The 57,671-nt window shown below is 48.6% G+C and carries 36 protein-coding genes (2 of these 36 cut by a window edge); 21 read left to right on the top strand and 15 right to left on the bottom strand.

Annotated features, from left to right (window positions below; genetic code table 11):
• A protein-coding gene (locus tag FEM33_RS23755) for a PAS domain S-box protein (RefSeq protein WP_139014466.1) crosses the window boundary here: on the bottom strand, window positions 1-279 show its 5' end (the start). 4,455 nt of this gene lie to the left of the window's left edge; the window shows 279 of its 4,734 coding nt (coding positions 1-279); the start codon lies at window positions 277-279; its stop codon lies beyond the left edge, outside the window.
• Window positions 280-929: 650 nt separating this feature from the next.
• Here FEM33_RS23755 and FEM33_RS23750 point away from each other — a divergent pair.
• Window positions 930-4,796: an ELWxxDGT repeat protein gene (locus FEM33_RS23750; protein ID WP_139014465.1), complete on the top strand. Its 3,867-nt coding sequence runs from the start codon at window positions 930-932 to the stop codon at window positions 4,794-4,796.
• Window positions 4,797-5,052: 256 nt separating this feature from the next.
• Here the strand turns inward: FEM33_RS23750 and FEM33_RS23745 are convergent, their stop codons facing one another.
• From FEM33_RS23745 to FEM33_RS23730, 4 genes are all read right to left on the bottom strand, one after another.
• The gene (locus FEM33_RS23745; protein ID WP_139014464.1) at window positions 5,053-8,169 is read right to left on the bottom strand and encodes an efflux RND transporter permease subunit; all 3,117 of its coding nucleotides are present in this window, start codon (window positions 8,167-8,169) and stop codon (window positions 5,053-5,055) included.
• Window positions 8,170-8,181: 12 nt separating this feature from the next.
• Entirely contained in the window at window positions 8,182-9,237 is a 1,056-nt protein-coding gene (locus FEM33_RS23740; RefSeq protein ID WP_139014463.1) for an efflux RND transporter periplasmic adaptor subunit, read from the bottom strand.
• A gap of 17 nt (window positions 9,238-9,254) precedes the next feature.
• A complete protein-coding gene (locus FEM33_RS23735) occupies window positions 9,255-10,583 on the bottom strand; it encodes a TolC family protein (RefSeq protein ID WP_139014462.1) in 1,329 nt (442 codons plus the stop codon).
• Window positions 10,584-10,656: 73 nt separating this feature from the next.
• Window positions 10,657-11,127, bottom strand: a complete 471-nt coding sequence (locus FEM33_RS23730) for a MarR family winged helix-turn-helix transcriptional regulator (RefSeq protein ID WP_229214384.1) — start codon at window positions 11,125-11,127, stop codon at window positions 10,657-10,659.
• 237 nt (window positions 11,128-11,364) lie between these two features.
• On the opposite strand from FEM33_RS23730, the gene FEM33_RS23725 reads away from it, so the two are divergent.
• The 5 genes from FEM33_RS23725 (at window position 11,365) to FEM33_RS23705 (ending at window position 20,396) form a co-directional block, all read left to right on the top strand.
• Entirely contained in the window at window positions 11,365-12,204 is an 840-nt protein-coding gene (locus tag FEM33_RS23725) for an alpha/beta fold hydrolase (RefSeq protein ID WP_139014461.1), read from the top strand.
• Between the two features lie 403 nt (window positions 12,205-12,607).
• Window positions 12,608-14,908, top strand: a complete 2,301-nt coding sequence (locus FEM33_RS23720; protein WP_139014460.1) for a glycoside hydrolase family 20 zincin-like fold domain-containing protein — start codon at window positions 12,608-12,610, stop codon at window positions 14,906-14,908.
• A 256-nt stretch (window positions 14,909-15,164) separates the two neighbouring features.
• Entirely contained in the window at window positions 15,165-18,380 is a 3,216-nt protein-coding gene (locus tag FEM33_RS23715) for a SusC/RagA family TonB-linked outer membrane protein (RefSeq protein WP_139014459.1), read from the top strand.
• Window positions 18,381-18,418: 38 nt separating this feature from the next.
• On the top strand, window positions 18,419-19,894 hold the full coding sequence (locus FEM33_RS23710; RefSeq protein WP_139014458.1) for a RagB/SusD family nutrient uptake outer membrane protein: 1,476 nt from the start codon (window positions 18,419-18,421) through the stop codon (window positions 19,892-19,894).
• A gap of 193 nt (window positions 19,895-20,087) precedes the next feature.
• The gene (locus FEM33_RS23705) at window positions 20,088-20,396 is read left to right on the top strand and encodes a TIGR03643 family protein (RefSeq protein ID WP_229214383.1); all 309 of its coding nucleotides are present in this window, start codon (window positions 20,088-20,090) and stop codon (window positions 20,394-20,396) included.
• Window positions 20,397-20,422: 26 nt separating this feature from the next.
• On the opposite strand, the gene FEM33_RS23700 is transcribed toward FEM33_RS23705, so the two are convergent.
• The 4 genes from FEM33_RS23700 to FEM33_RS23685 all read right to left on the bottom strand — a co-directional run bounded on the left by FEM33_RS23700 (window position 20,423) and on the right by FEM33_RS23685 (window position 26,001).
• Entirely contained in the window at window positions 20,423-20,869 is a 447-nt protein-coding gene (locus FEM33_RS23700; protein ID WP_139014457.1) for a hypothetical protein, read from the bottom strand.
• Between the two features lie 356 nt (window positions 20,870-21,225).
• On the bottom strand, window positions 21,226-22,074 hold the full coding sequence (locus FEM33_RS23695) for a hypothetical protein (protein WP_139014456.1): 849 nt from the start codon (window positions 22,072-22,074) through the stop codon (window positions 21,226-21,228).
• Window positions 22,075-22,301: 227 nt separating this feature from the next.
• Window positions 22,302-24,752, bottom strand: coding sequence for an ABC transporter permease (locus FEM33_RS23690; RefSeq protein ID WP_139014455.1), 2,451 nt, complete (start codon window positions 24,750-24,752; stop codon window positions 22,302-22,304).
• A gap of 343 nt (window positions 24,753-25,095) precedes the next feature.
• The gene (locus FEM33_RS23685) at window positions 25,096-26,001 is read right to left on the bottom strand and encodes an alpha/beta fold hydrolase (RefSeq protein ID WP_139014454.1); all 906 of its coding nucleotides are present in this window, start codon (window positions 25,999-26,001) and stop codon (window positions 25,096-25,098) included.
• A gap of 489 nt (window positions 26,002-26,490) precedes the next feature.
• Here FEM33_RS23685 and FEM33_RS26930 point away from each other — a divergent pair, with 489 nt between their 5' ends.
• The 9 genes from FEM33_RS26930 (at window position 26,491) to FEM33_RS23645 (ending at window position 35,789) form a co-directional block, all read left to right on the top strand.
• A complete protein-coding gene (locus FEM33_RS26930; RefSeq protein ID WP_310588836.1) occupies window positions 26,491-26,679 on the top strand; it encodes an SDR family NAD(P)-dependent oxidoreductase in 189 nt (62 codons plus the stop codon).
• 64 nt (window positions 26,680-26,743) lie between these two features.
• Window positions 26,744-26,875 (top strand): hypothetical protein, encoded by a 132-nt coding sequence (locus FEM33_RS26890; RefSeq protein ID WP_262712006.1) that lies wholly within the window; start codon window positions 26,744-26,746, stop codon window positions 26,873-26,875.
• A 39-nt stretch (window positions 26,876-26,914) separates the two neighbouring features.
• Window positions 26,915-27,067 carry a hypothetical protein gene (locus FEM33_RS26805; RefSeq protein ID WP_229214382.1) on the top strand — a complete coding sequence of 51 codons (153 nt, stop codon included), beginning with the start codon at window positions 26,915-26,917 and terminating at the stop codon, window positions 27,065-27,067.
• A gap of 119 nt (window positions 27,068-27,186) precedes the next feature.
• The gene (locus tag FEM33_RS23670; RefSeq protein WP_139014453.1) at window positions 27,187-28,101 is read left to right on the top strand and encodes a helix-turn-helix domain-containing protein; all 915 of its coding nucleotides are present in this window, start codon (window positions 27,187-27,189) and stop codon (window positions 28,099-28,101) included.
• 179 nt (window positions 28,102-28,280) lie between these two features.
• Entirely contained in the window at window positions 28,281-29,447 is a 1,167-nt protein-coding gene (locus tag FEM33_RS23665) for a lycopene cyclase family protein (protein ID WP_139014452.1), read from the top strand.
• Window positions 29,448-29,789: 342 nt separating this feature from the next.
• On the top strand, window positions 29,790-31,229 hold the full coding sequence (locus tag FEM33_RS23660; protein WP_139014451.1) for an ABC transporter permease: 1,440 nt from the start codon (window positions 29,790-29,792) through the stop codon (window positions 31,227-31,229).
• Window positions 31,226-32,617 carry an ABC transporter permease gene (locus FEM33_RS23655; protein ID WP_139014450.1) on the top strand — a complete coding sequence of 464 codons (1,392 nt, stop codon included), beginning with the start codon at window positions 31,226-31,228 and terminating at the stop codon, window positions 32,615-32,617. The genes FEM33_RS23660 and FEM33_RS23655 overlap by 4 nt, the downstream gene beginning before the upstream one ends.
• Window positions 32,610-33,305: an ABC transporter ATP-binding protein gene (locus FEM33_RS23650; protein WP_139014449.1), complete on the top strand. Its 696-nt coding sequence runs from the start codon at window positions 32,610-32,612 to the stop codon at window positions 33,303-33,305. Before FEM33_RS23655 ends, FEM33_RS23650 begins: the two co-directional genes overlap by 8 nt.
• 33 nt (window positions 33,306-33,338) lie before the next feature.
• Window positions 33,339-35,789 (top strand): TonB-dependent receptor, encoded by a 2,451-nt coding sequence (locus FEM33_RS23645; protein WP_139014448.1) that lies wholly within the window; start codon window positions 33,339-33,341, stop codon window positions 35,787-35,789.
• 93 nt (window positions 35,790-35,882) lie between these two features.
• Here the strand turns inward: FEM33_RS23645 and FEM33_RS23640 are convergent, their stop codons facing one another.
• Entirely contained in the window at window positions 35,883-37,046 is a 1,164-nt protein-coding gene (locus tag FEM33_RS23640; protein ID WP_139014447.1) for an FAD-dependent oxidoreductase, read from the bottom strand.
• Between the two features lie 93 nt (window positions 37,047-37,139).
• On the opposite strand from FEM33_RS23640, the gene FEM33_RS23635 reads away from it, so the two are divergent.
• Together FEM33_RS23635 and FEM33_RS23630 are read left to right on the top strand one after the other, a co-directional pair.
• On the top strand, window positions 37,140-38,099 hold the full coding sequence (locus FEM33_RS23635; RefSeq protein WP_139014446.1) for a helix-turn-helix transcriptional regulator: 960 nt from the start codon (window positions 37,140-37,142) through the stop codon (window positions 38,097-38,099).
• Between the two features lie 77 nt (window positions 38,100-38,176).
• The gene (locus FEM33_RS23630; protein ID WP_139014445.1) at window positions 38,177-38,365 is read left to right on the top strand and encodes a hypothetical protein; all 189 of its coding nucleotides are present in this window, start codon (window positions 38,177-38,179) and stop codon (window positions 38,363-38,365) included.
• A gap of 140 nt (window positions 38,366-38,505) precedes the next feature.
• Here FEM33_RS23630 and FEM33_RS23625 read toward each other — a convergent pair whose 3' ends face one another.
• From FEM33_RS23625 to FEM33_RS23605, 5 genes are all read right to left on the bottom strand, one after another.
• Window positions 38,506-39,537: an endo-1,4-beta-xylanase gene (locus FEM33_RS23625; RefSeq protein ID WP_229214390.1), complete on the bottom strand. Its 1,032-nt coding sequence runs from the start codon at window positions 39,535-39,537 to the stop codon at window positions 38,506-38,508.
• A gap of 91 nt (window positions 39,538-39,628) precedes the next feature.
• Entirely contained in the window at window positions 39,629-41,554 is a 1,926-nt protein-coding gene (locus FEM33_RS23620) for an alpha/beta hydrolase-fold protein (protein WP_139014443.1), read from the bottom strand.
• Between the two features lie 42 nt (window positions 41,555-41,596).
• Window positions 41,597-44,050 (bottom strand): glycoside hydrolase family 95 protein, encoded by a 2,454-nt coding sequence (locus tag FEM33_RS23615; protein WP_139014442.1) that lies wholly within the window; start codon window positions 44,048-44,050, stop codon window positions 41,597-41,599.
• An 18-nt stretch (window positions 44,051-44,068) separates the two neighbouring features.
• Window positions 44,069-45,157: a Gfo/Idh/MocA family protein gene (locus tag FEM33_RS23610; protein ID WP_139014441.1), complete on the bottom strand. Its 1,089-nt coding sequence runs from the start codon at window positions 45,155-45,157 to the stop codon at window positions 44,069-44,071.
• Window positions 45,158-45,264: 107 nt separating this feature from the next.
• Window positions 45,265-46,281, bottom strand: coding sequence for a glycoside hydrolase family 43 protein (locus FEM33_RS23605; RefSeq protein ID WP_139014547.1), 1,017 nt, complete (start codon window positions 46,279-46,281; stop codon window positions 45,265-45,267).
• A gap of 190 nt (window positions 46,282-46,471) precedes the next feature.
• On the opposite strand from FEM33_RS23605, the gene FEM33_RS23600 reads away from it, so the two are divergent.
• The 4 genes from FEM33_RS23600 to FEM33_RS23585 form a co-directional block, all read left to right on the top strand.
• Window positions 46,472-50,638, top strand: a complete 4,167-nt coding sequence (locus tag FEM33_RS23600) for a hybrid sensor histidine kinase/response regulator transcription factor (protein ID WP_139014440.1) — start codon at window positions 46,472-46,474, stop codon at window positions 50,636-50,638.
• 212 nt (window positions 50,639-50,850) lie between these two features.
• Window positions 50,851-53,991, top strand: a complete 3,141-nt coding sequence (locus FEM33_RS23595) for a SusC/RagA family TonB-linked outer membrane protein (RefSeq protein WP_139014439.1) — start codon at window positions 50,851-50,853, stop codon at window positions 53,989-53,991.
• A gap of 21 nt (window positions 53,992-54,012) precedes the next feature.
• The gene (locus tag FEM33_RS23590; protein WP_139014438.1) at window positions 54,013-55,554 is read left to right on the top strand and encodes a RagB/SusD family nutrient uptake outer membrane protein; all 1,542 of its coding nucleotides are present in this window, start codon (window positions 54,013-54,015) and stop codon (window positions 55,552-55,554) included.
• Window positions 55,514-57,671, top strand: the 5' portion of a protein-coding gene (locus tag FEM33_RS23585; RefSeq protein ID WP_139014437.1) for a VCBS repeat-containing protein. Its footprint extends 1,313 nt past the window's final position; 2,158 of the gene's 3,471 nt are visible here — the first part of the coding sequence; the start codon lies at window positions 55,514-55,516; its stop codon lies beyond the right edge, outside the window. The genes FEM33_RS23590 and FEM33_RS23585 overlap by 41 nt, the downstream gene beginning before the upstream one ends.

Below are 57,671 nucleotides of genomic sequence, written 5' to 3'. Positions count from 1 at the left end.
GCATAACTCGGCATCGAATGGCTGCTGCCGGGCAATTGATTTTTGCCACTGATGTTCTGTATAGCTGCGCTCACCGGGATGGACGGCCCCTGTCCAACCAAGGCTTAACCATTCATTCAGACTTTGGCCAACATAAGCCCGCCAGCCCGGAGAATCGGAAATAATTTGACCAAGAGAATCGGTTTCCCAGATTGCCTGTGCAAATGATTCCAGAAAGGTTTGATAATCCTGCGGCGTAGTAATTTCGGGTACGCTGTCGGGACGGGAAGAGAAGGCCATATGCTTGGTTGAAAAGTCTGTTGTAAGATAGTAAGCCAGGAACTTACTTAAACCCAGGGCTGCCGGGTTACGAGGCAAGGCGAGCGCATTGTTAAAATTAAGATGCTTTTTGTTAATAAAACAAACGTTCAAACAAAACTCCCGGAAAATGAAAATAAAGCAACGACTAACCAACCAACTTCTGAGGATGATTTTTACTGGTTTTGTTCATAGCCGAGCTTTTAAGTTCTGCTACAAACACTTTGGAATAGAACCAGAGAAAACCCGGTCTAAATGGAAGGAAGCTTCACCCTCTTTTTCTTGCCGGTAAAACTTGCCTGCATTATCATATTTTCCCGTTCACTTTTTCAGCATAACGGGAAATCTTCCTAGCTACCAAAGAAGTTATAAGCTGCTATTCTAACTATTCTGATTTATTTAAAAAACTTTGTAGTATTTACAAGATTCTGAACGGATTATATCAGTAACTTAAAGTAAATAATTATAACTTAATGGTTTTACCATAATTGTACGATCCGTTAGGCGGCGCTGTCTGAATAACGGCTTGCAAAAAATATAAGCCTGGCCATCAACAATTAGAAAGTTTAATTGATCAATTCCTTATTGTACATGAAACCTGAAAAACGAACGCAACATCTAACCAGAAAACCATGAAAAGAATTGTACTGTATTTAGCCATGCTCCTGTCAGGTATGCAGCCTCTGCTTGCACAGGAAAAAGGTCTTGTAAAAGACATTAACGTGACAGGCCCTGCCAGCAATGGGCTGCGCATTTATGAATCGATTGGAGTTGGTAACATGGTCTACATGATTGCTGACAACGGTTTACAAAAGAAAGGAATCTGGAAAAGTGATGGAACTGCCGCCGGAACTGTCCTGATAAAAGAAATCACCGAAGCTTCTCCCTACGGCAATTCTGTAAGACGCCTCACCTATTCAGGCGAAAAAATCTACTTTGTAGTGGAATTGGAAAGTGGCCTGATTTATTTGTACAAACTGGATGCTGGCCAGACAGGTACAGCTTCCCTGCTGCAACTGTTTGAAATACCTTATGGCACCGAAGTATTTGTGAATGTAAACGGCATATTGTATTTCGGAGGCAGGGATGGATTGATGAAAACGGATGGAACTGTAGCTGGAACTGTTTTGGTGAAATCGTTTTATCATGACTTTGGTTTGGCTGTTAAACATGCAGTCAGCCTGAACGGCATGCTGTACTTTTTAATAGAGGATTATCTTGGCAAATTAATTCTTTATAAAAGTGATGGCACTGCGGCAGGTACGGTTGCCATCACCAATACTTCCGGCTCCAACCCTTCTGCTCCACTGGTAGCTGCTGGTGGTAACGTATACTTTAAGCAGGTTTTGCCTTCAGGTACTGCCTTGTTCAAAGCAAATAATACCACTCCGGTTACGCTTGTCAAGAAATTTACATCCGGCGCAGATAACCTCGCCAATGTCGGAAATGAACTTTATTTTTCAGCCAATGACGGCGTAAACGGCAATGAGCTCTGGAAAACCGATGGCAGTACTGCCGGTACCGTGCTGGTCAAAAACATCAATCCGGGTGCGGCTTCATCAGACCCTTCTATGCTCCGGGCTGCCGACGGACAGCTTTTCTTTGTGGCAAATGACGGCACACATGGCCGGGAATTATGGAGAAGCGGCGGAACAGCTTCTTCCACTAAACTGGTCAGAGACATTCGTGCCGGTGAACTGAATTCAGATATCAAAGAACTCACAGCTGTTGGCAGCAAGGCTGCTTTTGTTGCCAATGACGGCTCCGGTGAAAAATTATGGCAGAGTAACGGGGATGTATATAGCACTAAAATTCTGGCCGATGTAACGGCTTCCAGGCTGCTGAATGTCAACGGAACCTTGTACTTCAATGGCAATGCAGGCAGTGGCCTGGAGCTTTTCAAAAGCACGATGGTTACAGGCGGCACCAGCGCTGTGACCAACATTGCCAAAGCCGGGTCCATGCCGCTTCATTTTACAGCAGTAAACGGTGTGTCCTACTTTACTGCCGATGACGGTATCCATGGCCGCGAGCTCTGGAAAACCGATGGAAGTACGGCCGGTACCGTGCTGGTCAGGGATGCAATAAGCGGCGCAAACAGCTCCAATCCCGAGCAGATCACCAACGTGAACGGAACCGCATTCTTTGTTGGAGGAAACGGTTCACAGGTACATAGTTTATGGAAATCGGGCGGAACAACTGCAACAACCATCAAGGTCAAGGATTTTACCAAAGCAGACACATTGCAAGGGCTGATCAATGTAAACGGAACCCTGTTTTTTGGAATTATTAACGGCACCAGCAGCATGCAGCTCTGGAAAAGCGACGGCAGCACGGCGGGAACACTGTTGGTTAAAACCTTCCCGCAAACTTCCACTTTTTCACCAGTCACAATGAACGGACAGGTTTACTTTGGTGCTTATGACGGCATTAACAGCATAGACCTCTGGAAAAGCAACGGCACAGCCCAGGGTACTGTGCTGGTCAAGGACGTAACTCCTAACTGGGGCGAGAGCATGTACAGATCTATTGCAGTAAAAGGTAATTTCATTTACTACATCACATCCAAAGCCAATCGATCCAGCGTTGACCGCTTTCTGGTAAAAAGTGACGGTACTGCGGAAGGAACCACCATTATCAAACAATTCAATCCCTACGAAGATTATTTTTCCAAGTTCACGGTCGTCAACGATCTGCTATTTTTTGTTGTCTGGGATGGTGCTGCCTTTGATGATATTTTTGGCGAGGTCGTATGGAGAACCGACGGTACGGAGCAGGGCACCTTTCCCCTGACAAAGTTGCGTTCTGACGATGGAGACCCTTCCATTCATACGCATGATATGCTGGCTCTAAACGGCTTCTTTTACTTTGTACCTGATTTACAAGGAGAGATATGGAAAAGTGACGGAACAGTCGAAGGCACTCAGCAGGTCACAAACATTGGTTCACAGGCAAACGGGGCAAACATCCGGCATGTAACAGTCATAGGAGAAACCCTGTATTTTAGTGCCACAAACGAACAAAGCGGCCGTGAAGTCTGGAAAACAAATGGAACTGCCCAGACAACCAGTCTGGCGTATGATATGAACCCGAATGGCTCCACACTGTTCTATGATATGGGAGCCTTAAACAACCAGCTTCTGATTTCTGCCGACAACGGCATGTACGGCGCCGAGCTGTTCCAATACAAGGATGCAGTGCCTATGGCAAATACCATCCGGATCAATGCTGGCGGGCAGGATTTCACGACTGCTACCAAAAAACTGTTCATTGCAGACAAGTATTATGCAGGTATTGACCGGACCAGCTCGGTTGCAAGCGGAGATATCCTGAATACGACCAATGACGTGCTTTATCAGTCAGCACGCTGCTCGCCTTCGTTCAGCTACAACATTCCGGTTCCCAATGGCACCTTTGATGTATACCTGCACTTTGCTGAAACCTACTTCGGGGCTCCGGGCAAAAAGGGCGGAAAAGGCAGCAGGCAGTTTCACGTCAACATGGAAGGCAGCCGCAAACTGACCAACTATGATATCTTTGCCAAAGCAGGCGGAGCGATGCTTGCCACCGCAGAAACCTTCACTGTCAACGTTACAGACGGCATGCTCAACATCGACTTTCTGACCGGCGCAGCAGACCTGCCCCGCGTTTCAGCCATTGAAGTCATTCCGGCAACCCAATCCTTGAATGCCGTTGCAGATGCCTATGTGCGGGATGGCAGTTACAGTGCCACAAACTACGGCAACCTGCCTGAGCTGGATGTCAAGAGTGCAGCCGGTGATGCTTCCATTAAACGTTCGTCTTATATTCGTTTTCAGCTGCCGCAAACGGTTAACGCAGGCTCGGCCAAACTGCGCATCTATGGTCATAACCATGAAAACAGCAAGGATATTTACGTGCATGCATACGGCGTGGATAATGACAGCTGGACTGAAAACGGCATCAGCAAAAACAACGCACCGGCTGCTTCGACTGCTTCACTGGGCTCGGTGGCTGTGAATGACAAATACAAATATTACGAGATCGATGTGACCAGCTATGTAAAAGCGCAGCAAGCGTCCGGCAGTAATCTTGTGACTTTGCTTCTGGCTGACCCGAACAACCGGAACACCAGACTGGTTTTTAACAGCAAGGAAAACAGCGCCAATCCGCCGCAGTTAGTTATTCAGCCTGCATCTGTCAGCAACAGCTCGGCCCGCTTAAATCAGGAAGGGATCATGGCAGAAAACGCGCAGGCTGAACAGGGGTCAAGCATTTACCCCAACCCGGTTAAGAAACAGTTTACGGTTTCACTTTCCATGCAGCATGCAGGCCCAATTTCCTTTGAGCTGGTCAGCAGCGCAGGAAAAGGGTATGCAGTCCGGACAACTCAGGATGCAAAAGCAGGAGAAAAAGCGGAGGTGAATATTTCTGATCTGACTTTGAGCACAGGCATTTACATGCTGAAAATACAGTCGCAAGCAGCAACCGAAGTCATCAAAATGCTGGTGACCGAGTAAAAAGCTGAAAGGTAATATAAACAGGAAAGCCGCACATGTTTGAAAATGTGCGGCTTTCCTGTTTATGCAGTATGCAAGTTCTGGATTACACCCGTTGAATTGAAAACAACCTGATAAACAGGACAATACTTTCAGGCAATTGGTGTAAAGGAACAGTTACGATTTAAGATTTCAAATAAAAAAATGCTCCGGTTTATTTATTCCGGAGCATTTTCAGTTTCAGCCCTGAACTGGCATTTTATCAATAATGGAGTGTTTAATTCACAACTTCCAGGTTTTCAGCTGCGACGGCTTTTTTTCTGGTAAAACGTGCTTTCAGACGGTCAATGACCAGATAAGTGGAAGGCACTACGAGCAGTGTCAGCAACATGGACGAAGTAAGTCCGCCGATAATTACCCAAGCCATACCGTTTTTGGTTTCCGCACCGGCACCGCTGGCCAAAGCAATCGGCAGCATACCCAGGATCATCGCTAGCGTTGTCATCAGGATCGGGCGCAAACGCTCTTTTCCGGCTTCAATCAATGCATGCACCACATCTTTTCCTTCGGCTTTCAGCTGATTGGTAAAATCCACGATCAGTATCGCATTCTTGGCCACCAAACCCAGCAGCATGATCATACCCACAATCGAGAACACCGTAAGGCTTTCCATGGTCAGCGCCAGCGCCAGGAACGCGCCGATAAGTGCTACCGGAATCGAGAACAGAACCACAAACGGATAAATAATACTTTCGTAAAGCGCCACCATAATGAAATACACCAGCACGATGGCAATCAGCAATGCAAGGCCAAGACTTCCGAAGGCATCCGACTGTTGCTGCAGCTGGCCAAGATACTGGATACTTACGCCGGTTGGAAGCTTCTGCTGCGCCATTTTAGCCTGAATATCGGCACCAACCGTTCCGACCGGACGGCCTACAACCTGTGCATTGACCGTTACCGAAGACAAGCGGTCTACACGTTCCAGAACGCTCTCGCCGATCTGTTCCTGTATACTGGCAAACTGCGATAGCTCAAAAGTCCTGCCCTGATTGTTTACGAATGTCAGACGGCTGATATCGTTCGCGCTTGTGCGGTCAAACTGGTCAAGACTGATCAGGATGTCGTATTCATTTCCGTTTTGCTTGAATTTTGACTGGTCATTTCCGCGGAAGGCATTCTGCAGGGCACCGCCTACTTCTGCCGCGTTGATTCCCAGCTGAGCCATTTTTTCACGATCCAGGTTTACAGAAACCTCCGGCTTCGGATCTTTTACGGAATATTTGACGTCCTGTGTCCCCGGAACCGACTTGACAACATTCATAACGATTTCAGCAGTTTTACGAATGTCTTTCAAATCTGTTCCTTTAACGGCAATCTGTATCGGCGCCTGCGAGTTACCGACCAGCCCGACAGGACTAACCGTCACTTTCACACCCGGGATCTGCCCTACTTCTTTTTTCAGCATCTGGCCGAAATCATCGGTTGAAATCGTCCGCTCTTTCTTGTCAACAATTTTCACGTTGATATCGGCAACGTTGGCATTGGAAGACGTGGCGATACCGCTGCTGGTATAACCGACATTGGAAAACACGTTCATGACTTCCGGATGCTTCATAATGATTTCTTCGGCACGCTGGGCTACTGCATTGGTCTGATAAATAGAGGCAGTCGGAGCCAGCTCTATGTTGATCGCCATTTCGCCCTGATCCGCCTGCGGCATGAATGCAGCACCGATAAATCCGGCCGGAACCAGTGCAATAGCGCCAAACAGCATCGCAATCACGGCAATGAAAACCCATCTTTTATGACGTAAAGACGATTCGAGCACACGGCCGTACCAGTTGGTAATACGGGTTATAATATTTTCAAAACCAAGGTTCAGACGGCCCCACAACGAATTGCGGCTCAGGATTTCAACCTTTCCGAAACGGGAAGCCAGAAGCGGTGTCAAGGTGAATGAAACGATCAAGCTCATCAATGTCGAGAATACAACCACCAGCGCAAACTCACGCAGGATGTTCCCGATCAGACCGCCTGTCATTGCCAGCGGCACAAACACCACGACGTCCACAAGGGTAATCGCAAGCGCAGTAAAGCCGATTTCACTCCGGCCTTCCAGTGCAGCCCTCCGCTTGTCTTTCCCCATTTCAAGGTGACGGTTAATGTTTTCCAGAACCACAATGGAGTCATCGACCAGAATACCGACAACCAGTGAAAGCGCCATCAGCGTCATCAGGTTCAACGAAAATCCCATCAGGTACATCAATGCAAAAGTCGGGATCATGGAAGATGGCAACGCCACAAGCACAAACATCGCTGAGCGGAAACTGTGCAAAAACAGCAGCATCACTATCGATACGATCACAATCGCAAGCATCATGTCAAAAACCACGGCATCGGCAGAAGCCAGTGTGTACACCGACTGGTCGTTGGCAATGTTGAATTTCAGGTTGATGTTGCTGTACTGTTTTTCAAGTTCTGCGATCCGGGCGCGCGTAAGCTCACTAACCGAAACCGCATTGGCATCGGATTGTTTCTGGATCTGCATACCGATGGAAGGCTGCGCGTTGATGTGGTTGATAGCCGTTGGTTTTACGGTTGCATCCACTACTTCGGCCACATCTTTCAGCTGTACTTCGCTGCCGTTGGTTTTACGTGCAACAATCAGGTTCCGCAAACGCGCCATGGTTTCCACGGAGGCATCGAAACGGATCGAGAACTGCTGCTCACGCGTTTCCACCGATCCGGCCGGATAGCTGGTGTTGGCTGCTGCAATGGCCTGCGATACCTGCGTAATGGAAATGCCGTAGGCACGCAGCTTGTCCTGGTTTACATTCACCTGAATCTCACGCTCACTTCCGCCGATCACATTCACCTGTCCGACACCGGACACGTTGGAAAGCTGTGGCTTGATGTTGTCATCAATCAGGTCATAAAGTGCAGTCGGTGCAAGGTTCGCGGTTACCCCCATACGGAGTACCGGAATTTCGTCGGTCGAAAATTTATTGATGATCGGACGCTCGGCTTCATCGGGCAGGTCGTTCAGGATCTGCTCCACTTTACGCTGTGCATCCTGTTGTGCAAGGGTTGTATTCACCCCGTTTTTAAGCTGGATAACGATAATGGAAGCACTTTCCTGAGAAGTGGAAGTCATGCGGTCCAGACCTTCCAGTGATGAAAGTGCATCTTCAACGCGTTTCGTTACATTGGTCTCCACCTCATCGGCGGATGCGCCGGGATAAGTGGTGGCCACACTGATTACATTGGCTTCAAACTTGGGCAGCAAGTTGTATGATAATTCTTTGTAACTCAATGCACCAAACAGGATCAGTACAATGAAGACCGTGAGGATCAACAACGGCCGTTTAACGGCTACTTCGGTAACTGACATAGTTTATTTAGTTTATTTTGTGATTTGTACGGTCTTGCCGTTAGTCAGGTTCAGCTGGCCTGTGGTCACCACCTGATCACCGGCCGAAAGGCCTTCTATTACTTCAATCGTATCGCCCATATCGCGGCCTACTTTGATTTTCCGCTGATTGGCTACATTCCCTTCCACAACATATACATAAGGGTTTTTGATACTTTCAACCAGCGCCGAGCGCGGGATCTGCAACGCTTTCTGGTTGGAGGTCCGTGAAAAATCCACATTTACAAACGTTCCGGCTTTCAGCCCGGCATTGTTGGCCAGCGTAATTTCGACCGGGTAATTATGCTCGTCGGTGCCTTGCGGCGAAATGAACGAAATACGTCCGCTGAATTTTTTGCCCGGAAAAACATCCGCCGAAAGGCTGACGTTCTGCCCTACTTTCAGGCTGTAAACGTCGCTTTCATTCACCAGTACATTTACTTTCAAACGGTTCACATCCAGCACCGTTCCGAGAACCGTTCCTGGCGACACGTACTCACCGGGCTCAATATTCTTGGCAACAATCTGACCGCTGATCGGCGCTTTTACATTCGCATCCTGAATCTGCTTCCTGATCTGATCCGCCTGGTTCACTGCATTCTCGTAATTGTATTTCGTTTCGTTCACCTGGATTTCGGTCGTCGCATTGCCGGCCAGAAGGGTGTTATAACGTTTCACATCCTTGTCCAGTTTGTCAATGCTCAGTTTGGTAGCTTCAAGGGAAAGCTCTTTCAGACGGTTGTCGAGCTGCACGAGCACGGCACCTTCTTTTACAAAAGAACCGAGTTCATAATTCACTTTGACAACCTGACCGCCCGTGGTGGCGGTAATACTTGCCTGTTTGAACGGGATCAGATTTCCGGTTTTAACAAGCTGCTGGGTAACGGTACCTTCTTCAACCCTGGCTACGGTTACCGGAATGGCAACGTTGGTATTGGTCGGGACCTGATTTTTTTCATCTATCTTCTTTTTGTTGGAAGACAGTCGGAAGCCGATTAGCGCAGCAATCGCCAAAATAGCTACAACGACGAAGATGGTTGACTTTTTCATGATGTTCGTTCGAATGCTCAGAGTTGATTGTAAAATGATAATAATGTGCCCTGTGACTGTTCCAGATCGAGGCGGGCCTGATAAAAATCGATCAGCGAATTGATATAGTTGGACTGGGCCTGACGGTAAGAATTATCCGCATTGATCAGGTCACTCAGTGCTTTTACACCTTGTTTATACTGCAGTGTGGTAATATTGTAAACTTCCTGTGCCTGCTGCACGGTACGCTGGTCGTTCTGGACCGTAATCTGCGCACGCTGCAGCTGCGACTGGGAATTGTTGAACTGCAGCTGAAAGGCCGAAGCGTTCAGCCGCTGCTGTTCCTCCTGCGTCATGACGGTCAGTTTTTGCTGGTTGATCTGCGCATCCCGCTGCAATCCGTCGAAAATCGGTACTCTTAAGGAAAGCCCTACACTTCCGAACCCGTTGAAGTTTCTGAATGCGGCACCGAAGTCATTGGCGAATGCCAGCGTACCGTAACTAGCCGATGCGCTCAACGTAGGCTGGTAACCGGCACGAATGCGTTCGAGCTGCAGCCGCTGCAATGCAATATTGGTTTCTCCCTGCTGGTAACCAGCCAGATTATTCACATCAAACTGCATGTTTCCGGCTACCGGGACCTGGTCCTGCGGCAGAGAATCTGGCAAAGTAATCTGCTGGTCCTGTGCAAGTCCCATTTGATACTTCAGCCGGTTTAGCGCAAGGTTAAGATCGTTTTCCGCAACCGAAAGCTGTGAACGCGTGTTGTTGTAAGTAACTTCCGTGTTCGTATAATCCACCGGCTGGATCACGCCGTTGTCGCGCTGCAGTTTCAGGACATCGAGTACCTGTTGTGTACGTTCAAGGTTATCGCGCAGCAGCCCGATCTGCTGTTTGGCCACAAAGACCTGATAATAATTGCTGGTGATATTGTAAATGATATCTTCCTTGGTCTGGCGGCTGTTCAGTTCGGCGAGCTGCTGATTGGGCTTGTTGGCTTTAATCCCAAGAAGCAGTGCTTTGTCATAAATGACCTGTGTAGCCGTGGCGCTTACATTGGTCTGGTATTTCTGGCCAAATGCAATCCGGGTTGGTTCCGGACCAAAAATCCCGGCTGGTATCACCGAAGTCTGCAGTTTGATATTGTCCGTAAAATTTCCCGTGCCGCTGACCTGCGGCAAATACAGCCCCAGTGCCTGACGAGCCTGCTGATCGGCTGTTTGCTTCTGATAATCCGCAAGCCGCACTGTCCCGAAATGTTCGAGGCCGTAGTCAATGCACTGTTTCAGCGACAAGCTTGACTGGGCATTTCCCTGCACTGCGCCAAACAGGAACAAGGAAGACAGTAAAACAAAAACTCTTTTCATAATTGTAAGAATCAAAGAAAAAATAATATTGTTGACGGCTCTATGGTAGAGGTATCAACTATATGGATAAATGTTAACTTCTTAGTATAACTGTCACTTTATTCAGCAATCGCGTCAAGGTTTCCACTTCCCCGGGTTCCAGCTGATCCGTTACCAGCTTGTCCATGTTACGGGCCGTTTCAGAAACCTGTTCAATTATTTTTTTTCCTGCCGGTGTCATTTCAATCAGGTTTTTACGGCGATCCGAAGCATCCGAAGTCACCCTCAGATAGCCGTCACGCACCAATGTTTGTATGGAGCGCTGAATGCCTGCCTTGTCTTTCTGTAACGCATTGGCAATATCCTGCTGCGAATAGAGTTCGTCAGCTGCATGCACGATGAACAGTACCGGCAGTTGTTCCATTAACAAGGAAAAGCTGGTTTTTGCCAGCTCACGGTTCCCCTTTTTAGCAAATAAATGTGCAACACGATTGATATTGAACATCACCAAGGCCCCCATTTGCTGCTCAATCTTCTCCTCAAATTGTTTTTCTCTGTCAGTCATTGCAGTAAAATTATATGCAAATATATAATAGGTTGAGTTATCAACCAAATATTTTCATAATAAAATTTTCAGGATTAAAAGGACCGACATAACAACCAATTACACCTAAACGACTTTCACGTTCCATTGACAGCCTTGGCAAATTTGCCGGATATTCAACATTCCTTCAAAAAGCCGCGTATACGATTTTAAACAGTTATACTTCACCGCTTAAAAACGTCGCCCTGACGAACCGAGATGAAATCCATTCTTTGCTTATTACTTTCGGGCTTCCTTTTCACATCCTGCAAAAAGGCAGAAAAGCCAGCGAAATATGGCTCAAACAACGGAAAGTATTTAACCATATACGGCACAAGGATTTACTACGAGGAGTATGGACAAGGCATTCCTCTGCTGCTTCTTCACCCCGGACTGGGCACTATCGAAAACCTTTCCGGCATCATACCCGAACTATCCCGGCATTTCCGGGTAATTACTCCGGATGCCCCCGGTCACGGCCGATCCGAACATGCAGACAGCCTGAGCGGAGAACTGCTGGCCGATTACTGTTCTCAGCTTATTGACCAGCTAAAACTCGACAGTGCCTATGCAATGGGATGGAGCATGGGTGGCAACACGTCGTTGCTGCTGGCAGCAAACAGGCCGGACAAAATTAAAAAAGTGGTCAGTGGCGCTTCCAATTCCAGATCAAGCGGACTGACCCGAGAGGCGCGTGAACTTTTAAAGGAATACACGGTAGAAGCTGTAAAAGAAGATAAGGATTGGCTGGAAAATTATCAGCGAATAAATCCAGAACCCGAAAAATGGATCAGATTCTGGCAGGAAAACCAGAAAATGTGGGAAAGGGAAATTAAAATACCGGATGAAAAATTGGCTCTAATTCATATTCCCGTACTCATCATACGCGGAGACAGAGACATGATCAAACTGGAACACAGCATGGCACTCTATAAAGCACTTCGGTTTGGACAATTGTGTGTGTATCCCAATACCGGCCATGAAATGCCCGATGAAAAAGGAAAAATACTCTCCGGAATCGCTATTGATTTCTTCAAGGAAAAAGCGCGCCCGAAATGATGCAGGCGAACGTAGCTGAATGCAAATAGACCACAATCTGCAAGATTTTTCCTTTCGATTTATTTTCTTATTCATATAAATTATACCTGTATCTCTATATTTATTTGATTTACTTGTATTTTACCTTCGTTTATTTATTATTTTCTTATTAATTGCAGTTGCGGTTTTATCATCATGAACGATTGATGTATGCTATCGTAAATCAAGCCGGCAGAATCAGGCGTAAAAATCTTTTTTTATTCCTGCCTGCGTTACTGAAGAATATAATACCTGAACCAAATAATTAACCTTTAAAAACGCCACCTTGTACACCATTACCATTTTTCACAAGAAATTTTCAATCAACTCACCTTTTCCGGTTACTATAGAAAGAGTAAGTATTCTGAAAAGGGTGCCGCAAAGGATGAGATCAGCAAATCGGCTTTTGTTTCTGATTTGCTGTTGCCTGCTCATTCAGTTCAGGACCAATGCGCAGGTGAAAAGCGCTCAGCCAACACCCGCTTCGAAAATGGAAGCTGGCTCTGGCCTGCTGCCGCTTCCACAGAAAGTGGAACTGACAAAGAAAATGTTCAAGATCGGCAGTAACTGGACCATTGCGCTGGACCCATCTTCGGTAAAAGGACAGACCGTGACAAGCCTGTCGGAAGGCATGAGGGCGGCCGGCCTTCCACTTAAAATTACACAAGGCAAAGGTCAGGCGGGAAAGCCCGCCATTCGGCTGGTCATCCGCGAAGGAGCGGTAACGATCGGAGCCAGCGTCGATACAAACCGGACTGCACTGGCCCGACAAGCTTACCAACTGAGCCTGAAGACTGACCAGATCACGATTACTGCCAATCACGCACAGGGTTTGTACTACGGAATACAGACATTTTTACAATTGCTCCGGATGCAGGCTTCCAAAATGCAGCTTCCGGAAGGCGAAATTACAGACTGGCCCAACGTGGAAGTCAGGATGATTTACTGGGATGACGCGCATCACCTCGAAAAGATGAGCGCATTGAAGCGGATCATCAAACAGGCTTCAACTTACAAGATCAACGCATTTTCAATAAAACTGGAAGGCCATTTTCAATACAAGTCCGCACCCGCGATTGTAGAACCCTATGCCCTGACCGCCGCGGAATACCAGGAACTGGCCGACTTTGCCAAAGCACATTTTGTCGAACTGGTGCCTTTTCTGGATGCCCCGGCACACGTTTCCTTTATCCTGAAACACCCTGAATACCGCAAGCTGCGGCTGCTTGACGACATCAATTATCAGTTCTCGGTAACCAATCCGGCCACTTTCGAACTGCTGGATGCCATGTTCAGCGAACTCATTCAGGCAAGCAAAGGCAGCAAGTACATTCTGCTTTCTAATGATGAAGCTTACTACACTGGAAAAGCACCATCTGAAAAACAAATGGCCGACAGCCTTGGCGGAAACGGAAGGTTACTGGCGTGGTTTATCAAAAAAATGGCCGACAGGCTGCATGAACAGGGACGCACAGTGCTCTTCTGGGGTGAATTTCCATTAAGAAAAGAAGATATTACTTCACTGCCATCGCATCTTGTCAATGGCGTTTACAACAAGGCTATTGCATCGGATTACAAGAACCACGGAATCAGGCAGTTTGTCTATACCGCTACACAAGGCGCTGAGCCTATTTTTCCCAATTATTATCCGCTGCATACCAAAACGGCAGTTATGGCAGACGGAAGCGATCGCTCTTCGGGACGGGTAGCGGATATGATGAAAGAAATCAATACTGCTTTCTCCGAAAACCTGTCATCTTTCATGGGCGTAATCATTGCAGGCTGGGCCGATGCAGGGCTGCATCCCGAAACATTCTGGCTGGGATACGCTACGGGCACAGCCGCCGGCTGGAACAATATAAACCTGTCGCCTGCGGATGCCTCCGCCCGGTTTATGAATGCCTTTTACGGGCCTTCGCAAAAGGACATGGACAGCGTTTACCGGGTTCTCAGCGTACAGGCCGAGTTTCATACCGAAAGCTGGGACTGGATAGAATCGCCCTGGCGAGCACCAATCAAGGGAAATTCGGACAGCCTCTTCGTTCATCCCGAAAGAGACCAGACATTGCCCATGCTGCCGGTGCCTAAATCAGGTACGCTCGCCATCGACAAAAAGGATTATCCGGTAAATGCACAACGCTACGCAACGGCAAAATCATTGATTCCGCGCAACGAATATGCACTTCAGCTGATCCGGAAAAACAAATCACTTGCTGTAACGCAGCTTTACAACCTCGAAGTACTGGAATCGGTTGCGGCGATCTGCGGCCAGAATCTCAGGATGCTGGTTGCCCTGAATCAGATTACGGATATGCTCGCGAAAGCTTCATCAGCTGCCAGTGCAAATCCGGCGGTGGCTGTGGGCCAACTGGACGCTGCCATGGAATTGGTGAGTAAATTGAAACAGCAGCGCGACAGTACGCTCAATCTGGTTACGAAAATCTGGTATAAAGAATGGCAACCACTTGTTGAACAAGCCAACGGGCGGACGTTTTTACAACAGGTGGACGACATTAAAGATCATCAGCCGGTACGCACAATTGATCTTAGCTACCTGATTTACAGGGAACTGAACTACCCGCTGGATCAATGGTGGAACGACGTAAAGAAAGTCAGGAACGATTACGCACAGCAGCACCGGCTGCCATTAATGAACAAGCAGTTAAACTGGCAGCAGTACAAGTAGCAAGCTGTTTGCCCCTGCCCGTACCTACATTATCCGACTATCAAAGAAACAATGCTTCCGAACCTTGCTTTGGAAGCATTTTCTTTTTCTACTGTTCCAAATCAAGAAAATTTTACAAAAACCTCCGTTATCTTTCTTTTTAGTTCGTTAATATTATTTTTTTCTTATGAAAAGATTTTATATTTAATAAAAACATTATATTTGTTTCGATACCTTTCGATTTGATCATTTCTAGACCACTAACCTTCCATAACTTATGGGAAAAAAATTGTTTACTGAATGTTATAATAGTTTCCGCAGCGCATGCGGAGTGGCTCCGGGATTACGCCTTAAAGTGCTGATCCTGCTTTTCTGTTGTACGACGGGATGGGCTCAGACTTCCGGCAGGGCCAATCTGGTTACTGTAAGTGGCCAGGTCACCGAAAAAGCGACCGGTCAGCCGCTGGTCGGCGTATCCATCCGGGTCAAGCAAAGCACGGAGGGTGTTGTTTCTGATGCCAGCGGCAATTACAGGATTCAGGTGCCTGGAAACAGCACCCTTTTGTTTACGTATATCGGATACAGTGATTTGGAAGAACCCGTAGGAAACCGTTCCACCATTTCACCACAGCTGGAATCCGGCGACAAGGCGCTGAATGAAGTTGTTGTTGTTGGTTACGGAAGCCAGTCCAAGCGGGAACTGACAGGCTCCGTAGCTTCGGTCAATTCGCGGCAATTGCAGGACCGCGCGGTGGTTTCATTTGGTGAAGCGCTGGCCGGCCAGATGGCAGGCGTTCAGGTGCAGCAGACTTCTGCAGCGCCGGGCGGGGGCATTTCTCTGAAAATCAGAGGTACAGGCTCCATTACGGCAGGCAATCAGCCTTTGTATGTGGTCGATGGCGTGCCGCTGGACAACTCCGTCAGTAATGCATCGGCGCAGGGCGGTGATATCGGCGACCAATCTCCGGTAAACCCGCTGGCAAGTATCAATCCGGGTGATATCCAGTCTATTGATGTGCTTAAAGATGCGTCGGCAACGTCCATTTACGGATCTCGGGGTTCCAACGGTGTCGTACTGATCACAACCAAGCAAGGCGCTGCGGGCAAATCGCAGATCAGCCTCAATGCCAGCTACGGTTTTCAGGAGATTGCGAAAAAGGTTGGAATTATGAGCAATCAGCAATATGCACAGCGGCAAATCGACCAGAGGAATACCGACTGGGTACGCGCAGGCGGAAAAGTTACTGACCCCAACTCGGTAAGAAGCGGTCCGCAATTCAAAATCCCCGAGGAATTCAAGAATGCAGCATCTTTGCCATTCACCGACTGGCAAGACCTGCTTTACCGGAAGGCCCCGATGCAGAATTATCAGCTGTCGGCATCCGGCGGAACGGAAAATGCAAGGTATTACCTTTCCGGCAATTACCAGAATCAGGAAGGTATCGTCATTAATTCAGGCTTCAAAAAATATGCGTTCAGGCTCAATGTGGATGCAAAGGCATCGGAAAGGGTAAGAGTCGGCTTCCGGATTGCACCGTCTTACACGAACAACCGGATTGCAACCACCGGCGGTATCCAGGATTACGGCGCGGTAGCCACCACGGTGATGTCGGTTCCCGGTCTCTATCCTGCCAGAAATGCAGACGGCACCTACTCTACTTCCTACACGCTGCATTACGACGACGGCACCACGCAGAATATCATTTACAACAATGCGCTGGCTTTTGGCGAGGGAATCAAGAATACCATGAACCAGTTCAGCACCGTCGGGAGCTTGTTCACAACCATTGATATTTTGAAAAACCTTCAGTTCAAAACAAGCATCAATGCGGATGTCAACACGTTCAGCAATAATAAGTTCTCACCTTCATTCATCAGTGTGAACCCTTCGTACGGTCGTTCTTATGCGGCCACGAACATCAGCTGGATCAATGAGAACACATTGACCTACAACAATACGTTTGCCGAACGGCATAATGTCAATGTACTGGTGGGACTGACAGAACAGAAGTCGTCCTTTAACTCCACTGCAGTCAATGCCAATTCATTCCCGAACGATCTGGTGCCTACGCTGAATGCAGGAATTGTAACGGGCGGAAGCTCTCTCCGTTCCCAGTGGACGCTCCTTTCATTGTTAAGCCGGGCAACTTACAATTTTGAAGAAAAGTATTTTTTAACGGCCACTTTCCGCCGCGACGGCTCGTCCCGTTTCGGCTCGGACAACAAATGGGGCAATTTCCCATCCGCATCTGTTGGATGGAGAATCGGTCAGGAAAAATTCATGGCTGATGTAGCTGCTGTAAGTGAATTGAAGCTGCGCGCCAGTTATGGTCTGATCGGAAACAACCAGATTCCTGACTATGCCTCCGTCGGATTGATCTACGGCAGCAATTACATTTTAGGATCGGGCGACGGCTCCATCGCCAGCGGCCTGGCGCAGGGCTCCCTGGGCAATGCAAATCTCGGATGGGAAAAAGCCAAAGAAATGGATTTGGGACTTGACCTGGGACTTTTCCAGAACCGTATTTACCTGAATTTCGATTATTATAACAAACTGACGTCGGACCTGCTGCTGAATGTTCCTGTACCGCTTTCGACCGGTTATGAAACTGCGCTGCGCAATCTTGGAAGTCTCCGCAACAAAGGCGTGGAAATTGCACTGGAAACCAGAAACTTCAAGACAGATAAATTTACATGGACAACCAACGCCAACATTTCCTTCAACAGAAACAAAGTTGAATCGCTCGGAGCCGGCGGCACACCGATTATTGTCGCCAACCGTGCCCAGGAAAATTCCTTGACGCATATTACTCAGATCGGCAGTCCGCTGGGAAGCTACTATGGCTATATCTTTGACGGTGTCTACAACACACAGGACGAAGTGAACGCCTCGGCGCACTTGCCGAATACTTATGCCGGTGATGCCAAATTCAGGGACCTGAACGGCGATGGAACGATCAACGACCTTGACAAAACCATAATAGGCAATAACCTTCCGAAGTTTACTTACGGGATGACAAACAACTTCACGTACGGGAACTTTGACTTCGGGTTTTCATTGCAGGGCGTTCAGGATGTGGAGGTAATGAACCTTACCAAACGCAGCGCCTACCGCAATAACGGAACGATCTCTGTCAATTACTGGCGGTCGCCGGAAGAGCCGGGTGACGGCAGAACGTTTGGTGCGGGCAGCTCGGCCAACAACCGCACCATTTCATCCTATCTCGTGGACGATGCCTCATTCCTGCGCATCAGAAACGTTACCATTGGTTACAGATTTGGCAAGATACTGAATGGAACGATTCTCAGAAATGCAAGGGCGTACGTGAACATCCAGAACCTGCATACGTTTACCAAATATTCCGGCTACAATCCGGAGGTGAATACAACCGAAGGGGACCCCTGGATCTCTTCTGCGCTCACACCCGGTATCGATTACGGCACTTACCCGATGGCCAGAACGATTGTATTTGGCCTTAACCTTGGTTTCTGATCCAATTAAACCCAGATCAACCTTAAACATTGATTGACATGATCTCAAAGAATATAAAAATAGCGGTCGCACTGGTTATCCTGGCATTTTCAGGTACGTCCTGTGATGATTTTCTGGAATCAAAACCCATTTCCCAGATCGGCGAAACGGACTTTTTCAAAACGGAATCCGACTTTACCCAGGCAATCGTGGGTGCTTACTCCGCCTTTTCCCAGGTGTATTCGGGCAACGGGTACTATCCCCTGCTGGTCGATCTGCGTTCTGATAATACCAGCGAGCTTGTCGCCGGCGCATCGGGAAACGATGCAAAAAGGAATATTGATGAATTCCGGGAAACAACCGATAACGAGCATCTCACTGCATTCTGGCAAACCAGTTATAACCTGATTGCAAGAACCAACAGTATCCTTGTCCGAATCGATGACTCACCCGTATCGGAAAACCTGAAAAAGCAGTACACCGGCGAAGCACTTACCATGAGAGCACTCGCCTACTTCAACCTTGTGCGGTTATTCGGCGGCGTTCCGCTGGTAACCGAGCCCGTAACCGATATCGATGCCAGTTACAATGTAGGCCGCGCCTCCGTTCAGGAAGTATACGCACAAATTGAAGCCGACCTTGCAAAGGCGGAAGAACTGGTACCTGTTTCTTACGACGATTCCAATGTAGGCCGGGCAACAAAGGGCGCGGCGCAAAGCCTGCTCGGACAAGTATATCTGACACAGAAAAAATACGCGGAGGCCGCTGCGGAATTCAAAAAAGTGGTTACTTCCGGAACGTACAGCCTGCTGCCTGTATATGCGGACCTGTTCAAGGCCGGACAGCAGGGAAATCCGGAGGCGATCTGGCAGGCACAGTATAAAGGTGCAGCAAACGGTCTTGGCTCGAACCTGCCGAACCACTTTGCACCAACCGGTTCCGAAGGAATTACCATACCGTCAGGCGGCGCTTACGGATTTAATCAACCGACGGACGATATTGCTGCTGCCTATTCCAAAGGGGATGTACGCCGGAACAATATTGCTGACGGTTACACAATCGGCGGTTCCTTTGTTGCCGCCAAATATGTCCGCGGTTATGTGGAACGCGAAACAGGCGGCGGTTACGCCGACTCGGGAGCCGACTGGTACGTGATCCGGTATGCCGATATTCTACTGATGTATGCGGAGGCGCTTAATGAAGTCAATAAAGGCCCGGTTGCCGATGCTTACGCCGCAATCAATCAGGTTCGGAAGCGTGCAGGACTCAGTGACCTGACCGGCCTGACATACGAAACGTTCAAGGCAGCAGTTTACAATGAAGAAAGGCTGGAATCACCGTTTGAAGGACATCGCTGGTTCGATCTCCTTCGTACCGACCGGGCAATTTCGGTCATGAATTCAAAAGTATCCGGCCCTGGCAAAAGTACCGTAGGCATTTCGACACCGATACAGCCTTACCAGCTCCTCTACCCGATTCCGGCATTGGCAGTAATTACCAGCAGTCCCGCAATTGTGCAGAATGAAGGGTACTGATACGCTGGCCTGTTTATAAAAGGCGTTTGTTTGGCAATCTCGATAAATACAAATCTTCAGGCAAGGGCTGGTGGCAGCAATACCACCAGCCTTTTTTTATTTACAGGTTGGAAATATTGGCACAGTAATTTACCGGTCCATAAAACGCAGCTGATCAGGACCATTTGCCTGCACCTTTTTAAAAATCGCCATCATGAAGATTTACGAAGACATGCCTGAACAAAGAACAACTTTAAAGCCCGAAGAAATTGATCGTGTTATTGAAATGGCATGGGAAGACAGAACGCCTTTTGATGTAATCCAAACGCAGTTTGGATTAAACGAACAGCAGATAATAGCATTGATGCGCAAGGAAATGAAACCCAGCAGTTTCAGGATGTGGCGCAAGCGTGTGCATGGCCGGGTTACAAAGCATATGAAATTATCGGACATACCCGATTTCCGCTTCAAGTCCAGCCTGCAAAGACAAATAACCGCAAACAAGATCAGCAAACGAACCTAGATTAAAATCAAAGGCGTGCGTCAAGCCTATTTCTGAAATTCAATTTCAATGGTCAGATTACCTGAAATTGGTCTTTTATATGGCTGATATTGTAAGAAAAGCGAGTCACCGGAAAGGCCGGATATGTACATCAAAGTAGGATTTGTTATTGGAAGCAAAAAGACAGAACCATGTTGTGAGAATGCCGTGTCAGGCGAAATTCTGACAATTGCGGTATCGGACAAGGTTTCTGTAAAGGCTATTCTGGCAGTAACAGCTGATTTTTCATTCGGAATGGCAACAACCGTATCACGATGCACATTGGCAATTTTTACATATTGTATAACGGGAGGTTCTGCCGGCCGGTAATTATCACAGGAAAACAGCGCAAAACCGGAAGTCGCCACAAGCCATATTCTCACTGCTTTGATGCAATTTTGAAATAAACGGACAAATTGTAATTCAGGCAAAGTAAAATCGGGTAAAACAGACATAACTTGCACGTTTAAAGTTTGTAACCACCAGTTTTAAAATGCGAATATCATTAAAATTCTGACACATTCATGAGTGTCTTCTATGACTAAAGTACTGATGTAGAAAATGTATTCTTTCATCACTGACCGTAAGATTGACCAAACTTTTTCTCGGGAACGAAGTCTGATTAAGGTAAAAAAGAATAGTGAAAAATACTTTACAAATTATACATATAAGTACCAGCCAAACGGTTATCCGAAAAGTGTAACCATAACCACGGATGTTCCACTTTCCACGGCTTACACGCTGAAATTTCTGTATCAGTAGCAGCAGCTAAGTGCAATGAAAGGATCAGTATCGGATAATTACAACAAAATCATAACTTATAAAAGGCATCAAGTTGGCTGTCAGGGCCGCCGGTAAGCTGCTCCATGTTATTGCTGCAAAACAGGCCAATCTGTAATTTCTTACCAGTTGACTCATAATATTTCCGAACCATCTCGAATACCGTTCGCACATCTGAAGAATTGAGCTGAAGAAGAACAGAAACCATATAATGATCCGGTTCCCAAAACTTGGTTTCCAGATGTTTGAAACTGCCTCCGCCCAGATCACGATAAGGGTAATCAGGCACCTTTGCGACTGTAAGCCCAAGCTTTTCAAAATCAGCAATCAAGGCGGTCGCCAATTTTGCATTTTCTGTGCCCGTGTAACCAATTGAGCCAAAAATCAGGTTCTCAGGAGTTGGGTACACTGTCGTTATCTTACTGTTGAAAAACTCGTTGGACGGAATTTGCAAAGTGTACTTTTCTGGATCTACGATCAATGTTGACATAACTTTTCGGTCATCTACTTGCAGGATGAATCGATATGTTCCTTGCGTCAGTTCACTTTCCGGAATGAAAACGTCGCCGCGCGAAGTACATTCGTCGCCCCAGGGACCGGGATATATCTGACATTTTCCTTTTGAAACGGTTTCCCGAAGCTGTATCAGGATTTCTCTTCCTTTAATCCTGTATTCAAATTTAAACTCGAATTTGTCACGTTGCGCCTTTGCACTCATGAAGCTCAGCAACAAGTACCGGCCCTTGTCCCGTCCGGCGGTATGATGCCAGTACAAATCCAGTCCGGTATTTCCGGCAAATTGCAGTCCGGGGTCTTTGTCTTTACAGCTAACGCAAACAGAAATGATCAAAATTTGGAGAAAGCATGAAATTCGTTTCATAGGTTCGGATGAAATAGATGCTTTCCGGTGACAATAAATGACGTCAAAAGGTTGTCATAAAATAAAGATGTTTGACATACCGGACAAAAAGGACGGATATAATCCAGAATCATATAATTGTCCGAATCCTAGTCGTGCTTTGAAGCAGAGACTTACCGCAGAACAATTTGAATCTGATCAGGTATTTTGTGTCCTTGCTGCTGCTCATCAAACTTGCTGGTTGTAATTTACTCCGATTTCAATGTCTTTGCGGGGTTCGTCAATGCGGCTTTTATGGCCTGAGAACTGACAGTGACAAAGGCCAGTATGACTGCAACCATGCCGGCCATTGCAAACATCCACCACTCCATTTCGATCTTGTAGGCAAAATCATTCAGCCACTGCCGGGTTATGTACCAGGCCACGGGCGAGCCAATGACAATGGCAATCAGCACCAGTTTGATAAAATCCTGAGACAGCATGGCGACAATACTTCCTACCGTAGCGCCCAGTACCTTGCGTACCCCGATTTCCTTCGTGCGCTGTGCAATGGTGTAGGACGACAAACCAAATATGCCCAGTGAAGCAATCAGGACAGCCAGCATCGAAAAGAAGGTTGAAACCTGCCCGAAAACACGGTCATTTTCATACTGCTCGTTGAACTTGTGGTCCATGAAAAAGTAATTGAAATTGTTGCCGGGAAAAAAGGCGTCATATTTCTGCTTCACCTGTTTGACGGTTTCATCTGCCTCAGGCGCATTCATTTTCATGGAAAAGAAACCGCCCATGGAGTAAAACGGAGCAAAAACAATCGGCTCAATGGCATGCTTCAGCGATTGCTGGTGAAAATCACTGACAACGCCCACAATTTCCCATTCTCTGCCGTTCACAACATATTTCTGGTTCACTGCCTCGTCTGCACTTCGGAATCCGAGCAGTTTGGCAGCAGCCAGATTCAGGATTGTATGCTTCACTTTACTGCCATCGACATTTGAATCCGTGGACAGGAAGTTGCGGCCTGCCAGTTTTTTAATTTTATAGGTTTCAAAAAAATCAAGATCCACGGCCATCGTACTGAAGGTCACGCCTTGTTCTTCACTGGAACCCACACGTTTGATATTAAAGCTGCGGCCCAGCCGGTTGCCGAAGATGTTGCCGGATGCGCTCGCCTGCTGCACGGCCGGAATGCGTTCCAGCTCCGTTTTGAATGCATTGATACGGTCAATGGCCGTTGAATCCCAGCGCGTGAGCTCCGGCCCGCGCACAACCAGAACCTGATCCATATTGAAGCCGAGTTTTTCTTCACGCATGAATTTCAGCTGCCGGAAAACAATGAACGTTCCGACGATCAGGATAATGGAAGCAGTATACTGAAAGACCACGAGCGATTGCCGCACCCAGATTCCTTGCGACGATCTTTTAAATGTTCCTTTCAAAACCTGGATCGCTTTGAAACCCGATAATGCAAAGGCCGGATAAAAGCCGGAAAGCAGAATGCCCGCTGCGAAAACGACTGCAAGAAAGGCCGGCAGATAATGGCCGCCAAATCCCGCTCCCGCAAGCAATGACAACGACAGAGGCTTACCGATAAGCTGATTGAGCGTCGGCTGCAAGAGGATCGTCAGCACCACGGCCAGTACTGCAGCAATGAGGTTAAGCAGGATGGATTCGGACATAAACTGCCAGATGAGCTGCGAAGAAGTAGCCCCGGCCACTTTCCGGACCCCTACTTCCCGTGCACGTTCAAGCGAGCGGGCCGTAGACAGATTCATGTAATTGATCCATGCGATAACCAGAATGAAAGCAGCAATGACAAGCATCGACCAGACTGCCTTTCCGTTATTGATCCTGCCGATTTCATATTCGAAATCCGAGAAAAGATGTGCGCGGTACAGCGGCTGCAGACTAAATTCTTCAACACTGCCCGAAACCTTGTCGCCTTTGAAATGGCGGCGGCTGAAAGCCGGAAGTTTCCGTTCCAGTGCCGCCACATCCGCGCCGGGCCGGAGTTTGACATAATGCCACATATCCGAATTTTCAAAGCTGGTCTTTACCCATTCGCCCCAGGTTTTCGCCAGCGTTTCATAAGACATCAAAGCGCCGAATTCCAGGTGCGAAGCTGCCGGAAAATCTTTCATTACGGCCGTGATCTGATATGGCTCGTTATCGGTGTCCACTTTCAAGGTCTTGCCGATCAAACCGGCATAATCCGGAGCGGAAACGTTAAAGATTTTTTTTGCATTGCTTTCGGAAATCACAATGGAGCGTGGCGCTTGGAGTGCCGTTCTCGCATCGCCGGCAAGCAATGGAAAAGTGAACATGGACAGAAACTGCGGGTCTGCATAAATTGCCTTTTCCTGAAAAATCCGGTTGTCTTTCTGAAGATTGAAAGTACCCGCATTGCCCAGCGTCGTTACGCTTTCAACTTCACTGAAGTCACGAAGCATGGCCGGACCGACTGCCGGATAAGTAATGGTACCATGCTGCACAAGCCTGCCCTGCTGAAATCGATCATTTGCAATGCGGTAAATGCGCGATCCGTCCTGATGAAACTGATCAAAACTCAGCTCAAAGCTCACATATTGAAGAATCAGCAGGCAGGCTGTAATGCCGGTAACAAGGCCGGTCAGATTCACAAGCGAAAAAGTTCTGCTTTTCCACATACTGCGCATGGCGATTTTGAAGTAATTCCGAATCATATCAGGTTTTTAAAGGTTGGCTTTATCAGCAAATTGATAATAGTATAAAACCAAGTGCCAGATTTGAAATACAGCTTTGCAGCGCGTATGGCCAGGTTACTGCTTCTGACAATGTTCGAAAATGAACAGCAGTACTTTCTTGCGGACAATATTCCAGGCAGTACTCTTATCAGCAACTGCTCTTCCTTTTTGTATTTACCGGCGCGGATAACAGCCTGCCTTCGGACGGCATGGTGCGTGTATTGACAAAACTACATGGAGAGTACTGAAAGCATTTCCTGTTCAACCGATAAAAAGCGTCCCTGTGAAACTGTTTGGCAGCTTCACAGGTTTTGAACAACACTTATTTTCTTGCAAACTTTTCGAGTTCGGAGTTGAATTTATCCATTTCCTCCAGAAACAATGCATGACCGCCTTTTTCAAATCTTACGAGGTACGAGCCCGGAATGGCTTTATGCAATTGTTCCGCCTGAGTGAAGTCACATAATTTGTCATTTACACCATGGAATATGGCGACGGGCATTTTGATTTTTGCCAGCTGCGGACGCAGGTCAAGGTCGCGCAGTGCCGTAATCGATTGGGTAGTTGCGTAAGGTGACGCATCCAGATTGATGTTTTCAAGCCATTTGATTGCTTCCGGGGACAATCCGCCCTCCTGGCCGGCAAACCCTTTTCCAAAACCGGCAACCAATTGCTGTCTGTTGGTCTTGGTCTGCAGGATCAGCGCATCTGCGTCCTGATCCGATATGCCGTACGGATAACCTTCCCGTTGTTTCCACGACGGGCCCGAAGAGCCGAACAATGCGAGCTTGCCGACATGCGCTCCGTTGTATTTGGTCACGTAATGGATCGTTACGGCGCTGCCCATGGAAAAGCCTCCCAGGACGGCATGCTCGATCTTCAGTTTTTCCAGCACGACTTTGATATCATCTGAAAATGTATCAAAATCGTATTTCCCGTAAGGTCTGTCGGATTTGCCAAAGCCACGAAGGGAAATGCCGATTACCCTGAAACCTTTATCAACCAGATACTGGTACTGATACTCATACATTGCATTGTTTAGCGGCCATCCGTGGATAAGTACAACGGGCTGGCCTTCGCCCAGGTCTACAACATGGAGCTTAACGTTCTTTTCTACTTCAATGTACTCTTCTCTTCCTGATGATGCGGGTTTGCGCGTCTGGGCAAATACAGATTGGCTTTGGATCAATGTCAGGAGCAATCCGATGGTCAGTGCAATTGTTTTCATGTGAACAGCAAGTTTAAGTTTAAAGGATAGACAGCTAACAGCTAGCTGGTTGTGCTTGATTTGACATTGCAAAGTTGGCATCAGGAGCAGCAGAAAAGAATGGATAAAAGGCAAAGCACCTTGTACATTTTTCCCTGACGCTGTGCTGACGTGCATGGATACGAAAAAGGCACAAATGGCGAAATGTACATGACTGTTCAACTTTTGTTCATTCTCTCCTGTCTTCCAGCCTTCCAATTTTGCAGTCAGTTCAGGGGAAAGCGGTTATGTGTCCGCACCCGTTATCATGAATCATAAAAAACATTATGAAAAGACATCAGAACCGCACATTGGGTGCATTTGAAAAAAACATTCAACGGGAATACAAATATTGCCATACGCCTTTGCCGATTCAACAGGAATAAATTTATCCCTATCCGAATCGTAAATCCCTACTTGTCAGTACCCGGCATACTGCCGAAATTTGTCCTGAACAAACCCGTAAAGTATATGGACCTTCCTACTGAAAACGAGCTGGCCGGCAAAATTGCGCTGGTGACCGGAGGCAGCAAAGGAACCGGCAAAGCCATTGCCGAACGCCTGCTGAAAGCCGGTGCAACGGTGATCACAGCAAAAGCCTGTGGAATGAAGTTGCACGCAAAATACGTGATCGACGGCGGAACCATGCCCACTGGATAGCTACGCATTTACCTGATGTATTTTCAAACAAGGACCCATTTTTTGTAACCAGATATCAGAAATCATGAAACTTCCTGACAACATGGAAGGCCAGATAAAGGCGCAAAACAATTTGGACAGCTCCGCATTTGCTGCGTACTTTACAGAACAAGCCACCGTTTCCGATGAAGGATCATCCTATACGGGCAGAGCCTAAATCGAGCAATGAATCCAGCAGGCAACTGAAAAGTATCACATGCAGTTGAAACCAGTTGACTTTACCCAGACCGGCCAGACGGCCAAGCTTAAGGCGGAAGTCACCGGCACGTTTGAAGGCAGTCCTGCCATCATGCAGTATTACCTTGAACCGAACCATACATTCATCCGCGCACTAAGGATTTCAGGGTAAAAACAGCCTTCTTAGATTTGCAGGAAATGCTCCGCGCAGGTGCGTACTTTACAATCGAGCATCCTGCAAAACCATTACAAGTTATGCTTCGTATTCACTATTGATATGCGTATACAATCATGCGTAAAAATTTGTTCGAGAGTAAATTGAAGACGTTCGGGTTACTGCATGTAAGTCACGATCAGACTGATGCCGTCAACGGGCCGGATTACAAACAGTATATTAAGATTCTGTTTTTGCCTGCGGGTTACAAACTCAGAGTTGATTTCTCGGTTTACGAAACCCGGCAGCCCGCACTTTTTTTTATCAGTCCCAACCAGTACCTCAAAATTGAAGAATCGGGTTCTGAAGGCGGCTATTTCATTTTCTACAACCGCGACTTTTACTGTATCCAGATTCATGACCAGGAGGTTGCCTGCGACGGACTGCTGTTCAACAACATCCACAACATGCCTAAAGTAGAGGCTCCGGAAGCAGAAATAACCTTTATCAGAGGCCTGCTCACCGAAATGCTGCAGGAATTCGAGCTTAACGACAGCTCACTGGAGGAAATGGTCAGGACCTACCTCAAACAGTTGCTCATCAGGGCTACGCGTTCCTGGAAAAGACAGCATCTGGACAGCGCAGTGACCGAACAGCAAAGCGAACTGGAATTTTTCCGCAAGTTTACCCGCCTCGTGGAAGAGCATTACAAATCCAAACATACAGTCGCGGATTATGCAGATTTGCTGTGCATGTCTCCGAAAACCATTACACACAAGTTTAACCGGCTGCGTCTGCCCCAGCCCAATGAGGTGATCAAAGACCGCATCATCCTGGAAGCCAAACGACTGCTGGTACATACATCCCTTACTGCCAAGGAAGTAGCCTATGAACTGGGTTATAATGACCCGGCTTATTTCAGCAGATTATTTCTGGCCAAAACAGGAGAATCGCCGTCCGGTTTCCGGAATACTTTTCTGGCTGAAAACAGCATGGAAACCGCGCCCGGGAACTGGCAGCAACCGGCCCGCATACGTGCAAATGCCTCCTGACGAGCCGTTAAAATTTGTTTTTGTATAAGCCGGTCTGCACCGGCAGCCGGCAACCGGGAAGTGAGCGGCTTTAAAGGTTTGCAGAAATTACCAATAATTAGGAAACCGGATCGCTTATCTAGGCCAAAACATGGATATTTGCTGCGGCGCCATTTTATTACCGGTGGTCAACAGCACTTATGGAGACAAAAGACTTTGATATAATTTTTGCCGGAAGCGGAATGGCCGGGCTCAGTCTGGCCTATCGCGGGATCCGTGAAGGCGTATGGCAAAATGAAAACATACTCATTGTCGATAAGGACATAAAAAACAAAAATGACCGGACATGGTGCTTCTGGCAGGACGAAAGCAAAGAATCGCCTTTCAAACCCGTCTTTTATCATTCATGGAAAGCCTTATCCTTTTTTACCAATGAAGGAAGGCAAATTCCGCTGAATAACGGAAACTATGCTTATCATATGATCCGGAGCATTGATTTCTATCAATTTGTACTTTCTTTTCTTCGTCAAAGCCCGCGGGTAACGTTCGTTCAGGCCGAAATCCTGTCTATAGAAAACACCCCTGACGCAGGCATCGTCCAGACCCGGGACGCTGCTTACAAGGCGAAATATGTCTTTAATTCCATGTACAGCAAGCCGGAACTGAAGCCTTGGGATCAGTACTTTTTACAGCATTTCAAAGGAAAAATGATTCAGACGAAGCAGTTCAGCGGCAATCCTTCGGAAATGTACCTGATGGATTTCAGGACACCGCAGGAAAACGGCACCACATTCTTTTATGTGCTGCCTGTTGCCCAGGATCGGCTTTTTGTCGAGTATACGATTTTTTCCAAATCTCTGCTGGAAGATGGCGCCTATGACCGGGCCATTGAACAATATCTTGCCAAAGTGCTCGGAATTACGGAATACCAGATTCTTGAACATGAATTCGGGGTGATCCCCATGACGGATTTCAGGTTCAGCAGGAGAAACGGGAATGTCGTGAACATCGGGACGGCCGGCGGCGATACAAGGGCTTCGTCGGGATATACATTCACGAATACACAGAAAACGGTTTCCAAAATACTGGCATCGTACCGGAAAAAAGGGCATCCGTTTTTCGGAAACGAAAATATCAATGAAAAGCACAAATTGCTGGACAGTACGATCCTGAAGGTTCTGGATCATAACGAATATCACGGCCACCAGCTATTCAGTGATCTGTTTACGCATGTAGACGCCAAAAACATCTTTGCATTTCTGGATTCCGAAAGTACGGCTCAGGATGACCTGAAGGTAATGCTCAGTCTGAAAGCCAAGCACTTCATTGCCCCGTTTGTCAAAAGCCTTTTCAAAATCATTTCCTGATGCAGTCGTAAGGAAGCAATTGCAGAACGCTTTTACAAAGCCATTGTAAATCAATGAAATTTAGGCTTCCACCAATGGCTGCTTTTTCAACTACAAAGTGGCCATCCGCATGCTTCGCTGGTCTTTGATATCACCTTCCTTTTGCTGCGAAAGCGTTTTTTGAAAAAGAAATTCATCCAAAATTTTATGCAACCTTGTTGCAAACTGGCTTTTGTTTTGTTATTTGCAACCTTATTGCATTTACATACCTGCATTGACTGGCCGTCCTGATCCTGATCTACCGACAATTCAGGGCATCATGGCGATCGTCACTGCGAAAAGCAAGACAAACCTACATACAGGATGCATTTCAATTTTATCACCATCATTGCCCGCCAGGAATGGGCTTCCATCTTCCGGAGTAAAATCCCGCTGTCGCTATTTACCGTTTTACTTTTTGTAAGCCTGCTGGCAACATTTACAGGCTGGCAGTATGTCAGCAAATTCAATCATCAGCAAAAAACGGCCCATCATCAGGTACATGACCAGTGGATGAACCAGCCCGACCGGCATCCGCACCGGGTGGCCCATTACGGCTATATGGTTTTCAGGGAAAAGTCGCCGCTCAGTTTTTTTGATTTCGGTCTGGACAGCTACGTGGGCAATGCAGTCTTTCTGGAAGCGCACAGGCAGAATACCGTAAACATGAGCGAGGCTGGTTTTTCCAACGGCATGCTGCGGTTTGGCGAACTGAGTATGGCCATGGTATTGCAGCTGCTCGTGCCGCTTTTCATCATTTTCATCGGTTTTCAGACCGTAGCCGGGCTCAAACAAAACGGGGTGCTTAAAATCATGCTTTGCCAGCGGGCATCCTTTCTGGACATTCTTATCGGTAAAACGGCCGGGATTACAGGCGTTGTCTGGATTTTGTTTTTACCCCTGCTGCTTTTATGCCTGATTGCAGGGAACCTGCTCATCGCGGGCGGAATCAACGCGGATGCTTTGTTACGCATCATGCTGCTGACCATTTTGTATGCCCTTTACTTCCTGATCATTACCATGCTGGTTGTAACCGTATCGGCCATGAGCAAATCTTCCAAAAACGCCTTGATGGCACTCGTCCTCATCTGGATGCTGTTTTTTATTGTGATTCCGAAAAGCGCACAGACGCTCGGCAGCAGCTTGCATACGGCTCCGGACAAAATTGCTTTTGAACAGGCCATTGAGGCAGATGTCAGCAAACAGGGTGACTCGCATGATCCGGATGACCCGCATTTTTTACAATTGAAAGCTGCTACCTTAAAGAAGTACGGCGTGGATTCCATCGCTGCGCTTCCGGTCAATTACGGCGCACTCGTGATGCAGGAAGGGGAAACGATTTCATCCGGGATTTTCAACAAACATTTTGATAATCTGATCGGCATTTACAAATCACAGAACGCCGTATCGTCGATTCATGGATTTGTTGATCCTTATCTGGCAATCCGCAACCTTTCGATGAACCTTTCCGGTACAGACTTCGACAGTTTCACGGCATTTCAAAAACAGACGGAAAAATACAGGTTTGAGAAAACAAAAAAGCTCAACGAAATCCATCTGACACAGATTAAATACCAGAACGACAGCAAGCAGAAAGTCAGTGCAGAAAACTGGCAGAAGCAACCCGACTTTACTTTCCGGCCGGTACCTGTCAGTGAAAACCTTTCTGCCGCCGGCCTCAGTCTGGCCGCACTCCTGCTTTGGGTAGCAGCAGGCATCGGCGCATTAACCTATGTTTCTTCCAAACGTGCGTATCAATTATGAACATCCATCTGAAAGTGCTGCTGCTGGAAATCAGGAATTTTCTGCTTGGAAATACCGTACTGACCGGAGCCATCAGCTTGCTGCTCATTGGTCTTTACAGCTTTTACCATGGCCATCATGTAATCAGCCGTCAGCAGCAGACCATTGCTTCGGTACCGGCCGTCCAGAAAAACCATCTGCAGCAGATTGTAGAACACGGAACCGGGAAAGCCGCCGGAACTACGGCTTACTATCCGTTTTTCTACACCACCAATCCTGCTTCCCCCTGGGCTGAATTCTCGGTCGGGCAACGGGATGTAAATCCTTTTACATTGAAAGTCAAGATGCTGGCCATTGAAGGGCAGCTCTACGACTCCGAACTGACCAATCCGCTTACCTTGCTGGTCGGGAACCTGGATGCTTCCTTTGTTTTTGTATTCCTTTTCCCGCTGCTGATCATAGCATTCACTTACAACGCGCTGTCGGAAGAACAGGAAAACGGTGTATGGAAAATGGTCCGGACAACGGCCAAAAGCATCCATGCAGCCATTGCGGGTAAACTGCTGGTTCGGCTGATTACCATTCTGGGCATTGCGCTGCTGGTATTTGCGGCGGCAGTGGCTGCACTACGGCTTCCCGTTTCGCTGCCAACCTTTAAGCTGCTGAGCGCGGTAATGTTTTATGTACTGTTCTGGTTTATGGTTGCGATGATGGTTATTGCACTGGGGAAAAGCTCGGCGTTTAATGCCACTGCGCTGGTCTGCATCTGGATATTCCTGGCCATCCTTTTTCCGGGAGCAGCAAACATTTTGGTCAACAACAGCATACCCGTGCCGGAAGCGGCGGAAACGGCCATCCGGCAGCGGGAAGGTTATCATGCCAAATGGGATGAGCCTATAAAACCTACGATGGAAAAGTTTTATGCCGTGTACCCGCAGTACCGCAAGTACCCGGTACCGGATGACAAATACTCTCCGGGCTGGTACTATGCCATGCAGTTTTCGGGAGACCTGGAATCTGCCCATTCCTCTGAAAAGCTTTTTGATAAATTAATGCAAAGACAAAGGCTTTCTGAACGAATCGGCGGTTTCAACCCTGTCATTGCAGCCCAGCAGTCACTGAACAAGATTGCCAACACAGACCTGACCAGCCATATCCGCTACCTTCAATCCGTGAAAGCGCATCACCGGCAGATCCGTGAATACTTTTATCCCTTCATCTTTGAAGATACGCCCACGGAAAGCATTGACTGGGCTGGCTATCCGGCTTACGAGCCGGTACGCTACACCGATGAACCGGTACGCAGCGGCCTGTTGGCAATCCTGTGCTGGACAGCGGGTTCACTGGTGATTGCTCTCATTTTATTTAAAAGAAACTTTATCCAGATCAAAGACATTCAAAATGCTTGAAGCCAAAAACCTTACCAAAAGATACGGAAGCCACACGGCCCTGAACAGCCTGAACCTGAAAATTCAGCCGGGAGAAATCTTTGCATTGCTCGGACAGAACGGAGCCGGAAAAACCACAACGATCAATTTGTTTCTGGGATTTACAGAGCCAACGGAAGGCACTGCATCGATCAACGGCATATCCGTTGCCGAACATCCGCAGGAAATCAAAAAATACCTTGCCTACATTCCGGAAACAGTCATGCTTTACCCGAACCTGACCGGCCTCGAAAACCTGGAATATTTTTCATCACTGGCAGGCTTTGATTATTCAAAAAAGGAACTGGGCGAACTGCTTGCAACGGCCGGCCTGCAGTCGCAGGCATTCGGGCAAAGACTGGCGGGTTACTCCAAAGGCATGCGGCAGAAAGTAGGCATTGCCATTGCCGTAGCCAAAAAAGCGAAAGTGCTGCTGCTTGATGAGCCCACCAGCGGCCTTGACCCGAAAGCATCCAATGAATTTTCCCGAACCATCCGTTCTCTTGCCGAAAACGGTACGGCGATCCTGATGGCAACACACGATATTTTCAGGGCCAAGGAAGTCGCCAACCGGATCGGGATCATGAAGGAAGGCAATATGCAGTCCGTAATCGATGCATCCTCGATCTCTGCCAATGAACTTGAAAGCTTGTACCTGAAAACAGTCTGATTTCAGATACTGTCCACTTTAAACCGGTAAGCTATGATCAGAATCTTTATTTCCTTTCTTTTAATTTTTCACCTTCACGCCAGTGCCCAGAAAATGTCCGGTTCCGTTTCCGACGGGGCATCGGGCCTGAAAATCGCGGGTGCAAGCATCACACTGTCCGGCTCCGGCAAAGGAACCGTTACAGACTCGGCAGGCTTGTTTTCACTGGAAGGTGAAGGCACCATTCAAGTCAGTGCTGTGGGCTACAAAACGGCACGTCTGATCCCGGCGGACGATTTCCTGAACATTGAACTTGTCCCCGAAGCCAGACAACTGCAAACCGTGGAAGTAACGGGGCGGGTTGCAAAAGATTACAACAGCGACTATTCCTTTTCTGCCACCAGAACCGCTGCACGCAACAAAGACATTCCGCAAGCGATCACCTCCATTACAAAGGAACTGATTGCCGACCGCCAGGCATTTCACCTGGCCGATGCCGTCAGAATGGCCAGTGGCGTTATTCCTTCCAGTTATTACAATCAGTACACGATCCGGGGAATCAGCCAGAATGAGGAAGGGCAGATCATCAATGGCATGCGTACGCGGCAGTACTATTTTTTGCAGCCGCTTACCACCAACATCGAGCGTGTGGAAGTGATCAAAGGCCCGGCCAGTGCTACCTTTTCATCCGTTGATCCGGGCGGAAGCATTAACCTGGTTACCAAAAAACCGCTGGCCAACGCGCGTAAAGAAGCCAGCCTGAGCGCAGGCAGTTTCAGTACATTTCGCGGCATGCTGGATTTTACCGGGCCGCTCAATGAATCCAGGACTCTGCTTTACCGTGTGAACGGGGCCTACCAGCAGGCACGCTCTTTCCGCGATATGGTCAATAATCAATCCGTGCTGCTGTCACCGTCGCTGAGTTACATCCCCAATGATAAAACAGCCCTCAATGCGGAACTGATTTACAGTAACATGGCCGGTACGCTGGACCGCGGTCAGCCCATTTTCGGAGCAGTAGCGGGCGAAACCAAACTGAACAGCACTCCTGTGAGCCTTAACCTCGGCGCTTCCAACGATTTTTTCAATTCCAAAGAGTTGATCATGACAGGAAGTCTGGCGCACAAGCTGACTTCTCAGATCAGCTTTAACGCATCCTACATGAAACAGTCCTGGACGGAAGACTTGCAGGAACACCGCACAACGAACGCTTTTGCACCTGATATGGAAAACCGGCCCGTCACCAGCCTGGCAGCCATGCAGTTTGTACAGCGCCGGCAATTCTGGAACACGGACAATCTCAATGCCTATTTCAATTTCAACTTCAGTACCGGAAAGCTGCGCCACAAGCTGCTGGCCGGATATGATCTCAGCAGCTGGCACAAGCTCAAAGGCGGCGGGCAAAATGCGGCAAGAGGATTTTTACTGAAAGACGGATCGGTTGCTGGTTCCTTCGTACCGGCCAATGCAGCGGATTATCAAACCATTACGATCAACGGAAAACTACTTCCCAAACCGAACGTTAGCCATTTCGACCTTCAAAATCCTTTGTATACCATCCGCAACGTACAGGATTATAACCTGAATGTTAGAACTGCCCTGCCCGCGGCAAGGACGACAACCAGCGCAGTCTATATGCAGGAACAGTTACAAACAGGCAAACTCACCTTGCTGCTCGGCCTTCGCCAGGAATGGTTTGAAGATATCACCAACTACAAAGCACCCAATACCCTGACGGTCCGGAAGACCGCACTGCTGCCTAGGATCGGCCTGACTTATGCCATCAGCAAAGCCCTGAATGTATACGCCACGTATCTTGAAGGATTTCAGCCGCAGTCCAACACAGTCAGCCTGATGCCGCAAACCGGTACGCTTCCGGCCGGCAGCCAGTTTGATCCTCTCCGAAGCAACCTGAAAGAAGCGGGTATCAAAACGGATCTGTTTCAAAACCAAATGCGCCTGAATGTAGCGTTTTACGAGATTATTCAAAGGAACATTCTGATGAATGCCAATGACCCCGTAAATCCGGACCGGCTTGTGACACGCGGCCAGGAACGCAGCCGCGGGATCGAATGGGAGCTGGCCGGCTACATTACTCCGGAATGGCAGGTGAATGCCTCATACAGTTGGATCGATGCCGTCATCACGCGTGATCAGGATGAAAGTCTGATCGGAGCCCGGAAACAGAATACGCCAAAGCACAGCGCCAGTCTCTGGACCCGGTATAATTTCACAAAATCATCGTTTTTGAAAGATCTTGGCATCGGACTGGGCGTGCAGCATCAGGGCAACAAAGTCCCTTGGTTTACACGCGGCTTTCTGGTTCCTGCTTTTACCGTATTCGATGCGGCGCTTTACTATATACCGGCCAGAAGCAATATCCAGCTTGCACTGAATGCGGGCAATGTATTGAACAAAACCTACTGGCTCGGCGCTCAGAATTACCTTCGCCTGTTTCCCGGCGCACCCCGGAACATGACGCTGACACTGACTTTCAGGTTTTGAATTAATAAAGATTGTGCTGCCGAATGTGGCGGAAACGGAAACCATGATTCGCAATGTTCAGCGCAACGGCATGTGTCTGTTCTGCCTTGTTCACTACGCCTTTATCTTTTCAAAGAAATCAAGCATAATCCGGAAACTGTTGTCAGAAAGCATGGATTGCATCAGCTGTGAAGCTTCTTCGGTGGTTACCGAAGTTCTGCTGAGCATTTCTTTTTCATACGAGGCAAGTGCTTCCTGCACGGTTGTAAAATCCTGCAGGCAAAGCGCTTGGTATAATTCCAGCGCATCAAGCATCGCCTGATTGACGCCGTCCCCGGAAGGCGGCGTTTGATGTGCCGCATCGCCGATCACCGTCAGGTTCGGGACCGTTTTCCACGACTGATCTTTGGGAAAGTAATATTGCGGGCGGGCAACAAAGTAGGAATCACTGGAAGAGAATACTTCGTGCCAGTCCTCGCTCCAGTCAGCGAAGCGCTGCCTGAACCAGCTGAAAACCTGCACCCTGTCAGTAAAATCAATGCCGGATGTTTTTGACAGATCTTCCGGCTCTTCCGTAATCGTATAAAAGGAAAGCGAACCTTCGCCCTTTGCACTCAGGACAATGGTTTTGCCGTTCCAGTGTGCAAAAACTTTCCCTCCGTTTGTAAGTTCCCACAGACGCGGCGCATGGACGGCAGCGTTGTAAATATTGCCTTCTATAATGGTGACACCGGAATAGATACGCGCTATATCCGTAATGTACTTTCTGACTCTGGAACTGGCACCATCGCACGCAACGACGAGGTCAGCGTAAACCGTAGTCCCGTTTTCAAATAGCACATTCCAGCCGTTTCCGTTCTCTTCAAGTGCCCTAAATTTTGAATTCCACACGACGGTATGGTCTTTCAGGGATGCAATGAGCAAGTCACGGAGCGGGCCACGGTCTATTTCCGGGCGTGCATTTTCATTGTTCAGATCCTGAACAGGTGCTTCGCTGCGCTCGGTATAGTGTATTACTGCATGGTTATCCGTGATGGTAACCCTTTCTGCACCCGGCCTGAAATTTTTCCTGAATGCTTCCATCAGTCCGGCTTCTGCCAATGCTTTTAACCCGGATTCGTAATGCAGATCCAGCGTAGCACCTTGCTGGCGCACATACGGGCCGGCATCGCGTTCATACACCTTCACCATGCAGCCTTGCTGCTGTAAAAGCCTGGCGAGCGTCAGACCGCCCGGGCCGCCGCCTATAATGGCCACTTGTTTATTTTCCAGTAACATATGCTTTTCTGTTTGATTGTTTTTTAAACTCTGACAAAATTCTGCATACTTTTGAGCATAAAATAGCCATATTTAATCCATAAACAGTCGTAAATGAAAATAGCGATTACTGACAAGGGAACCGGAATCACGCAGGAATTTGCAAAGGCAATAGGCGCCACCGTAAACGGACGGTTTATCCATATTCCCGAAAGTAAAGGAGCGGGTTATCTGACAGGGTTTTCATGGGGAGGCGACCTGCGGATGATGATCCGGAATTACCATCTTAAAGAGGATATTTTTATTGAGCGGACCAATGAACTGGCCGAAGGTCAGGAAGACGTCATTTTCCTCCTGAGCGGAATTTTTCCCTCACCGGCACTTCCGGCAGAACCGCTACGGTCCGAACAAGCCCATATGCTGATCTGCAGGCATGCTGTTTCCACCCTCATGGCCATGCCTTCCCATACTGCTTTCGGAAGCGTTACCATAGCCGTATCCAGAAAATATCTCAACCAGTTGTTCGGACATATGGACCATCCCGTTGTAGCAAGCGTGCTGGAAGCCAGGGAAAACTTTGTGTTTGAATCGGGCATTTCCCCGGAAATAATCAAAACCGCCAGCGACTTGCTGCATCAGCCGGTACCGGAAAGCATTGAAAGACAATATTACAGGCTGAAATGCGAGGAACTGCTGTGTCATATTTTTGCGATATTGATGCAGCGTGAGGCCGTTCCTGCCAGTGCCATGCATATCAAAGATATCAAAGCCTTGTATGCCGTAAAGGCTCATTTGCAGTTGCATTCGGATCAGCCGCCTCACATTGCAGCACTGGCGCGGGAAGCAGGCATGAGCGAACCCAAATTGCGGAAACTTTTCAAACAGACGTTCGGAAAAGGTGTTTTTGAGTATTACCAGTGGAGCAGAATGCAGAAAGCAGCACAATTACTCAGAGAAAAACGGCTGACAGTCTCGGAAGTCGGCTATCAGCTGGGATTTACAAACCTCAGCCATTTTGCAAGAGTGTTCGAACAGTATACCGGCTTAAAGCCAAAAAAATATTCAGCCTTGTAATATTACTCCTGCCGGCGGAGCCGGCAATGGAACAATATTTATGTATTTACAATCCGATTATTTAAACATGAAAAGCAATGATAAAACGCAGTAAAATATTATTTCTGCTGGTGGGCGCAGGTTTGCTTTTAGGCCAGGCTTCATGCAACAGCAGCAAGCATCAGGATGGCATCAGTGAAAGCATGGATTCAAGCAGTCTTGATAAAACGCAGACCCAAATGGAATCTGACTCCATCGTGGCGGATTCAGCAAGCAAACCATTGTAAATTTTTGCTATTTCCAGATTATTCCGGCCGGAAGCTGTTTAACTGCCAGTTGTGCCAAACGGATTTCCGCCGTACAGCTGTGTAATTTCAATGTATTTTTACGTACTCTCCGTAAACATCGTACACACTTCGGACCGCCTCTAGAAATCAACTACTTTTTCAAATGCCGGTTTGGTTTGGTAGTTCTGATCAAACAGCAACGGGTAATCCTTGCGTCCGGGCACCGGAAAGTTGTCCAGCCAGGTGGTTTTGTCGGACACATTCCAGAACGTAACGCCGGTAAGCGTGCCTTTGTATTTTCTGAAAACATCAAAAAGCATTTTGTACTGGGCCGTCTGTTTTGCGACCATTTCGGGCGTCAGTACACCGTTGTCCGATGCTTTTTTTTCGCGCCGCTCATGTTCTTTCGGATGCACGGAAACATCCAGTTCCGTAATCTGGACTTCCAGCCCCAGACTGGCAAACTGCGAAATGGATTTTTCCAGTTCCTCCGAAGTAGGTTCGTAAATAGACCAGTGCCCTTGCAGCCCGACGCCATGAACCGGAACATTTTTAGCCTTCAGTTTTTTCAGAAGCTGGAATATCTTCTCTCTTTTTTCAGCACTTTCGGTATTGTAATCATTGTAAAACAGCCTGGCACCCGGATCAGCGGCATGGGCATATTCAAACGCTTTCTCAATGTAATCTTCCCCGATGATTTCATAGAATTTAGACTTCCGGTAAATGCTTGTGCTGGTGTCCGGCACGGCCTCGTTCACGACATCCCACGCATATACTTTGCCTTTGTACCGGCCTGCTACTTCATCAATATGCTTTTTCAGACGTTCCAGCAGCTGTTCACGGCTTACCTGTTTTCCTTCCGTGTCTGTAAAAAACCATTTGGGCGTCTGGTTATGCCAGCATAAGGTGTGGCCGCGAACTTTCATGCCGTTCTTTTGCGCAAAAGCCACGATTGCATCGGCATCCTGCCAGTTGTAACGGTTTTCTTCGGGATGAATGGGGCCCATTTTCATGGCATTTTCCGGTGTAACGCTGCTGAATTGCCGGGTGATCAGTTCAGCGTCCGGGCCGGTCAGGCTTCTTGGAGCCACCGCCACACCGATCGGAAAATAATTTTTGTAAGCCTCTTTTAAAGTCTTTGCAGCTTGTCCGTTTACAGCATTCGGCATCATAACGGGCAGTCCAAAGCCGCAGATCAGGATACCCAAAATAGTTGATTTTTTCATCGTTGTTTTGATAGAAGTAATGCTTTAAAAGTTGCATTTATTTAAACAGAAGCTGCGAAAATTCAAACAGATCGTGCCGCCAGACTGGCCAGGTATGGCCGCCGGGATATTCGCTGTATTTGTATTTGATCCCCATTTCATCGTATTTGGAGAGCATGATTTTACAGTTTTTGTAGGCTATATCTTCCTCGCCGCCCATGGATATCCAGAACTGCCTGAGATTGGAATTGATCGTGGCCGCATTTGTTTTCGCGTAATCATAATGCGATGCCGAAAGGGTTGCATTGTTGCCAAACCAGCCGGAACTGAACACGCCGAGATAGGCGAACAGATCGTTGTTTTTAACACCTGCATACAATGTCTGAAGCCCGCCCATGGACAGTCCGGCCAATGCCCGGTTTTGCGGACCGGTTTCTGCACGGAAGTTGCTTTCCACAAATGGAATCGCACCGGCTTTCAGCTCATTTTCAAACATTTTCAAAGCGTTCTCGTTAAAACCCGCAACGCCTCCCGCCATTCCGATGTTTCCGTCGAGCATGGCGATCAGCATGGGTTTTGCTTTGCCTGCGGCTATCAGGTTATCGAGAATCAGACCGGTTTTTCCCTGTGTAGCCCAGCCGCGCTGATCTTCGCCTCCGCCGTGCAAAAGGTACAATACCGGATATTTTTCTGTTGCAGCGTCATAGCCCGGCGGTGTGTAGACATACATTTCACGCCATGCATTCATGGCTTTTGAAAAATACTGCCTGATCCTGATTTCGCCGTGCGGCACATCGCGCAATGCATAATAGCCGCCTTTTCGGTAAGGTATTTCAATGCCGCTGGCCATTCGTCCCATTCCGTAGAAGGTCTCGCTTGCCGGGTCTGCAACCGCCACGCCGTCGATCAGCAGTGAGTAATAATGAAAGCCCTTTCCGATAGAATCCGTTGTTACCGTCCAGAAACCGGCAGTATCCTTTGCCATATCGTATTTCTTGCCGAGATCGACCTGCACTTGCTGCGCATTCGGGGCTTTGGTACGAAACACAACGCGGTTGTCGGGCAGAATCTGCGGGTATTGTGCCGACCGGATATTCGTTGAAGCCGGCGTTCCTAAAAGGGTGTACCTGGGCAAGGAAGCCACATCCACCGGTTTGAACAGAAACTGCGAAAACATGTACAGACCATTTTTCCATACCTTGAAATCATGTCCGCCGGGTTCCACATAATACACATGCGGCACCTCATGCTCAAACAGATAATCGTGCGTGCGTTTGCTGAATGTGATCAGCCAGTCGTTGTCGCCGCAGGACAGCCAGAGCAGTTTCAGCTTCTTTTTTGCATCTTCCGGATCGGGTATCAGTTCTTCGGGCTTTCTGGTATTGGGTGCAGAGGAAAACCCTCCTACCCACGCAAACCTGTCCAGGTTTCCCAATCCAAAGTTCAGCGACTGCCCGCCGCCCATGGACAATCCCGCAATGGCGCGGTGTTCGCGGTCGGTAAGCGCCGGATATTTTTTCTCGATAAAAGGGATCAGGTCTGTCAGCAGATCTTTTTCGAACGTTGCAAAAGCTTCCACCTTGTCGGCTGCCATGATATTGCCTGTAGCACGGTCATCTTTCATGGCCCGGCCATTGGGCATCACCACGATCATCGGCTCAATCTTCTTTTCGGCATACAGATTATCCAGAATCAGCTGCGGGTTTCCGCCATTCAGCCATTCCTTTTCATCGCCGCCAATGCCGTGCAACAAATACAGCACCGGATACTTTTTCTTTCTGGAAAAACCGGGCGGCGTGTAAACCAGCGCTTTCCGCGCATTGCCGACCGTTTTCGACTGATAACTTACCGTGTCGATCTTACCGGCGGCAGCGCCTTCCCGCACGGTGTCATAACCTTTCGGCATTTCCATTGGCGTTTTTTGCGCAAAAGCAGTGACAGCAAACAGCAGCATACTTAATGCGGGCAGGAAAAATCTTTGCATGGTTTTAGCGAAAAAAAGGATAAGTTGATTTTCAGACAAAAGTCATTCGGCTACAAAACGGTATACTTTTCCGGCCTGCGTAGGCAGATCATAAAGCAATGTCTCCTGAAGTGCCGGCTGTACTTTGGTTGCTTTGGGTGAAACAACCGGTTCGGCTGCTATTTCCGTTTTGTAAAATGCATTCGGATTTTCGCCGGAGGCTTTTTGCAGCGTTCCGCCGCTGACCGGCTTCAATGCATTGGGCACGCGCAACCGCAGGTTCCCGCCGAGCTTTGACCGTATTGCTACATTCGTCAGCCTGGACCCGTTCCACTGCATATTCACCAGCTCAAAGCCGCCTTGCGCCAGCAGTCCGCCAACGCTTCCGCCCGGCCATACATCGGGCAGTGCGGGCAGCAGATGCAGTGCGCCGTCGGCACTTTGCATGAGCATTTCGGTAATGCCGGATGTGCAGCCGAAATTGCCATCAATCTGAAAAGGCGGATGCGCATCAAAAAGGTTGTTGTAAGTCCCGCCGCCCCGTTTGCTGGGCGGGCTCAGTTGATCCTGAATCAGTTTATAGGCATGGTTTCCGTCCTGCAATCGCGCCCACCAGTTTACTTTCCAGCCCATGCTCCATCCTGTGGACACATCGCCGCGGTGCGTCAGCGTAGTGCGGGCTGCTGCAAACAGTTCGGGTGTGCGGTAAGGCGAAATCTGTACTGCCGGGAACAATCCGTACAAATGGGAAACATGGCGGTGCTGGTCTTCAGGATCGTCCACATCGTCGAGCCACTCCTGCAACTGTCCGTACTGCCCGACATGCATGGGCGGTAGCCGCTTGCGCATTTGCCGGAGCGTGTCCGTAAAAGCAGCATCTTTTTTCAGGATTTCCGCTGCCCGTATCGCCGAACTGAAAACATCAAAGGCAATCTGATTGTCCATGGTCGTACCGGCATCCAGCGACGAGCCTTCGTGCGCGGCGGGTGCATTTTCGGGTGAACTGCCCGGATTGGTCACGAGCCATTGATACTTGGGATGCTCCACGAGATAATCTGCGTAGAACGTGGCCGAACCTTTCAGAACCGGGTATATTCTGGCAAGAAAATCTTTGTCACCGGTATACAGGTAATGCTCCCACAAATGCTGGCTCGTCCAGCCGCCGCCTGCGATCCACATCCCCCAGAACGCACCGTCGATTGCGCCGGTTGCCCGCCAGATGTCGGTATTGTGATGCGCCATCCAGCCTCTTGCGCCGTACATCACTTTCGCTGTTTCCCGGCCGGTTTCGGAAAGCTCGGTGACCATTTTCAGAAAAGGCTCGTGCAGTTCCGAAAGGTTGGTTTTTTCAGCCGGCCAGTAATTCATCTGGGCATTGATGTTGATCGTATATTTGCTGTCCCACGGCGGCTGCATCTTGTTGTTCCATATTCCCTGCAGATTGGCTGGCTGCCCGCCGGGCTGCGAACTGGAAATCAGCAGATAACGGCCATACTGATAGTACAGTGCAACCAGCGCAGGGTCATTCGCCTGACGGAAATTCCTTATGCGTTCATCCACAGGAAGATTTGCTGCGTCGGTTGTGCCAAGGTCCAGCCTGACGCGGCTGAAATAGTTCTGATATGCAGCAACATGCGTTTTCAGCATACCGTCGTAGGATTTGGCAGCGGCCTTTTTCAGGTAACCACTGGCCAGTGCATGCTCATCCCCGCTGACATCCTGATAATTTTTAAAACTGGTCGCAACAGAAATGTAAATAGTCGCCGCATCCGCTTCCTTTACGACAAGCGAGCTGTCATTCGCCGAAACGCTGCCGCCTTCGGTCTGGATGCGTGTCATGGCCTTGAATTTCACCATTCCCTTGACTCCTTCATGATCCGCTGCCGTGGCGGCAAGGGTCAGCTCTCCGGCAGGTGCTGTTTCAATTTTCGGCTGTTTGTGGAGCGTTGAATAGGATGCCGAAAAAGTCAGTTTTCCCGGTTTGCTGGCAGTCAGCCGCACCACAATCACCTGATCCGGAAAAGAGGAAAAGACTTCACGGGTAAATGTCACGCCTTCCACTTCGTAAGTCGTTCTGGCAACTGCCCGTTCAATGTCCAGCTCGCGGTAAAACTTCTGATACGGATCATGTCCGGGAAATGCCAGATGCAGCTCTCCGACCGGCTGGAACATCTGACCATGTGATTTTTTGGTAATAATGGCCTGATTCGCAAGCTTTTCGGCTTCCTTCTGTTTTCCGTCAAAAATCAGTTTCCGGATTTCAGGCAATGCAGCCAGTGCAGCGGGATTATCGTTCCGGTTTGGGCCGCCCGACCATAAAGTAGCTTCATTGAGCTGGATGGTCTCGTCGGATACATTGCCGTACACCATAGCGCCCAGCCGGCCGTTTCCAACCGGCAGTGCATTTTCCCAAGTCTTGCCGGAAGGTGTATTGTACCAGAGTTTCAAAGGCTGCTGCTGCGAAAAGCCGGCTATGGAAAAAATCAACGAAAAGAATAAAAATAAACTGAACCTCATAAATCGAAACATACGCGTTTATATCCTGACACTTTTGCCTGAAGCCACCGATTTGTAAATCGCTTCCACTACCCGGATATCACGCAAACCTTCTTCTCCCGGCGCAATCAGATCGGTATTGTTCATAATCGCCAGGCAATCCTCATCCATTTGCTTTGCCTGCTGGTTTTTGATCGGAAAATTGATGACCGTACCGTCCGACATACTGCCCTTGTTGCCATTATACCCCGACTGCGGTTCCAGTTTCAGCCAGCCTTTCTCGTAACTGACCTGCAAATAATTCATGTTGATTCCAAAGCTTGTCTGGCACGCAGCGCGGGCACCGCTAGGAAAGTCAAGCATAAACATCATGGTTTCCTCTACTTCCTTGTAAATCTCGGGCCTTGTCGTGGAAGCCTGCGCAATCACGCTGATGGGTTCTTCGCCCGTTGCCAGTCTGGCACCCTGCAATGCGTACACGCCCATATCACCCATAACGCCGCCACCAAGCGACTTTTTCTGTTTCCAGTGGTCGGTACGCGCATCGAAGTAACCTGCGGCACTGTTCACCATTTTGACTTTGCCGAATTTCTGCTCTTTGGCCACTTTCATATAAGCCTGGATATTCGGATCGTGCTGGCAGCGGTAACCGATAGCGAGCTTCACTTTATTGGCCTTGCATGCGGCGATCATTGCTTCACAGTCCGCCACCGAAGGTGCCATCGGTTTCTCGCAAAACACATGCTTTCCGGCTTTTGCAGCACGTACTACAAATTCGCGGTGCATGGAAGGCGGCAGCACGACATACACGATATCAATGTCCGGGTTGTCAGCGATCTTGTCGAAATTCTGGTAGTTGTAAATGTTTTTATCAGGAATGTTGTACTTCGTTTTCCAGGCTTCCCCTTTGGACGGCGTGCCTGTTACGATGCCGGCAAGGTGACATTTTTCTGTCATCTGAAGTGCCGGGGCCAGCAGGTCGGTGCTGTAATAGCCCAGGCCAACAAGTGCAATGCCCAGTTTATCTTTTTTCGGATTTGTAGAGGCCAGGAGTGAATGACCGGAAAATAGTGTGGCCGCTCCGGCCAATGATAATGTGGACAAAAAATCGCGTCTTTCGATCTGCATAGGGTAAAGAATTGAAGCTTTTTATAATGTTTTGGCAATAATGCAGGCAAGTACTTTTTACAAAAGCCTGCTGATACGCCAATCTTGCCTGAAAAACGGAATTTATTTTACGGTTCAATGGTCCGGATCGATCCGTCCTTTTCCCTGACAAGTTCCCGCACTTTGATGTTCCGCAGATGTGTTTTGCCGGACAAAGCGGCATCGTGATAGAAAATGTACCATTTGCCCTGGAACTCGACAATGGAATGATGCGTAGTCCAGCCCTCCACCGGTTTCATAATCACCCCTTTATAGGTAAAAGGCCCATATGGCGAGTTGCCCTCGGCATAACACAGCAGATGCGTGTCGCCGGTGGAATAGGAGAAATAGTACTTGCCATTGTACTTGTGCATCCAGGCACCTTCGAAAAAGCGGCGGTCGGTATCGCCTGCAAGGAGGGGCTTGCCGTTTTCATCCAGAATCTGTGCATCGCGCAGCGGCTCGTCAAACGAAAGCATATCCTTGCTCATCCGCACTACTTTGGCGTTCAGCGCAGGCTCGTTTTCATGCCCTTTGCCGAGGTCGGTCGATAAGCTTTTATCATACTTGCCCGTGTGCCAGCGTTGCAGCTGCCCGCCCCAGATTCCGCCCAAATACATATAGGAAGTTCCGTCGGTGTCCGTAAATACGGCCGGGTCAATGCTGTAACTGCCCGGAATCGGTTCGGGCTGCGCCTTGAAAGGTCCTGTCGGGGATTTGCTCGTAGCAACGCCGATCCGGAAAACGTCCGATTTATCTTTCGCCGGAAAATACAGGTAATAAGTGCCGTTTCTGAACGCCGCATCCGGTGCCCATAACTGCCGGCCTGCCCACGGAATGTCTTTCAGATCAAGCGCTACGCCGTGGTCCGTTACTTTTCCGTTCACATGGTCCATTGAATAAACATGGTAATCACGCATGTTGAAATGTCCGCCTTCATCGTCCTGGGCTACATTTGCCTCAATGTCGTGGGATGGATAAATGTAGATTTTCCCGTTGAACACATGCGCCGAAGGATCAGCCGTGAACAAGTCTGTAACCAGCGGCCTGATCGTGGAAGAAGCATTCTGACCGGTGGCTGGATGAACACATGCGCCTGAAAGCATGGCGAGTGCCAGCGCATTTTTAAGCGTTTTATTTGTCGAATTGAAAATATATTTCCGGAACAAACTGCTTCTTATTAGAGAGTGGCAACGACTCATCATTTTTTTGATATTATATTTAATTAATTAATGAGCAAATGTAGGCGACACCGGATGTTCCGGGTGAGCATATTTGTTGAAAATAACACAACATATGTTCAAAAAACAGCGCTTTCATGAAAATGGGGATAAAAATCCGGATCTCAAGATGTCAAAATACCAGCAATATCTGTTTGTCTTTTCTGTAAACTTTTTACTTGGGCTGTGCTCCCTTTGCATGGCCGGTGCCGGCCATCCGCAACTGAACTTTACCGCAATTACATCCATGGACGGGCTTTCGTCCAACACCGTGCACGCTATTCTGAAGGACCACTACGGTTTGCTCTGGTTCGGAACAGACGACGGGCTGAACAAATATGACGGAACCGATTTCACCATTTACCGGCACGACCGGGCAAACGCGGCCAGCCTGGCTTCCAGTGACATTTCATCCCTGCATGAAGACAAAGCCGGCCGTGTCTGGATCGGTACCATTCAGGGTTCATTGCATTTATATAATCGTAAAAAGGACAACTTTGTGCGCATCAATGTCAATGAAAGCGTTTCGGCCATTACAAGCGATCACTCCGGCAAATTATGGGTTGCCACTACAACAGGACTGGTTTTTGTAGATCCGGCCACCTTCCAGGTAACGCGGCTGAACCGCCGTACTGACGTTCCCGCGCAGATCCGGAACGAACTGATTTTAAGTTTATATGAAGACAAGGCCGGGCATATGTGGATCGGTACGGAATCCGGTTTGTTCCGGTATGACTTCAAAACCGGCCATTACCGGAAGATCAGCTATGAGCCGGATCATGCCAGTCAGGTAAAAACCATTGCAGGCGACCAGACCGGCCACATCTGGGTCGGGACTTTTAATGGCTTGTATCAATTGAATACCGACGGCGGACTGCTCCGGAGTTTCAGATACAACATCCATGACAGGCACACGATCAGCAGCAACATGATCTATGCCATTGCCGCCGAAAACCGGGAAACGCTCTGGATCTGTACGGATGGCGGACTGAACCTGATGCATACCGAAACCGGAAAAGTAACCCGCTACGCTCCGGATATGCGCACCCCTTTCACCCTGACAAACAAATCGGTCCGCAGCATTCTCATCGACAGACAAGGCATTTTCTGGCTAGGAACTTACAAGGGCGGCGTGAATAAATTTGATAAAAACCTGACCATTTTCGGACTCAAACGTTCGGACCCGTACGATCCCTATGGCCTGAGTGCACCGTTTGTAACCTCATTTGCCGAGAAGGAAAATGGTGATCTTTTTGTAGGAACGGATGGTGGCGGGTTAAACCTTTTTCACCGCAAAACCAATTTGTTTACCAAAATCCCGATTGAGCCCGGCAACCAGCTTACCACTTCCGGCCTGGCCATCATGTCGCTGGAAATCTCGGCCGGCAAACTCTGGATCGGTACTTTTCAGGACGGACTTTTCGTGCTGGACATTACTTCGGGACAATACCGCCAGTTTACGCAGGATAAAAATCCGGCTTCGCTGGGCAACAATGACGTTTTCAGTTTAACCGCGGACCAAAGCGGAAAATTGTGGGTCGGCACGAACGGCGGCGGCGTGAATGTTTTTGACCCGGAAACACAAAAATTCGAGCGGTATTTTGATGTGAACGTTCCGCTTGAAAACCGCATGATTCCGCTGAACGGCTATATCCGGGACATTCGGCAGGATAAACACGGAAACATGTGGATTGCTTCGCACGGAACAGGTCTGGCCATATTTGATCCGCGAAGCAAAAGATCCATTCACTATGACAGGCAAAACAGCACATTGCCGAGCAACAATGTGCTGACGGTTCACGAGGATCGCAACGGTGAAATCTGGATTGGGACCGGCGGCGGCGGACTGGCAAAATTCAATGCAAAAACGCGCAGCTTTAGGGTTTTCGATCAAAAGGCCGGACTGATCAGCGGCGTGATCAACAAAATTCTCGAAGATGCACAAGGCCGTATCTGGGTAAGTACGGATCAGGGCGTGAGTTACCTCGACGAAAAAGCAAAAAGGTTCATCAATTTCACGCAGAACAATGGTCTGCAGAACAACACATTCATTTTGGGAGCCGGCATCCGAACACAGGACAACCTGCTGTTTTTTGGCGGCATTCAGGGCTTTAACTATCTGGATTCACGTTCACTGAGACAATATCATGCCCGCACACCCATTATTCTGAAAGAGCTCAGGGTCGGCAACAAAACCATTACGCCTGCGGATTCCGCAGTAACGGACGAACATATTTCAGTCGCAAAATCCATCCATCTGGACTACAAACAGAATTTTACCCTCACTTACGCAGCGCTCAATTACTCGGACGCTTCGCAGACGGTTTACCGTTACAGGCTCAATGGATTTGATGCGGAATGGCATGATGCGGGCTCATCCAGAACCGCAGGTTACACCAATCTGAATCCGGGCGCTTACCAATTTGAAGTACAGGCCAAAAATCAGAACGGCAACTGGGACAGCCCGGTCAAGTCGATTGAGATCGTGGTGGAACCTCCATTTTACATGACCGTTTACGCTTACCTGTTTTATGCCCTGGCGTTGCTCGGCACGTTGATGCTGATCAGGCACAGAGGTATTCAAAAGCTAAAAAACAGGTTCCGGCAGGAACAACTTGAAAAAGAAACGGAACGAAAAAGAGAGCTGGACAACATGAAGATCAAGTTTCTGACCAACCTTAGCCACGAGTTCCGGACACCCATTTCCCTTATTCTTGCGCCGCTGGATCAGCTGCTGACGCACACTGCAGCGAACGAAAATACACCGCATCTGCAGGGCATCAAACGCAATGCCCGACGTCTGCTGAATCTGGTCGATCAGCTGCTTGATTTCAAAAACCTGCAGCAACACGAATCGCAGCTCGAAACGGCGCAGGGCGAAATCATTTCTTTTATCAGGGAAACAGCGGAATCATTTCATTATATATCGCAGGCAAAGGATATCGGGTATGTAATAGAAAGCGAAACAGATAGCTTGCAAATGAATTTTGATGCAAACAAAATCGAACGCATTGTCCTGAACCTGCTATCCAATGCATTCAAGCACACACCGAGAGGCGGTAAAGTCATGCTGTCGCTTGCACATTCCGGGGAAGCGGAAAAATCGCAGTGGCTGTATATCAAAGTCTCGGATACCGGTGTGGGCATTCCGGCCGACAAGCAGGAAAAAATCTTTGAACGTTTTTTTCAGAACGACTCATCCACAACCATACTGAACCAGGGAAGCGGGATCGGCCTTTCTATTGTGAAGGAATTTGTGCAGATGCATCACGGATTTATCAGGGTTGAAAGCATGCCGGGCGAAGGCAGCACATTTACGGTAGGGCTGCCTGTTGAAATTTCCGGTAAAATGGTTACTGAAGATCCGGTCGTACTAACCGGACCGGAGGATCAAACCGCACGCAAAATCCAGTCATTTGAGACGTTACCGGAGCCAAAACCGGCTGCGGAGTTATCGCCTGACATCCTCATCATCGAGGACAACGACGAGTTCCGGCATTATCTGAAAAGCAGTATGGAACGTTATTATAAAGTGATCGAAGCTTCAAACGGGCTGGAAGGCTGGCAGAAGGCACTGGCCCTGCATCCGCAGATCATCATCAGTGATGTTTCCATGCCCGAAATGGACGGAATCCAATTAAGCCGGAAGATCAAGTCCGACAAACGCACGGCCCACATTCCAATTATTCTACTCACGGCCTCGACCGGCGAGGAACACGAGTTGCGCGGGCTGAGCTCGGGTGCAAGCGATTATCTTACCAAGCCTTTCAACTTTGATATCCTGAATGCCAAAATCAATAATCTGCTGCTGCTGAACAGCCTTCTGAAAAATACGTATTCCAAACAGATTGCCATTTCGCGTCCGGAGCCGCAAATCGTGTCGGGCAATGAAAAGCTGCTCAAAAACATTCTGGATTACATTGATGAACATCTTGCCAACAGTGCTCAGCTGAGTGTGGAAAAATTGAGTAAACAGCTGGGCATGAGCCGCGGCACGTTATACAGCAGACTTCTTGAAATCACCGGACAAACGCCGATTGAATTTATCAAAACGATCAAGCTGGAAAAGGCAGCGCTGCTACTGGAAAAAAGCGACCTGAACGTTTCCCAGATTTCCTATGCAGCCGGATTTGCCACGCCCAATTACTTTACCAAATCGTTCAAGGCAAAATTCAATATGCTTCCTTCGGAATACATTCAGGCCAGGCGGCAGATTAAACCGGTTAACAGTCAGCCGGCATGACGGAAATCACCCGGCCGAAACTTATTTTCTCCGCAATCACTCGCTTGGAAAGTAACTGTTCCGGGAGTAAAAATGTATGAATTGCTGGAACAAATGTTCAATTTTATCCCTGTAAAGTTATATGTGTAAAGTGTGAGGTTGACATTGAACATAAAAAGTCTAACCTTTGACTAATGCAAGTTTTTGTTCTTTTAGTCCATCTTCATAATCCTATGAGAAACACTTTACAAAGGTATCATTTCATGAGAACGACGTGGTGGCTATGGCTGCTTCTGCTGGTTACGGCGTCTACAAATCAGGCATTTGCAATCGCTGCCGACAAACTGGTAAACGGCCGGGTGACTTCGGAAGACGGCGAGGCGCTCCCGGGCGTAAACGTAACGGTAAAAGGGTCCAATATCGGAACAAGCACGGATGCCAAAGGTGATTTTACCATTAATGTGCCCTCCGAAAGCAGCACACTGGTATTCAGTTTTATCGGGTATTCCAGGCAGGAAATTCTGGTAGGTACGCAATCACGCGTGGAGGTGAAGCTCGCTGCCGAAAATCAGGTGCTGGAAGAAATGGTCGTGATCGGGTATGGTTCCCAGAAGAAATCGTCGCTGACCGGCGCGGTATCCTCGGTATCGCCCAAAGAACTGACCGCCCTTCCGGTGGTGAGTGCGGAGCAGGCGCTGCAGGGACGCGTACCGGGTGTGCGTGTCGTAAACAACGGCAGCCCGGGCCAGACGCCCATTGTACGCATCAGAGGGATCGGCTCGATCAACTATGCGTCAGGTCCGCTTTACGTGATCGACGGAATTCCTTCGGGCGACCTTAACAACCTCGACCCGAAAGACATCGAATCACTTGAAGTGTTGAAAGATGCCAGTTCGGCGGCCATTTACGGTTCAAGAGCTTCCAACGGCGTGATCATTATCACAACCAAAAAAGGATCGCAGGACGGAAAACTGCACGTCAACCTGGACACTTATTTTGGCACGCAATCCGCCTGGAAAAAGCTTGACCTGCTGAACACCGACCAGTACATTCAGTATGCGACGGCTTTACTCGGCAATGCCGGCATTGCCATGCCGGGCAGGCTTTCGGACCTGAACAAGCCCGTTTACGAAGGAGCAACGCAGACTTTTGCACAAACACATACCGACTGGCAGGATGTACTTTTCCGGAATGCACCCATTCAGCAGCACCAGTTTTCGGTGAGTGGCGGAAACAGCATATCGCGCTTTTTTACTTCTGCCGGATATTTTGATCAGGAAGGCATTCTGGTGGGTACCAACTACAAACGTGCCAATTTCCGCGTCAATTCGGACCATCAGGTGACCAAATTCCTGAAACTCGGACAGACGCTTACTTTTTCTTATGACAAAACGCGCGGCGAACAGGGTTTTGGAGGCGGTCGGACGCTGGTGATGCAGGCTATCCGCAACCTTCCTTACTGGCCCGTTACCGACCCGACCAAACTGGGCGGATACAGCTCGCCTACCGCAGCGGACGGAAGTGACCCGGACAATCCGTTGCGGATCACCGAAATGGACGTAACCCGCAACCAGCGCATCAAGCTGCTCGGTTCCCTGTTTGCAGAACTGAACCTGACAAGTTTCCTGAAATACCGTTTCAGTTTCGGGGCGGATGTAGTCAGTGCATTGTCCAACGAACAGTTCCCGATTTACAACGACGGTTACAAGTCGCGTACGCAATATGAAATCCGTAACGGCCGCACCAGTTATTTCTCGCCGGTAATCACCAATCAGCTGACTTTCAACAAAACATTCGGCAAACACATGCTGAATATCACGGCGATCGTAGACAAGCAGACTTTCAGGACGAACACGCTCAACGGCTCGGGTTACAGACCCAACAACGATATAGACCAGATGCAGGGCGTTTCCAATCCAAGTGCCAACAGTTCACTGGACGAAAGTGCGCTCATTTCCTACGTGGGCCGTCTGAACTATGAATACAATGGCAAATACCTGCTCAGCGGTTCGGTACGCCGCGACGGTTCTTCCCGGTTTGCACCCGGCAACAAATGGGGTACTTTTCCTTCCTTGTCGCTCGGCTGGCGCATCAGCGAGGAGGAATTTCTCAAAAGTGTTCCCGCGATTTCGGAACTTAAAATTCGCGCAAGTTACGGACAGACCGGTTTCAACGGCATCGGAAGCTACGCATGGCAGTCGCTGGTGCAGGCCGACAATTCCAATTACGTTTTTGGCGGAAACAAATTGCTGGGATCTTATTTCAGCTCGCTCGGCAACACGGAACTGAAATGGGAAAGCACCGAAATGACCAACCTTGGCATTGACGTGGCATTGTTCAACAACAGTGTGACGTTCACAGCCGAACGCTACAACCGCAATACAGACGGGCTTTTGCTGGAAGTGCCTATTCCCAATTCGCTCGGCTACTCCTCATCGCCGTTGTCCAACATCGGTAAAATGAAGAACTGGGGCTATGAATTCCAGTTGGGATACAATAAAAATGACGGCGATTTTACCTGGAACGCTTCCGTAAATCTTGATATAACCAGAAACAAGGTAACTAGTCTTGCAACCGAGAGCGCCACGATTTTCTCCGGAAAAAATGATGATTTCGGCGGTTTTGACATCACCAAGACCGAGGCCGGACATCCGATACAGTCGTTTTTCGGATGGAAAGTGGATGGTATTTTCCAGAGCCAGGCCGAAATTGACCAGGCCAATGCCATCGACGGTAACGATCAGACCAAATACCAGCCTGCCGCAGCGCCCGGCGATATCCGGTTCAAGGACCTGAACGGCGACGGAATGATAGACGGAAACGACCGTCAGTATCTCGGCAGTTTTATTCCGAAATTCAGTTACGGCGGTAATTTCGGAGCCAGTTACAAAGGGTTTGATGTGACGCTGTATCTGCAGGGTGTTCAGGGAAATAAAATTTACAACGGCACCAAAGTGATCGAACAGGGCATGCTGCGGTTATTCAACGCAGGAACGGACGTACTGAATGCATGGACGCCCACAAATACCAACACCGACGTGCCCCGCGCCGTAAGCGGCGACCCGAACAACAACAGCAAAACCAGCGACCGGTTTATCGAAGACGGTTCCTACATGCGTGTCAAGAATTTCAGCATCGGGTACACAATTCCTTCCAAGGGTCTGGCGGCATTAACGCGCAATACCATTACAAGGGCAAGGGTATATGTGTCGGCCACCAACCTGCTTACTTTGACCAAGTATTCGGGTCTGGACCCGGAAATTGGCGTGAACGGATCGTCTACGGCCACGGGCACCCAGCTGATCAACGGCATTGACTACGGCATGTACCCGCAGCCAAGAACCCTGCAGGCAGGTTTGAGTTTTGGTTTTTAACATCATCTGAAAAACACTGAAATGAAAAAGAATATCATACTGTCGTCTTTGCTTTTTCTGGGCATCGCATTTTCCTGTAACGAGGATGTGCTGGAAAAAAGCAACCCCAACGGCGTAACGGTCGATAATTATTACAAGAACGGCGCCGAACTGACAAGCGGGGTTACAAGTGTGTACTCCATGCTGAAATCGAACAACCTTGTGGCGCGTGAATGGTTTTTCCTTCATGACATGCGCAGCGATGATGTCAGCGCGGGCGGCGGACAGCTTGAAACGCCGCGCAACCAGTTGCTGCTCGGCACGCACGACAGCGGCAACTCGGTTCTGGGAACCGTATGGCTGGCCTATTACCGGCTGATCCACCGGGCCAACTCCGTCGTTGACAACTCTTCCGAAGTGGCGGACATTGCTGCCGCTGACAAGGCGCGCCTGCTTGCGGAAGCACGTTTTCTGCGTGCCTTTGCCTATTATGAACTGGTGAGCATGTGGGGCGGCGTGCCGCTGTACAAAAATTATGTTCTGACACTGGACGGCAACCTTCCGAGATCGACGGAAGCGGAAGTATATGCCTACATCATTGCTGAACTGAAGGAAATTCAGGAACAGCTGCCGGCTGCTTACGACGCGGCAAATCAGGGAAGAGTTACCAAAGGTGCCGCACAAATGCTGCTGGCGCGGGTTTTCCTGCAGCAGGGAAATTATGCGGACGCAAAAACAGAATTGCTGAAAGTGTACAATTCGAATGTATATGCGCTGGTCGACAACTACAACGACAACTTTCTGGAAGAAACCGAATTCAACAAGGAATCGATTTTCGAGGTCAATTTCTATCCTTCCGGCGGCGTATACAACTGGGACGGTGATGGAAACGGCGCCACTGCCGGAACCGAAACCGTGCGCACACAGGAATATTCGGCCATTGGCTGGCGTAACGCAATCCCTTCCAACAGTTTGCTGAACGATTTTGAAAAAACCACCAAAGGCGATGCCAAAACCGATCCGCGCTATGATGATTCCTTTTATTTTACTGGCGAAAAATATAACAAAGGCGCCTCTACCCTTACGGACGGACAGCAAAACGGCAATGCATCGGTTGTGGACGGGGTAACGCAGAAGATAAGCTGGCAGAAATACTCGCTGATGTACAAAATGAACGAATCGTTCCTGACCGGCGGGATCAATCAGCGGATCATGCGGTTTGCTGAAACGATTCTGTCGCTGGCCGAAGTGGAAAATGAACTCGGAAACATTCCTCAGGCGGTCAAATACCTGAATATGATCCGGGCGCGGAAAAGCGTTTCCATGCCGCCTTACCCTACCGCGAAATATCCCGTAACGACCAAAGACCAGGTTTTTGCCGCGATCATGCATGAGCGCCGGGTGGAGCACAGCGGTGAACAGATCCGCAATCGTGACATTTTGAGATGGCGCAAAAACGGCAAACTGAAAGCCGAGCCGCTCGCCTATTTTCAGGCCAACAGACATGAACTCCTGCCGATTCCGCAACAGGAAGTAGACAACAATGCGAAAATTGAAGCCACAGACCAGAACCCGGGTTATTAATCCTGACGACAATAAGGGAAATGCGAAATGGCACCGGGCAGATACCGGTGTCATTTCTTTCATTATATTCCTGTTGCTCATTTCACTGGTTTCCTGCAAAGACAGAACGGACACCTTGTTTCTAAGTCATACTGCAGATGAAACCAAAGTACGTTTTATCAATAAACTTACGCCCAACGATTCCATTAATCCCTTTACTTTCACCAACTTTTACAATGGCGGAGGCGTCGGGATCGGAGATGTGAACGGCGACGGAAAACCGGATATTTTCTTTGGAGGCAATCAGGTGAGCAGCAAACTGTATCTGAGTAAAATTGATACGGTTTCCAGGAAATGGGCATTTGAGGATATTACCGAAAGAGCCGGCGTAACGACAAGCCGTTGGTGCAGCGGGATTTCGATGGTGGATATCAATCAGGACGGTTTGCTGGATATATACATCAGCGTGGCCCGGCACGTGAAAATGCACGGTTCCGAAAATCTGCTTTTTGTCAATCAGGGAAATGGCGCGGACGGCGTGCCTGTATTCAAGGAACTTGCAAAAGCGTACGGGCTGAATGACCCTGCATTTACTACCCAGACTGCATTCCTTGATGCGGACCTGGACGGCGACCTCGACGCCTTCCTGATGAACACCGCTCCTGACCTGCAAAACCCCAATTTTATCCGGAAAACCTATCACGACGGTTCCTATCCGAGTACGGGCAGGTTTTATATCAATGAAGGATTTGGTAAAAACGGCCTTCCCAAATACACGGACATTTCAAAAGAAGCCGGTATCAAATACGAAGGGCTGGGCCTCGGCCTTGCCGTGAGCGACCTGAACAAGGATGGCTACCCGGATATTTATTGTTCCAACGACTTCATCAGCAGCGATATGCTGTACCTGAATGCAGGTGCCGGTGCAAAGCCTTTTTTTAACAATGTGATCAAAGAAGCGGCCGCGCATACCAGCCTGTTCGGGATGGGCGTGGACATTGCCGATATTAATAATGACACTTACCCGGACATTTTCCAGCTTGATATGCTGCCGGAAGATAATCTGCGGCAAAAGAAAATGCTGGCCGGACAGGATTACGACCGCAAGGAAATGAGTATTTCGGAACAATATGGCTATCAGCTGCAATACATGCGGAACATGCTGCAACTCAACCTCGGCACATTTGACAAAACAAATCCCGGCACACCGCTTTTCTCTGAAATCGGATTGCTGGCGGGCATATCCAAAACGGACTGGAGCTGGGCGCCGCTCCTCGCCGATTACGACAACGACGGCCTGAAAGATATTTTTATTACAAACGGATACCGCCGCGATGTGACCGACCGTGATTTTATCCAGTTCAAGGAAGATTTTTCAAGTTTTGGCACCAACAATTTCAAGCAGCAGAATGCACTGGAACTGATCGGGAAAGTGCCGGAAGTAAAAATCCCGAATTATGCTTATAAAAACGCCGGAAACCTTGCTTTTGAAAACACGTCCAAAACCTGGGGACTGGATGAATTATCGTATTCAAACGGAGCTGCCTACGCGGATCTGGACGGTGACGGCGATCTTGATCTGGTCATAAACAATATTGATTCAGAACCTTTTATATACCAGAACCAGAGCCGGGAAAAATCGAATGCCGGTTTTCTTTCCATCACATTGAAAGGCGAAAAAGGAAACCTTTCAGGCCTTGGCAGCAGCGTAACGATATGGCACGGAAAACAGACGCAATTTGCTGAAATGTACATTACACGCGGTTTTTTATCGTCGATGAATGCAGGGTTGCATTTCGGACTGGGAAATGCAGGAGCAATAGACAGTCTGCTCGTAACGTGGCCGGGCGGGAAATCACAAAAACTTTATAAAGTAGCTGCAAATCAGCATCTACAGCTACTTCAGAAAGATGCCGTGGCTGTTCCCCAAAAACCTGAAACTGCACCAGAACCGTTTTTTACGGATGTAACAAAGGATTTGAAAATCGACTATACCCATGAGAAATCAGCTTTCATAGACTTCAAACAAACCGCTGCGTTGCACAAGATGCTTTCCAAAAGCGGATTTGCATTGGCAGCCGGCGATGCAAACGGGGACGGTCTTGACGATTTTTTTGCCGGGGCAAGTTACCTGAAAG

This window comes from Dyadobacter flavalbus (assembly GCF_006149045.1).
GTDB lineage: Bacteria > Bacteroidota > Bacteroidia > Cytophagales > Spirosomataceae > Dyadobacter > Dyadobacter flavalbus.
This window is presented reverse-complemented; position numbering and strand designations above follow the sequence as displayed.

Coding starts and splice junctions, on each gene's coding strand:
- FEM33_RS23645 (WP_139014448.1), top strand. CDS start 33,339: ATGATCAGAATCTTTATTTCCTTTCTTTTAATTTTTCACCTTCACGCC.
- FEM33_RS23695 (WP_139014456.1), bottom strand. CDS start 22,074: ATGAAACGAATTTCATGCTTTCTCCAAATTTTGATCATTTCTGTTTGC.
- FEM33_RS23730 (WP_229214384.1), bottom strand. CDS start 11,127: ATGACTGACAGAGAAAAACAATTTGAGGAGAAGATTGAGCAGCAAATG.
- FEM33_RS23710 (WP_139014458.1), top strand. CDS start 18,419: ATGATCTCAAAGAATATAAAAATAGCGGTCGCACTGGTTATCCTGGCA.
- FEM33_RS23735 (WP_139014462.1), bottom strand. CDS start 10,583: ATGAAAAGAGTTTTTGTTTTACTGTCTTCCTTGTTCCTGTTTGGCGCA.
- FEM33_RS23715 (WP_139014459.1), top strand. CDS start 15,165: ATGGGAAAAAAATTGTTTACTGAATGTTATAATAGTTTCCGCAGCGCA.
- FEM33_RS23660 (WP_139014451.1), top strand. CDS start 29,790: ATGCATTTCAATTTTATCACCATCATTGCCCGCCAGGAATGGGCTTCC.
- FEM33_RS23665 (WP_139014452.1), top strand. CDS start 28,281: ATGGAGACAAAAGACTTTGATATAATTTTTGCCGGAAGCGGAATGGCC.
- FEM33_RS23650 (WP_139014449.1), top strand. CDS start 32,610: ATGCTTGAAGCCAAAAACCTTACCAAAAGATACGGAAGCCACACGGCC.
- FEM33_RS26890 (WP_262712006.1), top strand. CDS start 26,744: ATGAAACTTCCTGACAACATGGAAGGCCAGATAAAGGCGCAAAACAAT.
- FEM33_RS23655 (WP_139014450.1), top strand. CDS start 31,226: ATGAACATCCATCTGAAAGTGCTGCTGCTGGAAATCAGGAATTTTCTG.
- FEM33_RS23685 (WP_139014454.1), bottom strand. CDS start 26,001: ATGAAAACAATTGCACTGACCATCGGATTGCTCCTGACATTGATCCAA.
- FEM33_RS23640 (WP_139014447.1), bottom strand. CDS start 37,046: ATGTTACTGGAAAATAAACAAGTGGCCATTATAGGCGGCGGCCCGGGC.
- FEM33_RS23690 (WP_139014455.1), bottom strand. CDS start 24,752: ATGATTCGGAATTACTTCAAAATCGCCATGCGCAGTATGTGGAAAAGC.
- FEM33_RS23615 (WP_139014442.1), bottom strand. CDS start 44,050: ATGAGGTTCAGTTTATTTTTATTCTTTTCGTTGATTTTTTCCATAGCC.
- FEM33_RS23745 (WP_139014464.1), bottom strand. CDS start 8,169: ATGTCAGTTACCGAAGTAGCCGTTAAACGGCCGTTGTTGATCCTCACG.
- FEM33_RS23720 (WP_139014460.1), top strand. CDS start 12,608: ATGAGATCAGCAAATCGGCTTTTGTTTCTGATTTGCTGTTGCCTGCTC.
- FEM33_RS23700 (WP_139014457.1), bottom strand. CDS start 20,869: ATGTCTGTTTTACCCGATTTTACTTTGCCTGAATTACAATTTGTCCGT.
- FEM33_RS23670 (WP_139014453.1), top strand. CDS start 27,187: ATGCGTAAAAATTTGTTCGAGAGTAAATTGAAGACGTTCGGGTTACTG.
- FEM33_RS23605 (WP_139014547.1), bottom strand. CDS start 46,281: ATGCTTTCAGGCGCATGTGTTCATCCAGCCACCGGTCAGAATGCTTCT.
- FEM33_RS26805 (WP_229214382.1), top strand. CDS start 26,915: ATGCAGTTGAAACCAGTTGACTTTACCCAGACCGGCCAGACGGCCAAG.
- FEM33_RS23725 (WP_139014461.1), top strand. CDS start 11,365: ATGAAATCCATTCTTTGCTTATTACTTTCGGGCTTCCTTTTCACATCC.
- FEM33_RS23750 (WP_139014465.1), top strand. CDS start 930: ATGAAAAGAATTGTACTGTATTTAGCCATGCTCCTGTCAGGTATGCAG.
- FEM33_RS23625 (WP_229214390.1), bottom strand. CDS start 39,537: ATGATGCCGAATGCTGTAAACGGACAAGCTGCAAAGACTTTAAAAGAG.
- FEM33_RS26930 (WP_310588836.1), top strand. CDS start 26,491: ATGGACCTTCCTACTGAAAACGAGCTGGCCGGCAAAATTGCGCTGGTG.
- FEM33_RS23600 (WP_139014440.1), top strand. CDS start 46,472: ATGTTCAAAAAACAGCGCTTTCATGAAAATGGGGATAAAAATCCGGAT.
- FEM33_RS23630 (WP_139014445.1), top strand. CDS start 38,177: ATGATAAAACGCAGTAAAATATTATTTCTGCTGGTGGGCGCAGGTTTG.
- FEM33_RS23740 (WP_139014463.1), bottom strand. CDS start 9,237: ATGAAAAAGTCAACCATCTTCGTCGTTGTAGCTATTTTGGCGATTGCT.
- FEM33_RS23595 (WP_139014439.1), top strand. CDS start 50,851: ATGAGAAACACTTTACAAAGGTATCATTTCATGAGAACGACGTGGTGG.
- FEM33_RS23620 (WP_139014443.1), bottom strand. CDS start 41,554: ATGCAAAGATTTTTCCTGCCCGCATTAAGTATGCTGCTGTTTGCTGTC.
- FEM33_RS23635 (WP_139014446.1), top strand. CDS start 37,140: ATGAAAATAGCGATTACTGACAAGGGAACCGGAATCACGCAGGAATTT.
- FEM33_RS23705 (WP_229214383.1), top strand. CDS start 20,088: ATGAAGATTTACGAAGACATGCCTGAACAAAGAACAACTTTAAAGCCC.
- FEM33_RS23590 (WP_139014438.1), top strand. CDS start 54,013: ATGAAAAAGAATATCATACTGTCGTCTTTGCTTTTTCTGGGCATCGCA.
- FEM33_RS23610 (WP_139014441.1), bottom strand. CDS start 45,157: ATGCAGATCGAAAGACGCGATTTTTTGTCCACATTATCATTGGCCGGA.